General features: G+C 49.0%; 55 protein-coding genes, 2 pseudogenes and 3 riboswitches (1 of these 60 running past the window's edge). Of the genes and pseudogenes, 11 read left to right on the top strand and 46 right to left on the bottom strand.

Annotated features, from left to right (window positions below):
• A pseudogene (locus tag AC1TPC_RS12485) lies at positions 1-318 on the bottom strand (transposase); the annotation flags it as partial.
• A 361-nt stretch (positions 319-679) separates the two neighbouring features.
• Between AC1TPC_RS12485 and AC1TPC_RS12490 the strand changes: the two are divergent.
• Both AC1TPC_RS12490 and AC1TPC_RS12495 read left to right on the top strand, forming a co-directional pair.
• Entirely contained in the window at positions 680-1,048 is a 369-nt protein-coding gene (locus AC1TPC_RS12490; RefSeq protein ID WP_482067178.1) for a hypothetical protein, read from the top strand.
• A gap of 102 nt (positions 1,049-1,150) precedes the next feature.
• Complete coding sequence (locus AC1TPC_RS12495) at positions 1,151-2,221, top strand: CotH kinase family protein (protein WP_482067179.1); 1,071 nt, start codon at positions 1,151-1,153, stop codon at positions 2,219-2,221.
• A gap of 20 nt (positions 2,222-2,241) precedes the next feature.
• Here the strand turns inward: AC1TPC_RS12495 and cysK are convergent, their stop codons facing one another.
• From cysK to AC1TPC_RS12520, 5 genes are all read right to left on the bottom strand, one after another.
• The gene (cysK, locus tag AC1TPC_RS12500) at positions 2,242-3,159 is read right to left on the bottom strand and encodes a cysteine synthase A (protein ID WP_482067180.1); all 918 of its coding nucleotides are present in this window, start codon (positions 3,157-3,159) and stop codon (positions 2,242-2,244) included.
• Between the two features lie 23 nt (positions 3,160-3,182).
• The gene (locus AC1TPC_RS12505) at positions 3,183-4,394 is read right to left on the bottom strand and encodes an MFS transporter (RefSeq protein WP_482067181.1); all 1,212 of its coding nucleotides are present in this window, start codon (positions 4,392-4,394) and stop codon (positions 3,183-3,185) included.
• A 123-nt stretch (positions 4,395-4,517) separates the two neighbouring features.
• Positions 4,518-5,144, bottom strand: a complete 627-nt coding sequence (locus AC1TPC_RS12510; RefSeq protein WP_482067182.1) for a hypothetical protein — start codon at positions 5,142-5,144, stop codon at positions 4,518-4,520.
• Between the two features lie 110 nt (positions 5,145-5,254).
• Positions 5,255-5,677, bottom strand: a complete 423-nt coding sequence (locus AC1TPC_RS12515; protein WP_169086878.1) for a DUF350 domain-containing protein — start codon at positions 5,675-5,677, stop codon at positions 5,255-5,257.
• Between the two features lie 36 nt (positions 5,678-5,713).
• Positions 5,714-8,080, bottom strand: a complete 2,367-nt coding sequence (locus tag AC1TPC_RS12520; protein ID WP_482067183.1) for an endonuclease MutS2 — start codon at positions 8,078-8,080, stop codon at positions 5,714-5,716.
• 263 nt (positions 8,081-8,343) lie between these two features.
• Here AC1TPC_RS12520 and AC1TPC_RS12525 point away from each other — a divergent pair, with 263 nt between their 5' ends.
• From AC1TPC_RS12525 to AC1TPC_RS12535, 3 genes are all read left to right on the top strand, one after another.
• On the top strand, positions 8,344-8,703 hold the full coding sequence (locus tag AC1TPC_RS12525; RefSeq protein WP_482067184.1) for a phage holin family protein: 360 nt from the start codon (positions 8,344-8,346) through the stop codon (positions 8,701-8,703).
• Between the two features lie 236 nt (positions 8,704-8,939).
• The gene (locus AC1TPC_RS12530; RefSeq protein ID WP_482067185.1) at positions 8,940-9,326 is read left to right on the top strand and encodes a cupredoxin domain-containing protein; all 387 of its coding nucleotides are present in this window, start codon (positions 8,940-8,942) and stop codon (positions 9,324-9,326) included.
• Between the two features lie 226 nt (positions 9,327-9,552).
• On the top strand, positions 9,553-10,233 hold the full coding sequence (locus AC1TPC_RS12535) for an SDR family NAD(P)-dependent oxidoreductase (protein ID WP_482067186.1): 681 nt from the start codon (positions 9,553-9,555) through the stop codon (positions 10,231-10,233).
• An 83-nt stretch (positions 10,234-10,316) separates the two neighbouring features.
• On the opposite strand, the gene AC1TPC_RS12540 is transcribed toward AC1TPC_RS12535, so the two are convergent.
• The 6 genes from AC1TPC_RS12540 to AC1TPC_RS12565 all read right to left on the bottom strand — a co-directional run bounded on the left by AC1TPC_RS12540 (position 10,317) and on the right by AC1TPC_RS12565 (position 20,899).
• Complete coding sequence (locus AC1TPC_RS12540) at positions 10,317-13,430, bottom strand: hypothetical protein (RefSeq protein ID WP_482067187.1); 3,114 nt, start codon at positions 13,428-13,430, stop codon at positions 10,317-10,319.
• A gap of 196 nt (positions 13,431-13,626) precedes the next feature.
• Positions 13,627-16,068: a phenylalanine--tRNA ligase subunit beta gene (pheT, locus tag AC1TPC_RS12545; protein WP_482067188.1), complete on the bottom strand. Its 2,442-nt coding sequence runs from the start codon at positions 16,066-16,068 to the stop codon at positions 13,627-13,629.
• A gap of 24 nt (positions 16,069-16,092) precedes the next feature.
• Complete coding sequence (gene pheS / locus AC1TPC_RS12550; protein WP_482067189.1) at positions 16,093-17,127, bottom strand: phenylalanine--tRNA ligase subunit alpha; 1,035 nt, start codon at positions 17,125-17,127, stop codon at positions 16,093-16,095.
• Between the two features lie 882 nt (positions 17,128-18,009).
• On the bottom strand, positions 18,010-18,714 hold the full coding sequence (locus AC1TPC_RS12555; RefSeq protein ID WP_482067190.1) for a response regulator: 705 nt from the start codon (positions 18,712-18,714) through the stop codon (positions 18,010-18,012).
• Positions 18,711-19,568 carry a sensor histidine kinase gene (locus AC1TPC_RS12560; RefSeq protein WP_482067191.1) on the bottom strand — a complete coding sequence of 286 codons (858 nt, stop codon included), beginning with the start codon at positions 19,566-19,568 and terminating at the stop codon, positions 18,711-18,713. Before AC1TPC_RS12560 ends, AC1TPC_RS12555 begins: the two co-directional genes overlap by 4 nt.
• A 23-nt stretch (positions 19,569-19,591) precedes the next feature.
• The gene (locus AC1TPC_RS12565; protein WP_482067192.1) at positions 19,592-20,899 is read right to left on the bottom strand and encodes a copper resistance D family protein; all 1,308 of its coding nucleotides are present in this window, start codon (positions 20,897-20,899) and stop codon (positions 19,592-19,594) included.
• A gap of 279 nt (positions 20,900-21,178) precedes the next feature.
• On the opposite strand from AC1TPC_RS12565, the gene AC1TPC_RS12570 reads away from it, so the two are divergent.
• Positions 21,179-21,331 carry a hypothetical protein gene (locus AC1TPC_RS12570; protein WP_482067193.1) on the top strand — a complete coding sequence of 51 codons (153 nt, stop codon included), beginning with the start codon at positions 21,179-21,181 and terminating at the stop codon, positions 21,329-21,331.
• A 426-nt stretch (positions 21,332-21,757) separates the two neighbouring features.
• Positions 21,758-23,137: a Glu/Leu/Phe/Val family dehydrogenase gene (locus tag AC1TPC_RS12575; protein ID WP_482067194.1), complete on the top strand. Its 1,380-nt coding sequence runs from the start codon at positions 21,758-21,760 to the stop codon at positions 23,135-23,137.
• Positions 23,138-23,228: 91 nt separating this feature from the next.
• Here the strand turns inward: AC1TPC_RS12575 and AC1TPC_RS12580 are convergent, their stop codons facing one another.
• Positions 23,229-24,551, bottom strand: a complete 1,323-nt coding sequence (locus tag AC1TPC_RS12580; RefSeq protein WP_482067195.1) for a VWA domain-containing protein — start codon at positions 24,549-24,551, stop codon at positions 23,229-23,231.
• A gap of 151 nt (positions 24,552-24,702) precedes the next feature.
• On the opposite strand from AC1TPC_RS12580, the gene AC1TPC_RS12585 reads away from it, so the two are divergent.
• Positions 24,703-25,005: a hypothetical protein gene (locus AC1TPC_RS12585; protein WP_482067196.1), complete on the top strand. Its 303-nt coding sequence runs from the start codon at positions 24,703-24,705 to the stop codon at positions 25,003-25,005.
• Between the two features lie 68 nt (positions 25,006-25,073).
• Here the strand turns inward: AC1TPC_RS12585 and AC1TPC_RS12590 are convergent, their stop codons facing one another.
• From AC1TPC_RS12590 to AC1TPC_RS12605, 4 genes are all read right to left on the bottom strand, one after another.
• Complete coding sequence (locus AC1TPC_RS12590) at positions 25,074-26,036, bottom strand: aldolase catalytic domain-containing protein (RefSeq protein ID WP_482067197.1); 963 nt, start codon at positions 26,034-26,036, stop codon at positions 25,074-25,076.
• Positions 26,037-26,123: 87 nt separating this feature from the next.
• Positions 26,124-26,702, bottom strand: coding sequence for a hypothetical protein (locus AC1TPC_RS12595; RefSeq protein ID WP_482067198.1), 579 nt, complete (start codon positions 26,700-26,702; stop codon positions 26,124-26,126).
• Between the two features lie 200 nt (positions 26,703-26,902).
• Positions 26,903-27,649, bottom strand: coding sequence for a GTP cyclohydrolase II (locus tag AC1TPC_RS12600; protein ID WP_482067199.1), 747 nt, complete (start codon positions 27,647-27,649; stop codon positions 26,903-26,905).
• Between the two features lie 31 nt (positions 27,650-27,680).
• Entirely contained in the window at positions 27,681-28,445 is a 765-nt protein-coding gene (locus tag AC1TPC_RS12605) for a DODA-type extradiol aromatic ring-opening family dioxygenase (protein WP_482067200.1), read from the bottom strand.
• A gap of 151 nt (positions 28,446-28,596) precedes the next feature.
• On the opposite strand from AC1TPC_RS12605, the gene AC1TPC_RS12610 reads away from it, so the two are divergent.
• A complete protein-coding gene (locus AC1TPC_RS12610; protein WP_482067201.1) occupies positions 28,597-28,920 on the top strand; it encodes a winged helix-turn-helix transcriptional regulator in 324 nt (107 codons plus the stop codon).
• Positions 28,921-28,995: 75 nt separating this feature from the next.
• Here AC1TPC_RS12610 and AC1TPC_RS12615 read toward each other — a convergent pair whose 3' ends face one another.
• The 7 genes from AC1TPC_RS12615 to AC1TPC_RS12645 all read right to left on the bottom strand — a co-directional run bounded on the left by AC1TPC_RS12615 (position 28,996) and on the right by AC1TPC_RS12645 (position 37,541).
• Entirely contained in the window at positions 28,996-31,323 is a 2,328-nt protein-coding gene (locus AC1TPC_RS12615) for a histidine kinase (protein ID WP_482067202.1), read from the bottom strand.
• A 4-nt stretch (positions 31,324-31,327) separates the two neighbouring features.
• Positions 31,328-31,936 (bottom strand): potassium-transporting ATPase subunit KdpC, encoded by a 609-nt coding sequence (gene kdpC, locus AC1TPC_RS12620; protein WP_482067203.1) that lies wholly within the window; start codon positions 31,934-31,936, stop codon positions 31,328-31,330.
• 29 nt (positions 31,937-31,965) lie between these two features.
• A complete protein-coding gene (kdpB, locus tag AC1TPC_RS12625; RefSeq protein ID WP_482067204.1) occupies positions 31,966-33,999 on the bottom strand; it encodes a potassium-transporting ATPase subunit KdpB in 2,034 nt (677 codons plus the stop codon).
• A gap of 18 nt (positions 34,000-34,017) precedes the next feature.
• Positions 34,018-35,697 carry a potassium-transporting ATPase subunit KdpA gene (gene kdpA, locus AC1TPC_RS12630; RefSeq protein ID WP_482067205.1) on the bottom strand — a complete coding sequence of 560 codons (1,680 nt, stop codon included), beginning with the start codon at positions 35,695-35,697 and terminating at the stop codon, positions 34,018-34,020.
• 19 nt (positions 35,698-35,716) lie between these two features.
• Complete coding sequence (gene kdpF / locus AC1TPC_RS12635) at positions 35,717-35,794, bottom strand: K(+)-transporting ATPase subunit F (RefSeq protein WP_155971612.1); 78 nt, start codon at positions 35,792-35,794, stop codon at positions 35,717-35,719.
• 125 nt (positions 35,795-35,919) lie between these two features.
• Positions 35,920-36,318: an NAD-binding protein gene (locus tag AC1TPC_RS12640; RefSeq protein ID WP_482067206.1), complete on the bottom strand. Its 399-nt coding sequence runs from the start codon at positions 36,316-36,318 to the stop codon at positions 35,920-35,922.
• 119 nt (positions 36,319-36,437) lie between these two features.
• Positions 36,438-36,609, bottom strand: a riboswitch (cyclic di-AMP (ydaO/yuaA leader).
• Positions 36,610-36,701: 92 nt separating this feature from the next.
• Positions 36,702-36,900: riboswitch (cyclic di-AMP (ydaO/yuaA leader) on the bottom strand.
• A 437-nt stretch (positions 36,901-37,337) separates the two neighbouring features.
• The gene (locus AC1TPC_RS12645; protein WP_482067207.1) at positions 37,338-37,541 is read right to left on the bottom strand and encodes a hypothetical protein; all 204 of its coding nucleotides are present in this window, start codon (positions 37,539-37,541) and stop codon (positions 37,338-37,340) included.
• 76 nt (positions 37,542-37,617) lie between these two features.
• Positions 37,618-37,779: riboswitch (cyclic di-AMP (ydaO/yuaA leader) on the top strand.
• 5 nt (positions 37,780-37,784) lie between these two features.
• On the opposite strand from AC1TPC_RS12645, the gene AC1TPC_RS12650 reads away from it, so the two are divergent.
• Positions 37,785-38,210, top strand: a complete 426-nt coding sequence (locus tag AC1TPC_RS12650; protein ID WP_482067208.1) for a hypothetical protein — start codon at positions 37,785-37,787, stop codon at positions 38,208-38,210.
• Between the two features lie 69 nt (positions 38,211-38,279).
• On the opposite strand, the gene AC1TPC_RS12655 is transcribed toward AC1TPC_RS12650, so the two are convergent.
• The 14 genes from AC1TPC_RS12655 to AC1TPC_RS12720 form a co-directional block, all read right to left on the bottom strand.
• Positions 38,280-38,846: a uridine kinase family protein gene (locus AC1TPC_RS12655; protein WP_482067209.1), complete on the bottom strand. Its 567-nt coding sequence runs from the start codon at positions 38,844-38,846 to the stop codon at positions 38,280-38,282.
• Positions 38,847-39,001: 155 nt separating this feature from the next.
• Positions 39,002-39,331 carry a hypothetical protein gene (locus AC1TPC_RS12660; protein ID WP_482067210.1) on the bottom strand — a complete coding sequence of 110 codons (330 nt, stop codon included), beginning with the start codon at positions 39,329-39,331 and terminating at the stop codon, positions 39,002-39,004.
• 91 nt (positions 39,332-39,422) lie between these two features.
• Complete coding sequence (gene kduD / locus AC1TPC_RS12665; RefSeq protein ID WP_482067211.1) at positions 39,423-40,178, bottom strand: 2-dehydro-3-deoxy-D-gluconate 5-dehydrogenase KduD; 756 nt, start codon at positions 40,176-40,178, stop codon at positions 39,423-39,425.
• A 3-nt stretch (positions 40,179-40,181) separates the two neighbouring features.
• On the bottom strand, positions 40,182-40,976 hold the full coding sequence (locus tag AC1TPC_RS12670; protein ID WP_482067212.1) for a DeoR/GlpR family DNA-binding transcription regulator: 795 nt from the start codon (positions 40,974-40,976) through the stop codon (positions 40,182-40,184).
• Between the two features lie 25 nt (positions 40,977-41,001).
• On the bottom strand, positions 41,002-41,832 hold the full coding sequence (gene kduI / locus AC1TPC_RS12675) for a 5-dehydro-4-deoxy-D-glucuronate isomerase (protein WP_482067213.1): 831 nt from the start codon (positions 41,830-41,832) through the stop codon (positions 41,002-41,004).
• Positions 41,833-42,052: 220 nt separating this feature from the next.
• Positions 42,053-42,373, bottom strand: a complete 321-nt coding sequence (locus AC1TPC_RS12680) for a hypothetical protein (RefSeq protein WP_482067214.1) — start codon at positions 42,371-42,373, stop codon at positions 42,053-42,055.
• The gene (locus AC1TPC_RS12685) at positions 42,374-42,709 is read right to left on the bottom strand and encodes an HIT domain-containing protein (protein WP_482067215.1); all 336 of its coding nucleotides are present in this window, start codon (positions 42,707-42,709) and stop codon (positions 42,374-42,376) included.
• 17 nt (positions 42,710-42,726) lie between these two features.
• Entirely contained in the window at positions 42,727-42,870 is a 144-nt protein-coding gene (locus AC1TPC_RS12690; RefSeq protein WP_482067216.1) for a hypothetical protein, read from the bottom strand.
• A complete protein-coding gene (locus tag AC1TPC_RS12695; RefSeq protein WP_482067217.1) occupies positions 42,849-43,373 on the bottom strand; it encodes a hypothetical protein in 525 nt (174 codons plus the stop codon). Before AC1TPC_RS12695 ends, AC1TPC_RS12690 begins: the two co-directional genes overlap by 22 nt.
• A gap of 22 nt (positions 43,374-43,395) precedes the next feature.
• Entirely contained in the window at positions 43,396-44,052 is a 657-nt protein-coding gene (locus tag AC1TPC_RS12700) for a hypothetical protein (protein ID WP_482067218.1), read from the bottom strand.
• A gap of 95 nt (positions 44,053-44,147) precedes the next feature.
• The gene (locus tag AC1TPC_RS12705) at positions 44,148-45,410 is read right to left on the bottom strand and encodes an MFS transporter (protein ID WP_482067219.1); all 1,263 of its coding nucleotides are present in this window, start codon (positions 45,408-45,410) and stop codon (positions 44,148-44,150) included.
• Positions 45,411-45,471: 61 nt separating this feature from the next.
• On the bottom strand, positions 45,472-46,605 hold the full coding sequence (locus AC1TPC_RS12710) for a winged helix-turn-helix domain-containing protein (protein WP_482067220.1): 1,134 nt from the start codon (positions 46,603-46,605) through the stop codon (positions 45,472-45,474).
• 472 nt (positions 46,606-47,077) lie between these two features.
• A complete protein-coding gene (locus AC1TPC_RS12715) occupies positions 47,078-47,353 on the bottom strand; it encodes an HIT family protein (protein ID WP_482067221.1) in 276 nt (91 codons plus the stop codon).
• Positions 47,354-47,480: 127 nt separating this feature from the next.
• Positions 47,481-48,260, bottom strand: a complete 780-nt coding sequence (locus AC1TPC_RS12720) for an SDR family oxidoreductase (RefSeq protein WP_482067222.1) — start codon at positions 48,258-48,260, stop codon at positions 47,481-47,483.
• Between the two features lie 316 nt (positions 48,261-48,576).
• On the opposite strand from AC1TPC_RS12720, the gene AC1TPC_RS12725 reads away from it, so the two are divergent.
• Complete coding sequence (locus AC1TPC_RS12725) at positions 48,577-49,920, top strand: outer membrane protein assembly factor BamB family protein (protein WP_482067223.1); 1,344 nt, start codon at positions 48,577-48,579, stop codon at positions 49,918-49,920.
• Between the two features lie 493 nt (positions 49,921-50,413).
• Here the strand turns inward: AC1TPC_RS12725 and AC1TPC_RS12730 are convergent.
• The 8 genes and pseudogenes from AC1TPC_RS12730 to AC1TPC_RS12765 all read right to left on the bottom strand — a co-directional run.
• Positions 50,414-50,560 (bottom strand): annotated as a pseudogene (locus AC1TPC_RS12730) (GNAT family N-acetyltransferase); the annotation flags it as partial.
• 64 nt (positions 50,561-50,624) lie between these two features.
• Positions 50,625-51,107 (bottom strand): hypothetical protein, encoded by a 483-nt coding sequence (locus AC1TPC_RS12735; RefSeq protein ID WP_482067224.1) that lies wholly within the window; start codon positions 51,105-51,107, stop codon positions 50,625-50,627.
• A 51-nt stretch (positions 51,108-51,158) separates the two neighbouring features.
• On the bottom strand, positions 51,159-51,986 hold the full coding sequence (locus tag AC1TPC_RS12740; protein ID WP_482067225.1) for a DUF4362 domain-containing protein: 828 nt from the start codon (positions 51,984-51,986) through the stop codon (positions 51,159-51,161).
• 102 nt (positions 51,987-52,088) lie between these two features.
• Positions 52,089-54,137 (bottom strand): alpha-glucuronidase family glycosyl hydrolase, encoded by a 2,049-nt coding sequence (locus AC1TPC_RS12745; protein ID WP_482067226.1) that lies wholly within the window; start codon positions 54,135-54,137, stop codon positions 52,089-52,091.
• Positions 54,138-54,201: 64 nt separating this feature from the next.
• Positions 54,202-55,239 (bottom strand): endo-1,4-beta-xylanase, encoded by a 1,038-nt coding sequence (locus AC1TPC_RS12750; protein WP_482067227.1) that lies wholly within the window; start codon positions 55,237-55,239, stop codon positions 54,202-54,204.
• Between the two features lie 19 nt (positions 55,240-55,258).
• Positions 55,259-56,194 carry a carbohydrate ABC transporter permease gene (locus tag AC1TPC_RS12755; RefSeq protein ID WP_482067393.1) on the bottom strand — a complete coding sequence of 312 codons (936 nt, stop codon included), beginning with the start codon at positions 56,192-56,194 and terminating at the stop codon, positions 55,259-55,261.
• A 24-nt stretch (positions 56,195-56,218) separates the two neighbouring features.
• On the bottom strand, positions 56,219-57,193 hold the full coding sequence (locus tag AC1TPC_RS12760; RefSeq protein ID WP_482067228.1) for an ABC transporter permease: 975 nt from the start codon (positions 57,191-57,193) through the stop codon (positions 56,219-56,221).
• 96 nt (positions 57,194-57,289) lie between these two features.
• Positions 57,290-57,542: the end of a type 2 periplasmic-binding domain-containing protein gene (locus tag AC1TPC_RS12765; RefSeq protein ID WP_482067229.1), read on the bottom strand. 1,448 nt of this gene lie beyond the right edge of the window; 253 of the gene's 1,701 nt are visible here — the last part of the coding sequence; the start codon falls outside the window, past its right edge — the gene reads right to left on this strand; its stop codon occupies positions 57,290-57,292.

Here is a 57,542-nt window from a genome sequence, read left to right on the forward strand (position 1 = left end):
CTTGCTCTTGCGTTTGCGTTGCAGGATAGGCCTCAAATTGTGATCGACTGCTGGCCAAAGGCGATCGAAGAAGTCATAGAACGTGCCCACGCCGGGAAGATCAGTTAGAGAGAACCCGCTCAAGATCGCATAGATGGGTGTACGCTTTAACTCATTGACCCATTCGGTGATGCCCATTGTCGGATTCGTTAGAAGAAGAATTAGGTAAGAACGGAATAGCGATGCGGGGTCACGGGGCTCAGGCCCTTGATCCGAATATTCATCCATGAGCAAGGTCGTAATGGCAGATAAATCGGTCATCCAGAGTTTTACAGCCAAAGGCCAATCCTTGTGGATGAGGACAATACCAGAACCGATAGAGGTTCGAAGATGTTGAAGGACAAAGGATTGGTAATCGGAATGGGGAATGAAAGAAGGCTTCAAAAGGGAACACGCTCCAATCGTGAGTAGTAAGGGTCATACCCTTCTCGCGATTTTTGCGAAATCTGGTAAAAGTCAAGTGTTTTCTGAGAAAATAACCAAAAAATTCTAGAATATTTCCCATAATGAAAAATGGGATTAAATGAAAAATCCCCCTACCCAAGTAGGAGGATGCTAATAAAGATGGTTCGAGGAAACCCTTGTCCCATCAGCCTCGGCAAATGCCGAGAGGCTATTTCATTAATAGGAGGAATTTGATTTGGCCAAAAATAAGAACAGTAAACAAAAGCAAAACAAGAGAGCAAGCTATAGGGTGGCTGAATCAACAGATGTCAGCCAAATGATAGGCGGGCTGACGAGCGGCAATCGTACGGCAGGAGTTCGTACAGGAGGCAATCACAGCAACGGAAGTCTAACAGGCGGGAACCGCACGGACGGCAATCGAACGGACGGAAGTCTGACAAGCGGGAACCGCACGGACGGCAATCGAACGAGAGGCAATCTTACGGATGGCAACCGAACGAGAGGCAATCTTACGGATGGCAACCGCAGCTATGGCGGCTTCCCGCTCTTTCATTTTGAAGGCAGCGAGCTAACCCCGAGCTTCGTTTGGGAAATCAAGATTTAATAAATAAATGTGACCATCTAGGCAGCAGCTGAATACGGTAAATAAGATCAAAAGCCTATCGTCTAACGGTAGGCTTTATCTTTTGCCTCGGGAGATGGTTAGATGGCTACTGAAACCTTGCCTGCACGCACCATACGCATTAATGCTTCAGATCTTCAAGAGATAAAGAGCAACGCTTGGGGGCGAGCCTTCAAGCCTGCAGAGCTGGAATTGGACGGACAAACCTATAAAGCGGAATTCGGCTTGCGGGGCGGTCATACGCGCAATTACTCTAAAAAATCATACGAAGTGCGGCTCGAGGGCGGCAGAACGCTGCATTGGAACGCCGAATACGACGATCCATCGATGATGCGCAATGCACTCTCGTTTTACTTTTTCAATAAAATTGGCGTTCCCTCGCCTGAAACCAATCACTTCTGGCTCATTATAAATGGCGTTCCGGAAGGCGTTTATTTGGAAATCGAAGCCGTCGATCAGCTTTTTTTCGAGAAAAGACGCATCGGCTACCGCTCGCTTCTATATGCTGTCAACGATAGCGCGGATTTCAGCTTAACCGATCCCATCTCTAAAGATAAGAAGCCATCGCTGTTCGATGGTTATGAATTAATGAAGGGAAAGACGGGGACGAAGAGCAGGCTCGTATCCTTTGTACGCAATTTAAACCGAATGTCAGGGAAAAATCTAGGAGTCCACACCGTAAAGCGGCTAGACGTGACTCAATATCTAATGTGGCTTGCCGGTGCCGTGCTAACTGGGAATTATGATGGGTTTGACCAGAACTATGCGCTGTATGAGCATCGTACGAGCGGCAAATATCGAATCATTCCATGGGACTATGAGGGGACTTGGGGGAGAAATTGCTATGGGAAACCATGCGGCAGCGATCTCGTGCGCTTGCAGGGCTATAACAAGCTGACCGAGAAGCTATTCACCTTTCCGGCATGTCGCCGCAAATACCGCTCTATCGTTAGGAAGCTGCTTCAGAACGCCTTCACAGTCGAGAAGCTTGGCCCTGTTATTTCACAGATGCATGGCCATCTTTCGCCTGCCATTCGCAGCGATTATACAAGAAAAGCAAGCTATGACACCTTTTTATCGGAGCCTTCCTTCATTCATAATTACATTCAAGAACGAAGAGAAATATTGAAGCATTCGCTGCGGGAGTGGGAATAAACCGCTCCCGAGCGACATTTTCAAAAAATATCCATGCTCAAATAACGCTCACCGGAATCCGGCGCTATACAAAGCACGCGTTTGCCAGCGCCAAGCCGCTTCGCAATTTGCATGGCTGCCCATACGGATGCGCCGGATGAAGGACCAAGCAGCAGCCCTTCTTTGGTCGCCAATGCTCTCATTGTGGTTAAAGCATGCTCGTCTGATACTTGAATGATTTCATCGTATATGGATGTGTTAAGAATAGCGGGAACAAACCCCGGACTTGTGCCGACCAGCTTATGCGGACCTGGCTTGCCGCCGGACAACACGGGAGACCCTTGCGGTTCTACTACAGCAACATATAAATCCGGAAGCTGCTCCTTAAGCCTCTCGCCTGTTCCGGTTATCGTCCCGCCAGTGCCAGCTGTGGCAACGAATGCGTCTAGCCTCCCGCCGGTTTGCTCCATAATTTCGAAGGCTGTCGTTATTCTGTGTATATGCGGATTAGCTTGATTTTCGAACTGATTGGGAATATAGCTGCCTGGATGCTGCTTATGAAGCTCCTCCGCCTTGCGGATCGCACCAGGCATTCTCTCTGCAGCAGGTGTCAGTACAACTTCTGCTCCATAGGCCTGAAGCAGCTTTATCCTCTCCAACGTCATGTTGTCAGGCATAATCAAAATCATCTTATATCCTCTTGCTGCTGCATTCATCGCCAGCCCAATGCCGGTATTGCCGCTCGTTGGCTCAATAATGGTGTCGCCCGGCTTGATCAAGCCCCGCTTCTCCGCATCATTAATGAGCGAGAAAGCCGTTCGATCCTTTACGCTTCCGCTTGGATTAAAGCGCTCGAGCTTGACGCATACCTCGGCACTGTCATCCCCCGGCAGACGATTTAGCCGAACGACCGGCGTATTTCCAATTAATTGCGTTATGTCCGATACGATTCTCGGCATTTCTCGTTCTCCTTCTTTTTTGCTTATGCCTGCTGCACCTCTAAGAACGGCTTCATAAACCACCAGCCCGCAATCGGTACGACACCAACCGCAAACAACAGCCAAGTGATCGCAATAGCTGAATGGTTCTGCGGCAGCACAATTAAATACGACGTTAAGCCGATAACTCTGCCAATGACGAGTCCCGCCTCGCGAAGCACGATAAACTCCTCGCGTTCTCTCGCGCTTTCCTCGGATTGGCCAATGAGATCAAATACTCTGGAGGTCATCGGTATAATGTAAAGCGGCATAAATAGGGACGTGCCGATGCCAAGCATTAACAAGGTCGCGAACGATACCTCCCAAAACAAAGGCAAAATAACGACAGCAATCATAATGACGCCAATGAGCATCGAAAGCTTGCGATTGCTTTTTTTAAGCATTTTGCCAACAATCCAAAAGCTGACTAGAGACACTAGTGATGTAATGAGCGCAAAGGTGCCCAGCTTGCTCTCGTTTTGTGTCGCTACATATACAGTCAAGCCGACTAGGAACATGAACACGCCCTCGCGTACTCCCTGCGCAGCTATAGCCGGAAGCATCCGGCGCCAAGGATTCCCTTTTTGCATAAGCTGCTGCAGCCCATGCTTCCAATTATAAATGCCCTGAACTTTCCGCTTCTTAAGCCAAAAGCTAAGTACAACGCTAATCGAAAATATAACGAGCGATATGGTAAAAATAAGCCGATAGCCCTTTTCCCCTTGCATCGATGTAATAAGCAGTCCTGATACCCAAGGCGCAACGATGCCTGCTGCAGAGCCAAGCAAGCCAGCCCAGCCGTTAAAGCGGTCGCGGTTATCCGGGTCCGTCACTTCGAAATATACAACGTTAAATGCGATCCAAAAAAAGCCCATTGCCATCCCGTTCAAAATGCCGAGCGGTATGTAATACGCTTTTGCTTGCTGCCCGAGCAGCAGTACTGTGCAATAAAAGACGCCGGACAGAACAATTCCTATGCGGAGACTGTTCATTTTGTTATGCTCTTTCACCCATTTGCCAGCGACCCAGAACGTTAAGCCGCTCATGACATATTGGCCTAAAGTGAACCAGCCGATTAACATATACGATTGGCTTGCTTTCCATAGATATATGGGCACAAACGTACCGGATAGCGCATTCGCTACGCCATAAAGGGCTTGAACAATGAGTAAAAGAGCTGCTTGTCCATCCAAGCTTTTTGCCAAAGCTTTAGCCAAAACGATTCCTCCTTCCTCAGGGCAAATCATGGCTTCCCATGACCAGCCGATCACAAATCAGAATTTCGTTTTGTAAGGTTCCCTCTTTGGCAGTTGCCCATGCGCCCTTTATTCCAAGCACAATTATTCGTCCGGAGTTAGCCGCTTGATCATTTGCTCGCGATCGCCGAGGCTGAGCAAGGAAGAAGTGTGGTAGCAAGCCGGACAGACATACAGGCTGAGCTTGAATGGAGTCGTTAATACGGGTCCGCCAAGAGATGGGGCAATTCTAGGCTCAAACTGTTGATCCCCTACCGTCTGTACGCCAGCCTCGATCATATACGATCGGCAAACCGGACATTCCGGTATTTCTTCTTGATCATCAAGCACGCGCTGGATAGTCTCCTCTACTGCAAATCGCGCGGTATCAGCGCTGCGATAACCATCGCCCTGCTCCAGCCAGCGCTTATGGTTCGGGTCATCCGAATAATCGTTTTCCTCTTCCTCTTCCTCTACAGCCTCGTCCTCCGACCATTCATCCTGCTCGAATTCGCCATTTTGCTTAGCGGCCCTGCGGGCATCGTTGATTTTGAGCGCTTGAACAGAGCGTTCATGCTCGTCAGCCTCAACTTCATCTTCATCGTAGCCAAGCTCGATTGTCCGATAAGCGCTCAGCTCATTATCGCAATGCGGACAATGCGTTTCCGGTCCAATCTCTTCATCCCATACAATTTCCGTTAAACACCACGGACAAATCAAATGCTCATCCATTGTTTGTCTTCCCCTCTAATGATTCATAATATAAACGACGCCAAAAGCAAAAAATAAAATAGCGACAACGATTAAAATTCTCCATAAATATTTCAAAATAGGTCCCTCCGTTATATAATGACCGTTGCTCCAATGACGTAAGAGAGCGACACCGAAATGATCATCGCGATAAGCCCAACCGCACGGTTATCGCGGGCGATTTCATCATCTATCCGGAATACAGGCGTTAGAAACTCGAATAAAAAGTAAGCTGCCATCAAAATGACAAACCCGAAGGCTCCCCAGATGAGGCTCTGATAAACCGAGTCATTCGACTCGATCGAGAAGCGAAAAATATTGCATATGCCGAAAATTTTGCCGCTGGTTGCCATAGCCACGGCCAAGTTCCCCTTCTTGATCTCGCTCCAGCATTTGTATCTGGTCACAAGCTCAAAGCAAGACAAGAACACAATGAGAGAAAGCACCGTAACCGATACATAGACAAGCGAAGCAGCGTAAGGATTGCTTAGCAGGTTATCCACTTCATTGTTCATTCAAAGCTCCCTCCCATCAGTCCTTTTCGCTGCGCTCTATTTCAGCTCAGCAACGGTAACGCCAACGCCGCCCTCGCCGTAATTGCCTAGACGATAGCTCTTCACATGGCTATGTCTGCGCAAATATTGCTGTATCCCTGTCCGAAGCACGCCAGTACCTTTACCGTGTATGATCGCCACTTGAGCAAGGCCTGACAGAAAAGCCTCGTCAAGGAAACGGTCAACCTCTAGAATCGCCTCTTCCAGATTCTCACCGCGCAGGTCAAGCTCCATCTTGAAATTATCATCTTTCGAGCGCTTCAAGCTTGCCGCAAGCTTCGGCTGCTGCACCTTTGCCGCAGCATTTGATTTCAGCAGCTCCAAATCATCCAGCGCTACCTTCATTTTCATAATGCCAAGCTGTACAGTGGCATCTGAGCCATGAACCTCTACGACGGTGCCCTTCTGATTCAAGCTGTACACCGTCACTTCATCGCCTGCTTCGATCTTGGCCGGCTTTGCAGCGGACTTAGCTGCTCCCCGCTTCGATTTTTGCAGCTCAGGGGCTGCTTCATCCAGCTTGCGACGGGCTTCAATGAGCTTATGCTCCTTAACCGAGGCCCCTTCCTCCATTGCAAGCTTGCGCAGGTCGGCGATGATTTGCTCCGCTTCGCGCTTTGCCTTCGCGACAGCCTCGCGTGCTTCTTCCTGCGCTTTTAGCAGCAGCTTATCCTTCTGCTCCTCGAATTTCATTCGCTCTGCTTCATGACGCGCTCGAAGCGTCTCCATCTCACGGCGGAGCGACTCAGCCGTTTGACGCTCGGTTTCTGCGCCTAGGCGATTTTCCTCGAGCGAGGCAATCATATTTTCAACCCGTTGGTCCTCTTCGCTCACTTCGCCTCTTGCATGATCGATAATGGAACGCGCAAGCCCTAGCCTTTCAGCGATGGCGAAGGCGTTGCTTCGACCCGGAACGCCAACGAGCAATCGATAGGTCGGACTTAATGTCGCCACGTCGAACTCCATGCTCGCATTAATGACACCCCTGCGATTATAAGCATATGCCTTAAGCTCGCTGTAATGCGTCGTTGCTACAATTCGGCTGTCCATCGCATGGACATGCTCCAATATGGCTATGGCAAGCGCAGACCCTTCAGCCGGATCGGTTCCAGCGCCAAGCTCATCGAGCAGCACTAAGCTCTTTGAAGTCATGGAGCTTAATATGCGAATAATGTTTTTGAGATGGCTGGAAAATGTACTAAGGCTTTGCTCAATACTTTGCTCATCGCCGATATCGGCATAAATCGCATCGAATACGCAAAGCTGGCTGCCATCCTCGGCAGGCACAAATAAGCCAGACATCGCCATTAGGCTCAGCAGCCCGATTGTTTTCAAGGAGACGGTCTTGCCGCCCGTATTCGGTCCCGTTACAATGATTGCGGTATACTGGTTGCCCAGCTCCACATCAATAGGCACAACCTGCTCCGGTGCAATTAGCGGATGTCGGCCGCGCTTCAGCTTCAGAAAGCCTCTGTCATTCATTCGCGGAAGCGTCGCCTTCATGCCATGGGCAAGCCGCGCCTTGGCATACGCAAAGTCGATTTGGCCAAGCAAATCGAGGTTGTATATAAGATCCTCAACATAATCCGAAGTGAGCGCGGTGAGCTTCTGCAATATTCTCTCGATTTCCCGCAGCTCGCCTGCCTTCAGCTCCCGCAGCTTATTGTTCATCGCGACGATTGCTTCCGGCTCGATGAACAGCGTAGCGCCAGATCCCGATTGATCATGCACGATTCCGCCAAAGTGCGAACGGTATTCCTGCTTGACAGGAATGACGTACCGATCATTGCGCAGCGTAACGATCGAATCCTGAAGCATCTTCTGAACCGATGAGGAGCGGATCATCTGATCCATCTTCTCCCGAATGCGCGATTCCCCGTTCCGCAGCTCCCGTCTAATCGACGCCAGCTCTGCGCTGGCGCTGTCCATAACCTCCGCCTGATCGTCAATACATTCAAAAATCGCATCCTCAAGCGGCTTATGCTCGCTGATTTGGTCCGCGATCGCATGGAGCATCGGGATCGGATTATCTTCATGCAGCAGGCTGATATGCTTCTTCACACGGCGACCGCCGCGTGCAGTAGCCGCGATGTCCAGCAGCTCTGCCGGATTAAGCGTACCGCCGATCCGCGCACGGTGAAGCGGCGCCGAAATATCCACAACGCCGCCAAATGGCGCGCTGCCTTTCAGACGGTCAGCCGTATAGGCTTCATCCGTAGCCTGCAAAATTTGCTTAACCGCTTCCAAATCGGATACAGGCTGCAGCGATTCTGCGGCCGCTTTGCCAAGCGATGTTGCCGCATGCTGTGATAATCTATGTATGATTTTAGGATATTCAAGTGTATTCAAAATTTTAGTGTCCAACAAATAACACTCCTCTCGCCTTCCTATTATAGCCGAACCGCGTCCTTCATGCACGGGCTGAACAATCGTTTCATACATAAATGATGCTCAATTGGTCACAATATTAACGAAAGAGCTGTTTTACGATGCAACTTTTGCATGTACCACCAAAGGTAAGTGCTTCAGATTAGCTTTGAATCGGCTTGCAGCCGCGCAGCCGCGAAAAAGAAAAGAAGCTGCATGAACGGCAGTTTCGATTCGTAAATTTTAGGAGGGTTTATACTATGACATTTTTGGGCCATGTTGTTCGGTTTATCGTAGCCGCGCTGGTGCTTATGCTTGTCGGGTTTATTGTACCTCAATTTAGCGTTGGTGGATTTTGGAGCGCGTTTTTCCTTGCTCTTGTCATCGCTGCCCTCGGCTGGATCATTGAAGGCATATTTGGCAAAAGGGTTACTCCTTTCGGACGCGGGATTGTTGGCTTTATCGCCAGCGCTGCCGTAATATGGATCGCCCAATTTATCGTCGGAGACGTTACGGTAACTTTGCTCGGCGCCATTTTGGCTGCGCTGGTTATTGGGATTATCGATCTGTTCATCCCAGTCAGCACCCCTTATGAATCTGGCAGACGCAACCACAACTAGCTCAGCCTTCTAAATTAGCAGCAGCAGCACAAGCGCACAAGCCCTTGATTTGCCCGGCAACGGCGGTCAAGGGCTTGTGCGCTTGTACAGCATTCTTTACGGGATTTTCTCGCTTTTTCACATGTTCTTCATTAGTTTGTCATATCGCTGTCACTGCATTTTGGCCAAAGTTGAAGTACAATGGATATGACCAAACGAAATTACAAAGCTTTACAATCGAAAGGGGTAGCAAACAAATGAAAAAATGGTTACTATTTGCAAGCGCAATGTGTCTTGTATTCGTTATCGCGGCATGCGGCGCGAACAGCTCCAATGAAGAGAATAAGGAAGCAAATACAACTGTTGCAGACAGCGGCGCTGCATCGTCTGACCTTGTTATAACTGCATCCAACTGGGAGTTTGACCAGAAAGAATATAAAATCAAAGCTGGAGAAACCGTTAATCTTAAGCTGGATTCCGTTGACGGCTTGCACAGCGCGCTAATCAAAAAAACGGATTATGAAATTACACAAGGCAAAACCGTTGCTGTAAACATCAGCGAGCCGGGTACTTATGAAATGATATGCAATATACCTTGCGGCGCTGGCCATAGGGAAATGAAAACGACGCTAGTCGTTGAATAAAACATTTAATTTCAGGCTGCTCGAAAGGTCCAAATGGACCTTCCGAGCAGCCTTTATTTTTTGATTTCTTGGTCTATTTTTAATAACATACAGGACATATTTCATATTCGCTTATATAATCTTTATTTAACAATCAACAAAAAAAGTCTAATACCCACCCCTCTTCCCCTCCCGCTCTCCCTCTGATAAGATATTCACAATATGAACAGCGAATGGAGGACTGGTGATGGGAGCACTGCAAAATCGAGTCGCCATTATTAGCGGAGCTGGGACGGGATTAGGCCGAGCAGCAGCCATTTCTTTTGCAGCGGAGGGAGCAGATGTCGTCCTGCTGGGAAGACGCCTGGCTAAACTGGAAGAAACCGCATTGGTCGTAAAAGAGAAAACGGGCAAAGCAGCGCTTGTGCTGCAAACAGACGTATCCGACGAGCAGCAGGTACAGGAATCGATTTCTGCCGCCACTGAGCACTTTGGCCGCATCGATATTATATTGAACAATGCAGCCGTTTTAGAGCAAGGAACCGTGCATGAATTATCGTCCGATGAGTGGCAAAATCAAATCGCTATCAACCTAACAGGACCGTTTCTGCTGACGAAGGCTGTTCTTCCGGCTATGCGCAAAGCAAAATACGGACGAATCATCAATATAACCTCCGGCCTTTCGTGGAACGGAGCAGGCGGTTACGCAGCATACAGCGCCGCTAAAGCCGGACTTGAATCGTTAACCCGCACATTGGCCGATGAAGAGCATGAGCACGGCATTCTCGTTAACTTATACAATCCTGGCACGCTCCGTACCGAAATGCATGCAACGGGCAAAGATCCCGCAATTGTGACCCCCGATCTGATAAGGCTAGCCAGCTTGTCTGCCCTTGGCCCTACCGGAACAATCGTCTCTTATGGCTAATCTAATAACGATAAAAAAACCGCATCCAACAAGCGCCGGCCATTGCCAAAGCTTGTTGATGCGGTTTTTGCTGTTTATTCAGACTAACTGTGCTCGATAAGCTCAATCCATTCGTTATATTCGGTTTGCAGCTTCGAGTATTCATTTTTCAGCTTATGATGCTGCTCGAGCAAATCAGCATGATCCTCGGCGAGCTTCTCCGCGGAACGCGTCGCTTCATCCCGCTCATACGAGAGCGACTCTAACGCGCTCGCTGCTTCGTCGCGCTCGTGAGCCAGCTTCTCGGCTTTGCGCGCAGCCTCATCACGCTCTTGCGCAAGCTTAGACGTATGCTCGCTCAGCTCTTCCTTCAGCTCGGATGCTGAAGCGGCTTCCTGCATCGCTTTCTCCAGCTGCTCGCGCAGCGCTTCTTCGTCCGCTTCACGCGACCGCTTCTCTAGCTCAAGCTGCTGCGCTTCCGCAGACGTCTGCTCGGCATATTGCTGCTGCGCTTGCAGGCGCTCGCTGAGCTCCCGTTCGCGGGCTGCTGCTGCCTCCAGCTGCTGTGAGGCAATGCGCTCGCGCGCAGCCGTAAATTCAAGCTGCTCGGTCAACTCTTGCTCCTTCGCCTCCAGCTTCTCAAGCTCGGCCTTGTAGGTTTGCTCGCCGTCTGCAGCCGAAGCTGCTATTTTCTCGATTCGTTCAAGCTGCGCTTGCAGCTTCTGAATCGCAGTCTCATAATCGTGCTGCTGTTGAAGGAGAAGCTCCTCTTGGTTGGCTGTAAGCTGCTTTAACTGCTCATCGTAGGAAGCGGCCAATTGCTGCAAGCGCTCCTCGCGTTCGTCCGCCATCCGGCTGCGTTCCTCTTCCTGCTTCGCGGCAAGCTCGTTATAACGCTCCTCATACTCATCAACCAGCTGTTCGGAACGTGCCGCTTCCTTAGCGGCAATTACCTTCGATTGCTCTTCAAAATCGCTAGCCAGCTGTTTATTTTGATTTTCAAATTGAATGGCCTGCTCAAGAAGTTGTTCTTCATATTGATCCGCGAGACGTTTGGATTGCTCTTCAAGCTCCGCGTCCTTCTGCCTTGCCAGCTCATCATACTCGCGAGCAAGCTTTCTATCCTGCGCTTCGCGCTCGGCTGCCTGCTGCTTCGCCCGCTCCTCGTATTCATAAGCAAGCTGCTTCGATTTCTCCTCAAATTCATGAGCGAGCTGCTTGCTCTGTTCTTCGTATTGAACGGCTTGATCCAGAAGCGACTCTTCATATTGATGAACCAGCTTCTGAATCTGCTCCTCGTGCATCGCGGCAAGCTCTTTATCCCGTGCATCCCGCTCGGCTGCGAGACGTTCATACCGTTCATTGCTTTCCGCGGTAAGCTGTTTAAACAGCTCGTCATTTTCAGCTTCTACGACCCGGAGCCGATCCTCCTGCTCGAGGCGCAGCGAGCTCACAAGCCCGCGCTTCTCTTCCTCAAGCGTCCGCAGCTGCTGCTCATGCTCTTCATTCAGCAAATCCCGCTGCTTTTCAAGCTCAGCGCGCAGCATATGCTGCTGCTCCTCGATATGAGCTTGGTGAATCAGCTCATTCTCTTCCTGCTCCAGCTGCAGCTTCAGCAGCTGCCCCTCGAGCTGAAGCTGCTGCGAGCCTTGCTGCTGCTCACGCTCCTGCGCCTCTTTGAGGCGCAGCTGCAAATCCGTTGCGCGCTTATCTGCAGCAGAAACGTGGCTCCGCTCGTGTGCAAGCTTCTGCTCCAGCTCTTGCACCTGAGCGCTCGCTTCGCTATTGTGCGCTTGCAGCTCTTCAAGCTTGCTGCGCGTATCATTCAGCTCGCTTTGGACAAGCTGCAATTCGCTCTCGCGTTCGCGAACATCCTGCTCTAGCTGCGCAAAGGAAGTTCGGAACGTTTCCTCCTGCTCCATCGCCTGCACGAGCTGATCATCCGCAGCCGATAGACGCTGCTCCAGCGCCTCCTTATCAGCCTTCCAGCTTTGCTGAAGCTCGGCTACCTGCGCCTGAAGCCTGCTTCGCTCCTCCAGCCAGCCGTTTCTGCGGCGCTCAAGATCTGCGCGGAACGCTTGCTCAGCCTTAGCGGCTTCAGCCTTCCAAGCCTGCTCGCGCTCCTCGCTCTGCCGGGCAAGGGCAAGCTGCGAGGATTCGGCATGGGCCAGCCAGCTCAGCTCTCGCTCATCCCATTTGCCCTGCCAGCTCCCTTCAAGCTGCGCTAGCAACGACTCTTTCTCCTCCGCTGCCGTTAATAGCGACGCTTCATGCTCTGCGGTCAATGCGGCTAGCTGCCCATCCTTCTCGCTTCTTAGCGCCTCTATTTCTTCCGCTCTCACTCTTTCGAGCTTATTGATTTGTATTTCCTTATCCAGCTCAAGCTCCATTAATTGGCTTTCTTTCGCTTGAAGCAGCTCTGACAACTCCGATTCCATTCTGCTCCGAAGCTCAGTCAGCTCATTTTCCTTAGCGCGTGCAAGCTCCAGCAGCTGTGCATCTTTTTCCTCGTTCAGCGCCCGCTCCTCTGATTCCTTCTGATTTTGCAGCGCTGACAGCTCGCTATCCATTCTGATCTGAAGCTCGGCAAGCTCTGTATCCAATCTATTCTGGAGTTCGGTCAGCTCGGTTTCCTTAACGCGTCTCAGCTCGTCCAGCTCGGCTTGCTTCTCCGCTTGAACACGCGCCAGCTGTTCATCCTTCTTCGACCTAAGCGCTGCGATCCGCTCCACATTTTCTTGCGTAAGCCGCAGAATCGTTTCCTCCTGCAGCTTGATCGCTTCTGCTGCCGCCGCTTGCTGGGCGGTTGACTGCTCTGCCGCAAGCGCAAGCAGCTCGGCTAGCTCCGCTTCAGCAGCCTCCTTTGCCTTTTGCAGCTGCTCGCTCGCCATTCGCTTCGTCTCGGCTAGTTCAGCTTGCAGCGAGACTGCCTGCTCGCTTATTTTCTCCAGCTCCAAAATCATGAGGTTAAGCTTTGCTTCCTCCTCTAGGAGCCTTGTATTATCACGCCGCAACCGGAAAACTTCCTCCGTTATTTGAACGGCTGAGAGCACCGCCAGCTTCGGCATATCAAGACGCGGATAGCCCTTAGCCAGCTTTTTCATGCTTTCGTCGATTGCCGCAGCAACCCTCTTCATATATTCCACGTTGGAATGACCTTTTAATTTATATTGAACTCCATATATATCAACCGTAACAACTGTTTGTTCAGCATCCATTAAGGCGAATCCTCCTATTGTCCAAGTCGAGCAAGCGTAAGCGGCTGAACGCAGCATTTGGCTTCAAAAGCTCGTTTCGCGTTGAAATACCGCATAATAATCGTTGAAATAACAATTATGCCTTGTATTTACAAGGAAAAAGCCGCATCAATAGCTCACTAGGAACTATTTCGATGCGGCTTTGGAGGTTTCCTGCCTACTTGCGTAATTCCGCTGCAAAAGATTGTTCTAATTGTAAAACAACCTTCCCATGCAGTTCCGTTACCTCTTCATCCGTCAAAGTACGCTCGCCATGACGGTAAACAAGCGACAGCGCTACGCTCTTTTTGCCAGCTCCAAGCTTCTCTCCGGTGTATACGTCGAAGACGCGAACAGATTCAAGCAATTCGCCTGCAATCTCCCATGCAACGCCGGTTAGCTTAGCAGCCGCAACCGCTTGGTCAACGACTACCGCGATGTCGCGCTGCATAGCCGGATAACGAGGAAGCACCTTGTATTCGATCTCCGAATCGGCCAGCTCATAGATCAGATCAAGACCAATCTCAAGCACATACGTATCAGCTAGATCCGCTTCAATCTGAAGCGCAGGATGCAGCTGTCCGACATAGCCGATCACTTCATCGCCTTTAGGCGTATGAAGGCGAACGGCAGCCGTTCTGCCAGGGTGGAAATGCTCAGGCTGAGCCGCTTCATACGTAACGCTTGCCGTTAAGCCAAGCACAGCGAATATCGTCTCCAAAATGCCCTTAGCATCGTAGAAGTCTACCTGCGCCGCCTTCGCGTTCCATTGTGACTCTGTGCGATTGCCGGTTAGCAGCGCAGCAAGGCGATGCTTCTCTTGAGGCAAGCGCGTCAGCTGCTCTTCATCGGTGTGAAATACGCTGCCGATTTCAAACAGCGCTGCTGATTCATTTTTACGGTTGCGGTTATAGGCGGCTGTTTCGAGCAGTTGTGCGACAAGCGTCGTGCGCAATAAGCTGCGGTCTTCGCTCATCGGCATCGCAAGGCGAACCGGATTCGTATGCTCTGCAAGCGACGGGAACAGCTTCGTGCGCTCAGGTCCCGTGAAGGAATAGCTGACCACCTCATGCAATCCAGCATCCGATAGGCGCTTGCGCAGCTCTCGACGAATCGCCTGCGGCTTCGTCAAGGAGCCCGGCACGACATCGCCATGAATAAGCGTAGTTGGAATTTCATCGTAGCCGTGAAGGCGTGCAACTTCCTCAATCAGATCAACCGCGCGCGTAATATCGCCTCGGCGAGTCGGTACATTTACCGTAAACACATTGCTGTCAGACAGCTCATATTCAAAATGCAATCGGCCAAAAATCGTCTGAACCTCTAGTCTCGAAAGCTCTGTGCCGAGATAGCTGTTAATTTTGTCCAAGGAAACCGCCACTTCGGCTGGCTTCGCCTCTCCTGCCGTTACTTCTACGATGCCTTCCGCAACTAAGCCTTCCGCAAGCTCTGCGATAAGGGAAGCAGCTCGGTCCAGCGCAGGGATTACTCTCGCCGGATCAACCTCTTTCTCGAAGCGGATGCTCGATTCCGAACGAAGTCCAAGCTGACGCGACGTTTTTCTTACGGTGCCGCCATCAAATTTTGCCGATTCAAGCAAAATGTTAACCGTCTCGCCCGTTACCTCGGTGCTCGCACCGCCCATCACGCCCGCAAGCGCGATCGGCTCCTTGCCGTCGGTAATAACAAGCATATGCGGCTCAAGCTTGCGCTCTTGGTCATCCAAGGTTACAAGCGTTTCGCCAGCTTTCGCTAGTCGCACATCGATGCGTCCGCCCGGAAGGCGGTCTGCATCAAAGGCATGCAGCGGCTGTCCATACTCGAGCATAACGAAGTTGGTAACGTCAACGACGTTGTTGATCGGACGAACGCCGGCAGCGATCAGACGATTTTGCAGCCACAATGGGGATACGCCGATTTTTACGCCTTTAATATAACGAGCCGAGTAATGCGTGCATTGCTCGGGCGCGCTGATGCTGACTTTTACAAGAGCGTCTGCGCGCTCCGTTGTATGATTGATGTTAGCGCTTGGCAAACGAACCTCGCGGCCAGTCAAAGCACCGATTTCATACGCTACGCCGAGCATGCTAAGGCAATCCGAACGGTTCGGCGTCAGATCCAGCTCAAGCACTTCATCGTCAATAGAGAGCACATCATTGATAGATGCGCCAATTTTCGTTGCGGCCGGAAGGACAAGAATGCCCTCCTGCTGCTCCTTCGGAAGAAGCTTTTCGTTCAGGCCAAGCTCCTTCGCGGAGCAGATCATCCCTTGGGATTCTACGCCGCGCAGCTTCGCGCGCTTGATTTTGAAATCGCCGGGCAGTACAGCTCCAATCACAGCAACCGGAACAAGCTGGCCCGCATCGACGTTTTTGGCGCCGCATACGATTTGAAGCTCTTCGCCCGTGCCAACGTCCACCATGCACACGTTCAGCTTATCCGCATCCGGATGCTTTTCCTTCGACTTCACATAACCGACTACGACACCGGTTACGCCCTTGTTGCGAGATTCGACAACGTCGATTTCAATGCCGCCGCGCGTCATCTTCTCCGCAAGCTCTTCCCCGCTGAATCCGGATAGGTCGATATATTCATTTAACCATTTATAGGATACATTCATCTCTCTTCTTCCCTTCTCTCATTGCTACATTCTTGCGAATTGGCTTAAGAAACGCAGATCGTTCGTATAGAAATGACGAATATCGTCTATGCCGTATTTCAACAACGCGATACGCTCAACGCCCATGCCGAAGGCAAAGCCGCTAACCTCTTCAGGGTCATAGCCGCCCATTTCGAGAACGCGCGGGTGCACCATGCCGCAGCCCAAAATTTCGAGCCAGCCCGTGTGCTTGCACATCCGGCAGCCTTTGCCGCCGCATTGCACGCAGGTTACGTCAACCTCTGCGCTTGGCTCCGTAAAAGGAAAGAAGCTCGGGCGAAGTCTGATTTGCGCTTGTGCGCCGAACATTTGCTGCACGAATTGCAGCAGCGTGCCTTTCATATCGCTCATTCGAATGTTTTTGCCGATGACAAGGCCTTCGATCTGATTGAACTGGAACGAATGCGTCGCATCGTCATCATCGCGGCGGTATACCTTGCCTGGACAAATAACTTTAACCGGCGTTTGGCCGTTCATCGCCTTCATCGTCCGTACTTGTACTGGCGACGTATGCGTACGCATAAGAATATCATCCGTTACGTAGAACGAATCCTGCATATCGCGCGCAGGGTGGTTTTTCGGAAGATTCAGCGCCTCGAAGTTGTAATAATCCGTTTCCACCTCTGGCCCCTCGGCAATCGTATAGCCAAGACCGATAAATACGTCCTCGATCTCCTGTGCGACCTTGTTCAAAGGATGCACGGAGCCAGTCGGAAGCTGCTTGCCTGGAAGTGTGACGTCAAGCGTTTCCGCCAAAAGACGGTTATTCGTCTCGGCTTGCTGGAATGCCTCCTGCTTCTCGTCAATGACCGACTCAATTGCGGCGCGAACATCGTTCGCAACCTGACCGATTACCGGGCGCTCTTCAGCGCTAAGTCCGCCCATTCCACGCAAAATTTCGGTCAAAGCACCTTTTTTGCCAAGATATTTGACGCGCAAATCATTTAACTGCTGTGGGGTATCTACATGCTGCAGCTCCTGCAGCGCTTCGCCGCGCAGTCCTTCCAATCTTTCCTTCATTCCTCTTCGCCTCCATATCATCATCCCTAAATCATGACACAAAAAAAGGCCCTCTCTCCCTAAAGGGACGAAAGAACCGTGGTACCACCCTAATTCGGATTACTCTCCAGCTGTGCGCAAAAACCACATATGGTTGTCGCTTGGGTCTTTAACAGCGGATTGCAATCCCTTAGCCCCATAACGGCGGGAACCGGACCTTCCCTACTCGCGCCGTGCGGCATGCCGACATGACGGTTCAGGTGTCTGCTCCGGAGTGAACTTCTGCAGCCTGATATCACAAAGACGCTCTCAATCTGCGGCGTCTTCTCCCTGTGCGAATGCACTGCTTACTTTTCTCCATCATCGCTTTACTTTGGATTATGAAACATTAATCTTTATTATATGCAATCAGCAGAAGCGATGCAACTGCAAAACCCGCTTTTTGTTATGAATCCATACAACCTTCATAAATTGTATCTTATTGCTGAGCATGCTGCTGGATAAAAGCTAATATCGGTTCGGGCTGCTCCAAGCTATGCGGGTGATGACCCTCCCGGCTTCATGATCAGCTTAGTTGTCCCGCCAAACTTATGATGTCGCCCTTGCAACAGATCCAAGTATTATTTTACGAAAATGTTCACTCAAACGACCGGCATCTCGCCTATGCATTATACTTTAGTATAGACCGTCTCTTTTAAGTATCTACTTTTGAGCTGATTCTTCCCAAAGATGGAGGTGGAAATTGGCGCTGGAAGAACTACCGCTTTTTGGCAGCAAAAAACTGCCCAGCAAGATCATCGTTTTTTTTCGATCTTCTGAACAGCTAAGTATCGCCTACACGAAAGTTATACGAATTCTTCTCAGCCTCTCGAATACATTCTAATGCGGCATCTACAGCTTCCGCTACGTTTCGACTATACCTTGCTCAAAAGCGTATCGCGTCAGCTGCACCCGATTGTCGAGATGAAGCTTTTGCAAAATGTTTTTGAGGTGATTTTTGACCGTGTGCTCAGACAAGCTAAGCTCCATTGCAATCTCGCGGTTAGATGCCCCCGTCGCAACTCGCTCGAGCACCTCTTTCTCCCGTTCCGTCAGCGGAGTTGTTATTACGTCAGCATCCTTATCAAGCGATTGCAATTTGCTCGCCGGCCGCTTCACCGCCTGCGGCTTGCTTGCCGAGAACTCCTGGAGCAAGCGGAAGGCAAGCTCCTTCGACATCGGCGCCTCATCCAGCGAAATCGCGCGCAAATATTCCATCCATGCGGATGGTGCTAGATTTTTAAGCAGATAGCCCTGCGCCCCACGCTTGATCGCTTCAAACAAATTCGTAATGTCATCGGATACCGTAACCATGACAATCTTCAAGGACGGCATAAGAAGCTTGAGCCGATGCGTCGCTTCAAGTCCGCCCATGCCAGGCATATTGATATCCATCAGCACCAAATCCGGCTTCAATTGTTGAATGGCGGCTATCGCCGACTCGCCGCTATCCGCCTCTCCTACAACGCCAAAGGAGCTGTCGCTCATGACGATATCGCGCATGCCTTCCCGCCCGTGGGGATGATCGTCTACCAAAAAAACACGCACCTGCGCCGTTTGCTCCGTCATTTCGATTTGCTCCCTCCAATGATTTCAACTAGAGTGCCCTGCGGCTTCGCCTGCTGCACCGTCACGTTCCAGCCCATCGCCTCCGCCCGATCCAGCATCATTCTGACGCCGTATTTCCCTTTTCCATAAAGCTTCTCCTCCGCGGCGCCTATGCCGTCATCATGAATCGAGCAGCGAAAGTCGCTTCTCTTTCCATCCGAACGGATCCTGCCTTCCCCTTGGATAACGATATGTCTCGCATTCGCATGCTTCTGTGCATTCATTAGCGCTTCGCGCATAATGGCAAGCAGCTCGACCTTTTGCTTATAGGTAAGCAGTCCTTCCTGCACCTGCCATTTCACAGCCGTTTGAATGCCGCCGGTCTGCTCCATTTCTTCCGTTAAATGATGAATGCTCTGCATCCAAGACATATCCGCCGGCAAAGGGGAATGCTGCAAATTGGCAATAGACTGCCTCACGTCGTCATAGACATGACGAACGGTTCTTCTAATTTGATCCGTCGTTTGCTTCGCATCTGTTTCGGTCTGCACCCGCTCCAGCTTGTCCAGCTTAACCGAGAGCATGAACAGCGATTGAGAGATGCCGTCATGAAGCTCTCGAGCAAGCTGCTCCCGCTCCTCGAAGGCTGCTTTAACGATTCGTTCCCGCTGCAGCGTCTCCTGCATATGCTCAAGTCTCGTGAACAGCGATCGCAGCAGCGTCAGTGTAATAATAAATACAAATATCGGTGCAAGAACATTGCCGAGCTCCATAGAAATGAACGGAAGCAGAAGCGTATGGCGCAAATATTCCCATAATCCAATCGCAACGGTTGGAATCCAAAGGATAAGCCATTTTAACCATTTATAAGACATGTCCGCTTCTCCTTCCTTAATCATTAATCATTATGAAAAGGGATGATCTGCTTCGTTTCCGCACCAGTCTGATCCGTAATAAAAAGCTCCGCCGTCCATACGCCGCGCGTAGGCAGATCAACCCTGCCCGATGCATAGTCCGTTTCAATAAAGCCCGGGAAGGATAAAAAATCTTCGCCGCTGTCGCCTAATAGAGGCACCTCGATGGCTGGGCGCTGCGGATGATCCACTGCCCAAAGCAGCATTCGTACGGATGTTGGTGCGCCAAGCTGCTCAGGCAGCCATATTTTCACCTCTACGCGGTTTGGTCCGGGCCCATTTGGCGTAATATTAATGGTGTAATGCAGGTTCTCGCCCATTCGATGATAGTTCAGCGGTTCCGTGTCGGGTACGGGACTAACATAGGTGAAAATACTTGCGATTATGAGCACAGTGGTCATTAATACCCCATCCAGCTTCAGCAGCTTGCCGTTTGGCAGCTTCCCCTGCTTGGCTCGCCTATGAAGCAGAAAGCCTGCGCAAGCGATGAATAGTACCAAGACAGCTTTGACAAGCAGCATGAGGCCCCAGCTCGTATAATACAAATATCGCCAAGATGGCAGAAGAAGAACCGTCATCAGCATTCCGCTCACCGTCAGCAGCAATATACTCAGCCACGCTGCCTTCGTAAATCGCTCCGCGAATCTTCCCGCTTCCTTGCGGTCAGCCCGCCAGAATAGCAGCAGCAGCGTCAAGCCCCCGGCCCAAAGTGCAGAGCTTGCGGTATGTATAAAGTCGAGCACGATTGCAAGCGTATTGTTAGGGAGCGCATTAACATGTCCGTTGAAGCTTTCCGCGGCAGCGAGCAGCAGCGCCCATATGATTTTGAAGGAATCAGACAACTTAAGAACGACAAAACCCAGCAGGGAAAGCACAATGATCGCAAGCCACGATCGTCCTGTCGACGTTTCCGCAAGCAATCGAACCCACTCGCTTGAACTGCTGCCTTCATACCCCTTCAGCAAATAGCTGACATGTACGAATACAAATACAAGGACAGCAAGCAGCAGCCCCCTTAATATATAAATCCCCCACTTGTTCAACAGGTTGCGCGAGATGTCGCTTGCATCCTTCGAAAATGCTGCGGACCAAAGCATAAAGCCAGCCGCCAGCATAAACGCGAAATAATATATGGCTCTTACCGCAAAAAATAAAACCTGCTGAACCGTGATGCCTACTTCAGGGCTTGCTGCTTCCGAATGATTGTGACCAACCTGCTTATGCGGGTCAAAGGAGGTCGATGCCAGATTGGCTGTCTGCTGCGCAAAAACAAGCTCCGGTGGAATCAACATGGATGCACTTGCAGTGAGGATAAGAACCAGTATGCTGATTGATATAAAGCTCGCCCGCTTGAGGGACGAAGATAGATAATCGTTAGTTTGAAGAAGAGCAGTACCCAATGATGTCACATCCCTCTAAGTCATTCTGCTCTAGTGTACTAGACCGCTGCGAAAAGAACAATTGCATTAAAGCGCTCAAATAAAGCTTGGTTTATCGAGCTGACGCGTATAGCGAAATGCGTTAAAGCCCATTCTACTATTAAAATTGCAGCAGGAAGGATGTGATGATCAATGAAGAAAAAAGATTATCGAATCGCAGAGCTGAACAGTCAAAATGATGCGCTGGATGCTATTCGCAAGCTGGAGCAGCAATTGTCTGAATCATACGGCTCGGATGTCGCGCTTATCGCTTATGCCGCAGACAATGAAGAGGACAAAGGTTAATAGGATTTAAAGGAAAGGCATGCTCTAAGTGTGAAGACGAAAAGGGAGCATGCCTTTATTTATTATGCTTGTGCAATTTTTCGTGCGTAAAAATCCGGCCAGTACTCTTCTTCTATCGATGGGCAGCCCCTGCTCGTATCCCGCACGTAGAGCCCTTGCAGCAGGGCTATTCAAGTATTATTTTACGAAAATGTTCGCCCGGCATCTCGCCTATGGATTATTGTTTAGTATAGACCGCCCCTTTTAAGTAACAACTTTTGAGCTGATTCTTAACCGCATCCCCTACCCCATGTTTTGGTTTACTCGTTCCAATATGTTACAGTAAGGTTCAAGCGCAGCCGTCTATCCAATATCCTGCGGTAGAAGGTCGTTCCGCCAGGACAGCATCTCAATCTCATTCCAAAACACAGAGGAGGTCGTTTAGTTATGGCAAGCCAAACAGGAGCCATCGTACAGCAATCCTTAAATGCTTTAATGGGAGACAGCACTTTTTTACCGAATTTGCAGGAGCAGGCACGGGAGCAAGCTTTTCTCTCACTTGCCGCCATTCTATCTACACCTAACAAAGTACATAAAGCCTTTTTGCGTATAACGGTCGACAACGGCAACGTCGTGCGAATTCCGGCCTATCGGATTCAGCATAACGATACACTCGGACCCTATAAGGGCGGTATAAGGTTCCACGAATCGGTAAGCGAAGACGAAGTAACGAATCTGGCAGCGCTAATGACGCTCAAAAACGCTCTGCATGAGGTTCCTTTCGGCGGAGGCAAGGGTGGCGTCGTCATTAACCCCCGCACCTATACTGCGAAAGAGCTCTATCTCATTTGCAAAAAATATGTTCAATACTTCAGCGATGTGCTTGGACCGGACAAGGATATACCAGCTCCTGATATGGGCACCGGCGAGCGCGAGATGGACTGGATGATGGCTGAGTACAAAAGCATTCATCCCGGTCAGCCTTACCTCGGCAGCTTTACCGGCAAAAGCGTCATCAACGGCGGCTCGCTCGGCCGAAGAGAAGCAACCGGCAAGGGCGTCTATTTCACATTCCGCTATATGCTGCATGATTTCCTTAAGGAGCAAAGAAGCTGGCTTGCTGGGAGCATGAACCCGTTCGTGCAAACCGCGCTTGCCCATGCGGAAAGGCCGCTCTCGATCGCGGTGCAAGGCTTCGGCAACGTTGGCTCTGTCACTGCGATGGAAGCTTACAAATGCTCATATTTGCATAATAAAGTAGTCGCTGTAAGCGATCGAAACGTAACGCTCTACAACCCAGATGGACTTTCGGTTCCAGCCTTGCTTGAGTATGCCGCGCAGCATCAAGGGGATTTGCCTGCAACCGAGGCCGCATTAGTTGAGCTTGACTTAAAGGCGCAAATTCTCGGCCGCGAGGAAGTGCTCTATTTGGACGTTGATGTGCTCATTCTTGCGGCACTGGAGGAGCAAATTCATAAAGATAATGTCGAGCGAGTAAAGGCGCCGATCATTGTTGAAGGCGCGAATGCGCCAGTCACCGGTGACGCGGATGAGGTGCTGACGGCTAGAGGAACGATTATTATACCGGATATTTTGGCTAACGCCGGCGGTGTAATTGTCTCTTACTTTGAATGGCTGCAGGGACGGGAAACGCAGTTTTTCAGCGAAGAACAGGTCTATAAGATGCTCTATGATAAAATGCAAAAAACGTTAAACGGCATCCTGCCAGCCTTCTTCGGCGATCCGCTCCCGCTTCGTCAAAATTGCTACAACCACGCTGTCATGAAGCTCTCCACGGTGCTATACCGCCAGGGCAAGCTTTATTAATTAACGCCAGCCGATCAAAAAAAGGGCAATCCCACAGCAGCGAAGAACTGCTTGAAGGGTTGCCCTTACCTTTACCTTTTATATATCCACTCTACTCCTGCACGTAACGATTAATGACCTCAACGAGCAAATCATTCAGCAGCTTCACCTCATATTCACCGACCGCCGGCTCTAGATGATCGCCGCCGATGCCGCTATCGTCAGTCAAAAATAAATAGGTGCCGCCTGTCGCTGAAGCCATGAATCGCATCAAATATTCGGTTTCCACGCTTACGCCGCTCGAAGCGACCGGAATAATCCGTATCCCTTGCTTCGCCGCTTCCTCCGTAAGCTTCTGCATCTCGTCAATAATTTGCCCATCATCATGCGGCGGCGCATCAAGAACAAGGAACAGCAAGCGCGCCCGCGCCTCCTTGCTCCACTCATGCTCATGAAGGGCATCCCGCAGCGCTTGATCGACTGCCTCCGGGAAGTCGCCGCCACCCTCTGCCTTTTGCTTGCTGAATTGATCAGTCACTTTATTAATGTCCGTCGTAAAAGGATACGGCTTCACAATATAATCGTCATGCTTATCTCTATAAAAGTTGGCGCTGATGCGAATGCCGAGCTGATTCGCATGCTCATCCGATACGCGCCTCACAACATCCTTAAGCTCTGCCTCCAAATAGTTCAGCTCATCCTCCATGGAACCGGTCGTGTCAACCACAAACATGATGTCTACCTGTTCCGACAGCTGATCAGCCTTGCCCAAGTCGACTTTGATGCTGCCCTGCTCCGGAATTTCCAACTGCTGCGTCGTTTTGCTTCCCTGACCCGATTGCACTTTTACCGTATAGCTCCCAAAATTAGCCTTAGCGGTGTCCCTCTCAAAAAGCCCCGCATAGACGAAGGCTCTGCCCTCTGTATTCGTGCGTGCTTTCCAGATCGCCTGCTTGCCGGCGAGCAGCTCCACACTCGCATCCGATACCGCTTTGCCATTTGCCGTTACGACAACCTCCAGCCGATCAAAATTCCAGAACTGCCAAGCTCGCTTGCTGCTGTCCCCCTCCTGAGAATTAAGCAAGTTGCCGAACCGCTCCCAAGCCGCAAGATCATCCCATTCGCCAGCTGTCAATTGCCCCGCCTGCACGTCTTTGTCCGGATTTTGGTGAATCCGCTTGCCGCCCTCCTTCTCTCTTACCGGCTCCTCGCCAATTGCTCGATTATCGGTGCCCGCGTTGGTTTTTGATTTAGGCGACTCGTCGCTGGAGGATTCTCCACGATCCGATGTATCTCTGTTGCCGCTGCTCAATGAATCGTTCGAAGAGGATGAGCAAGCGCCGAGCATAAGCATCATTACAAGCATGACCGCGACGCCCCAGCTAAAGCCCCTTCTTTGTCTAATTGATTTCCTAAGAAAATGACCCACCTTCATTCCTTCAGCCCCTTATGTTTGTATTTCCTAATCTGACGAATAATGGTTGTGGAATGTTGCATAAATAGGCCAGTAACATTACAATCGTTAACAGACATGCATCAAGCGCGAAAATCGACTGCATTAAGCTTTATACAGGAGGACTTCACCTTTGGAAACATTCGAACTGATCGCATTTGAATTGACCTATCAGCAGGAGACGATACAGCTATCCTTCACTTCCGCCGAGCTTGTCAGAGTTACCGAATATGGCGATCGCCTCTGGTACGTTGACATAAACGGCGTAGGCGACCGGGAGCTGCTCGCGAGGTTTGGCAGAAACGAGGATATTGGCATCGAGCTGACAGCTGTCGCAAGCAGCGGTCAAACCTTTCAGGGAAAAGGGTACTTCCATCCCAACGAGCCGCATCAAGCGGCAGCCGTCCGCGGCGATGGCGAGCTGCTTGAGCGATAGTTTGCCGCAAACCAAAAAGCACCGTTAAATCTCAATCGAGACTTAACGGTGCTTTTTCGTATTTATTATTATTTGCCGTGAGCGATCTCAGGTGTCGTAAGGCGATCGTAGAACTCAACGCCCTTGTCTTTGTCTTCGGAATCGCGAAGCGCCATCGCGGAGCGAGGATGCTCATCCAAGATGCCCGTAATCATGTACGGGATGATGTAGCCCCACTCTTCCTTCTCGCGAAGCGGAACCATATATTTCTCGATCATGTCGAGTACAGGACGGATGTTGTATTTCGTATTTTGAAGCTCAGCTACAAGCAGCTCCGTGTTGCAGTTGCCGGCTGCGCGGCCCATGCCGTAAACGGAAGCATCAAGAAGCTCAACGCCTCTTTCTGCTGCGAGCAGGGTGTTGGCGAAAGCAAGCTGAAGGTTGTTATGCGCATGAACGCCAAGACGCTTGTTAGGCAGATGCTGACGGAACTTGTCAACGAGGTAGCTCATATCGTTTGGCTTCAAGCTGCCGTAGGAGTCAACCACGTATACGACATCAACAACGCTAGCATTGATTAGCTCAAATGCTTCAACGAGTTGGTTTTCCATCACGTTCGAGAGAGCCATAATGTTCAGTGTCGTTTCGTAGCCGCGATCATGGAATACTTGAACAAGCTCCAGCGCTTTGTCTACATCCTGAATGTAGCAAGCTACCCGAATCAGATCAAGCAAGCTTTCGCTGCGCGGCAAAATATCGTTTTCATCAACGCGGCCGATATCAACAAGTGCAGAAAGCTTTGTATTTCCTTTGTTCGGAATCACTTTTTTCAAGAAATCATCGTTCAGGAAGCGCCAAGGGCCTGCGCTATCCGCACCTTTAAGCAGCTTTGGCGAGTTTTTGTAGCCGATTTCCATATAATCGACGCCGGCTTCATTCAAGCTTTCGTACAAATGTTGAACGAACTCGACACTAAAATCCCAATTATTTACGAGTCCGCCATCGCGGATTGTGCAGTCAACAATTTTACAGTGGCTCGTTTTAGATTGCATGCTTAGATACTCCTTTAATGTGAACATGAGTTCATTTTTTCTCATCATACTTGAAAAGGAACCGGAACGCAAAATAATTTTGTCGTTTTATGGCTGTTTTAAAAGCTTTTCCGCTTCTGCCCGCAGGCCTTCGCGAAACTGTTTTATTGACGCTAATTCCGCTTGTTCTCCGTCCTTCACCGCGATTACTTGATCGCCCGATTCAGCGAGCACATCCAAGAACTGCGCAACTAGGCGTCCCGTCACGGAATCCGGTGCTTCCGCTGCCGTTTTTTTATAGCTCGCCTTCACTTCATCAAGCAGTTTAAAGGTGTCAGTATCATGAATTGGCGTATTGACCAGACCGTTTATATACATGGACATATATTTGTTCACATATTCATTCTGAACGGCTTCCCGCTCTGGCGAGTCCTTGTACTTCGTAACGAATGCTTCAGCGAGCAGCGCCCTTGCAGCCAGCTCATCCCATGTGATAATCAGCCCGCCATCCTTGGCCGCAGCTTTATCGGATTCTTCTGCCATCAACCGGGTGTATGCATTCATCTGCTCCGACACCGATTTCCCATAATGAGCCTGCACACTGTAATCGACGACGGGATAAATAGATCCTTCCACCGTCTCAAGCTTATAGCCGCCTTTGTATGCATGCTGTACGAGCGCACGCACCGCCTCATCTTTAATCGCTAAAGCAGTATCCTCCGTTATAGGCCAAGCTTCCTTCAGCTGAACCTCTTGTTTATTCGATGTGAAAAAAGAATTCGTTAGGTATTAGACGATACGCAAGCTTAAAATGTTCTCGACAAAAAAAGCCGCTCCCTCGCTTATTGCGCAAGAAACGGCTTCTCTTCATTTATGATTATCAGTATTTATTTCACAAGCGAACGCTTCTCTTGTTCAAAATGACCTGATCGACTCTTTTTCGTTTGAATATATTTTTCGTTATAGACCGAGGAATTGCCCCATAGCGATACTCTTCCAGCCACGTTCATGCCTGATTTGCGCAGCGCATCCACTTTGCGCGGATTATTCGTAATGATCGACACCGGCAAGACGCGCAGCAGCTTGAGCACAGCGATCGCATCCGTGTAATCACGCGAATCGTCCGCAAAGCCCAGCTCTGTATTGGCGTCAACCGTGTCGAGACCATCCTCCTGCAGCAAATAAGCAATCGCTTTGCTGAACAAGCCGATTCCACGGCCCTCATGATTCGCTAAGTAAAATAAAGCCCCAGACCCGTGATCGGTTATCATGCGCATCGATTGCTTCAGTTGAAAGCCGCAATCACATCTTGCGCTTCCGAAAATATCGCCCGTATGGCAGATGCTGTGCATCCGAATGAGCGCATCCTCGTTATTTTCAAAATCTCCGTATACGAGAACGCTCGACTGCTGAAGCTCCGCATAGGAGAAGCGATTCAAATCCTCGACAAGCTCCTCCGGTGACTTTTCCTCGCCAGCTTCCTTGCGCAGCCAGCTATACCAATGGAACTTCTTCGTTTCTCCGTCCAGTTCAAGCGGCAGATTAACCGGTCCAATGACATAAATGTCGTCGTTTCCGCTTTGCGTTCGTTTTAATTTATCTTTAATAATAGCTGCAATATTAGGTTTGATCATATTCGTTCACCTTCTCATATAGTATATACGATTAAAATTGCATCGATAAGTAGCTCAGTGTGCCGAACTCATAGCTTCGATAAATGACTTTCGGCGCCGTTTCCACATTGCCGCTTCCAAGCGCTATATATAATGGAACAAAATGCTCTGCGCTAGGTACTGCTATTTTAGCATGCGGGGCAAGCTGTTCATACTGAAATAGAGAATTTATATCATAATTTTTCATTTTTTCTATAAGCCACTCGTCAAATTCAACTGCCCAGCTCTCGGGCTCCTTCTGTCCCCAATTCACCGCCCTCAAATTATGAACAGTTACGCCGCTGCCAATCAGCAAAATATTTTGAGCGCTTAAGCTGCGCAGCGCTTCGCCAATTCGGTATTGCTCCTCGGCGGAGCGATAGGGATTAACGGAAACCTGAACGATTGGAATGTCCGCCTTCGGAAACATATGCTTCAGCATCGTCCACGAGCCATGATCCAGTCCACGCTCTGTATCATATGCAACTGGAATGCTGCTTTCGCTAAGCAGATGGCCAACAAGGGCAGCTACCTTAGTGGAGCCTTTAGCAGGGTATTTAACCTGGTACAGCTCATCCGGAAAGCCGTAAAAGTCGTAAATCGTTTCGTATTCATCATCCTTGGATGAGATCGTAATCGCCTCGGTCTCCCAGTGCGCGGTGAAAATAACGATGGCGTCAGGTGCAAGGCCCGCTCCAGTTTGTTTTAAAAACTGACTATATTTATTTTGCTCGACAGCGAGCATCGGTGATCCATGTGCTAGAAATAACGGATTCAATAGGGTAGTGCCTCCTTGAATATTCAGTTACTATTTGTAACTAATTATAGTTTTATAACTAAAGATAGTCAAGTAATTAACTTTATTCAGGTGTGCTTGTATAAATAAGATATTAAGGTTATACTTATTGGAAGTAAAAGAGGTGATATGCATGGAACAATCTAACCTTTGTCCCCGTTTCCAGAATGGAATGGACATCATTAGCAAACGTTGGACCGGCCTAATCATATTTCAGCTTTTGTCAGGCCCGCAGCGTTTCTGCGCCGTTCAGTCCGCTCTGCCGATCAGCGGCAGGCTGCTGTCGGAGAGATTCAAGGATTTAGAGAATGAAGGAATTGTCGACAGGCATGTCTATCCTGAAATTCCTGTTCGCATAGAATATTCTTTAACGGAGAAAGGCCGTGCACTCGAGCCCATTATCCGTGAAATACAAGTGTGGTCACAGGATTGGATAGAACTGATTACAGAAGCCTGATCCGTTTGAATGGAACAAAGGGAATATCCCGCAAGCGGCCGGTGCTGCTTACAGGATATTCCCTTTGTTTTATCCTTACATTCGATGTTCTTTACCCGCCATCCGATTCGCTACGATAAGCACATCCATATGGCGTCCTGCCTGCAGCAGCTCGCGAACGATATTGCCTCGGAGGATCGAGTACCAAGCTCTACGGTCTGACTGCCCAATGATAAGCTGCGTTGCCTTCGCGCGGCTCGCAGCTGTGAGCAGCGTGCCTGCAATATGCTTCCTACTCTCCGCCTTGGACATTTCGAACACGCCGCCCAGCCGTTCAGTCAGCTTCATTAAAGCATCCCGTTTTTTTATAGCCCCGCTCGTCCAAGGAGCTCCGTGTTCTACATAATGAACAAGCCACTGTGCTTTCAAGCGATAGGCGATACGGAAGCCGCGGCGGATGAGCCGCTCCGCATCAGCATGAATATCGACGCCTACGAATATAACCTCTCTTCTGCGTAAAGCGCCGCGCAGCGTTTGATTGCGGTCCCAAGACTCGAGCCGCTCGTCGACATCATCAGCCAGCTCGCGCAGCGCAAGCTCGCGCAGTGCGATTAAATTACCGGTCGTAAAAAACGCGCCAAGCGCTTGCTCGACTTTATCCTTCGCATAGATTTTGCCCTCGCGCATACGCTGCTGCAGCATTTGCGGCGTGACATCGATCAGCTCTACCTGATCAGCCAGCCGAATAATTGCATCCGGCACCGTCTCTCTCACCCTGACGCCGGTTACCTGCTCAATCGCATCGTTCAAGCTTTCAATATGCTGCACATTCATCGTCGAAACGACGGATATGCCCTTCTCAAGCAAATGAATAACATCCTCATAGCGCTTCTTTCGCAAACTGCCCGGCACATTCGTGTGAGCCAGCTCATCAACCAAGACGACATCCGGATTTCTGCGAATAATCGCTTCTACATCCATCTCCTCAAGCTTTGTCTCGCGGTAATGAATCATTTGGCGCTCGATAACCGGCAGCTCGGCAATCTGCACGGCTGTCTCCTCGCGTCCATGCGTCTCCACCATGCCAACGACGACATCCACTCCTTTGCGCAGCAAAATGTTCGCCTCAGCCAGCATGCGATAGGTTTTTCCAACGCCAGGCGCAGCCCCGATATAGAGGGTAAAATGTCCCCTGCGAATCGACTCCATTTGCTCCTCGCGCTCTTGCTGACTGAACCTATGGAACAATGCTTTCCGCGAATCGCTCCTTTGCTTGACCGGCAAAATCCGCTCGCCTTCATGCTCTGCGCGATCTGCCATTAGAAACAAATCGATCTGCCTAAGCTTGCGCAGCATGCTGTCTACAATCGAGCCCTGCCACAGCTGCTGCCATCTGCTCTGCTTGGAATGTCCCATTACGATTCGCGTAACCTGATGCTCCTCCGCATACTTGACAAGGGCGGACGGCAAGCGCCGCCGGCTATGCAGCGGCTGCTCCTCGAAGCTTCCGCCTACCTTAGCCGTCAGCTTTTTTATAGAAGCTCTAAAAGCTCGCTCCTCCTTGGACCACTTCTTTTGCGGATGGATAAAGGAGACGACAATGATATCCCCGTTGAGCCTTCTCGCAATTTGCTGTCCTCTGCGTACATACAAAGAGCCATTCCAATGATACTGGGCCGTAACCAGAATGCGCTCAGAGGCGCCGGAGGGACCTGTAAGTCCAAGCTCCTCGCGATGCTTCTCAAGCGATTCATTAACCCCCTCTGCGACGAGGCGCAGCGCCAGCTCTCGCAGCACGGCCAAATTTCCGCGCAGCGATATTGCCGGATCAGGCTGCAAGCCGAGCTCCCCCTCCTCAAACCGCGCAAGCATCGTTTCGGGAGAGACGTCGATCAGCCTAACCTCATCGGCGAGTTCGAGCGTATGAGCAGGCACGGTGCACGGCGTGCGAATGCCGGTCCATTTTAAAGCAATCTCATCGACACCCTCCAGCTCGTACACGTTGATCGTCGTAATGACGCTTATGCCCTTGCTGAGAAGATGCAGCACATCCTCCAGCCGTGTCTTGAACGGCGCGCCTTCGCGGTTGCGGTGAGCGAGTCCGTCAACAAGAACCACCTCGGCATTCCGCTCAAGCAGCGCGTCCAGATCCAGATCCTCCTGCTCCGCTCCATCCTTGGACCAATGGATACTTTGCACCCGCTCGAACGATTCCGCCTGCTCAAGCGTTTCCGCACGCAGAAGCGTTGCCGCGCAGAGAACCACATCGATCCCGTCCTGCTTCAGTTGACATCCTTCACGCAGCATATGGTACGTTTTGCCCGAGCCGCTCACTGCGCCTATTAATATTTTCAATCTTCCCTGATGCAGCTTTGCTATGGAGAGCAGCAGCTCCTCAGGCGTCTTCCTCTTTAGCGGAGCCATACGGCTATCCCCCCAGCAATGCAGACAATGCTAAATTCAGCTTCAGCACATTTACCCTTTCATCACCGAACACGACTAAGTCGCGGCCTTCCGTATTCGCTTTGACCAGCTGCTCAAGCTCGGAAATGGACACACCTGTTAGCTTGCTGATTCTGTCGATCTGTACAACAGCGGATTGCGGCGTGATGTGCGGATCAAGCCCGGAGCCTGAGTTTGTAACGAGCGCAATCGGCAGGTCGCTAATCAGCACTTCGGGATTTTGCGTCTTCCAAGCCTCGATTGAGGCTTTCATTCTCTCAAGCAATGCTGGATTCGATGGACCAAAGTTGTTCGAGCCGGAGCTCGCCGCATTATTGTCAATGCTCGATACCCGTCCTTGGAACCATTTAGGATCAGTGAAATTTTGACCGATCAGCTCAGAGCCTACCACTTGCCCGGAGCTGTCCTCAATAAGGCTGCCGTTTGCTTGCTTCGGGAACAGCAGCTGGGCTGCTCCCGTACTGACCAGCGGATAAATAATACCGCAAAGAATCATAAACAATACGCTTATTCGTAAAGGTACCAAAAGGTTTGATAACTGAAAGCGCGAACTGCTTTTTATTTGATCATTCATATTCGCATTCCTTCTTTCATTATTTCGTATTAAATCCACAAATGCACAGCAAAGTCGATAAGCTTAATTCCGATGAACGGGACGATGACGCCGCCTAGTCCATAAATGAATACGTTGCGGCTAAGCAGTCTAGCACCGCTCATCGGCTTGTAGGCTACACCTCTAATAGCAAGAGGGATAAGCAGCGGGATAATGATGGCGTTAAAAATAAGAGCTGACAGGATCGCAGAGAGCGGAGAACCCAAATTCATAATATTGAGCACGCCCATCTCCGGAATCGCGAGCATAAACATCGCTGGAATGATCGCAAAATATTTGGCAACGTCATTCGCGATACTAAACGTTGTTAGAGCGCCTCTCGTCATTAGCAATTGCTTGCCGATGGCAACAACCTCGATGATTTTGGAGGGATCGGAATCCAGATCTACCATATTGGCTGCTTCCTTCGCGGCAATCGTTCCGCTGTTCATCGCTAGGCCAACGTCCGCTTGCGCAAGCGCAGGCGCATCGTTTGTGCCGTCGCCCGTCATCGCAACCATCTTGCCGTCCGCTTGCTCGCGCTTGATAACGGCAATTTTGTCCTCCGGCTTGCTCTCGGCAATAAAATCATCCACTCCCGCTTCTCGGGCAATGGTAGCAGCCGTTAGCGGATTGTCGCCCGTACACATAATTGTTTTGATGCCCATCTCGCGAAGCTGCTCGAATCTCTCTTTCATCCCCGGCTTCACGGTGTCCTTCAAATAAATAACGCCAAATATTTGACTGTCAACCGCTACCGCGAGCGGCGTTCCGCCTAATGTTGCGATCGTATTCGAAATATGCTCCAGATCGGAAGGAATACTGCCCCCTTGTGCCGTTACCCATTTGCGAACAGCATCGACAGACCCTTTGCGAACGTGGCGTCCATCCGTCAAATCGATGCCGCTCATCCGCGTTTCTGCTTTAAACTCTACAAACTCGCCGCCTTCGGCAAGCGATGCGTCATAGCTCATGCCCTGCTTCTTCATCCATTCGAGCACGGATCTGCCCTCTGGCGTTTCATCCTTTAGCGAGCTGATCGCTGCCCATTCCGAAAGCGTCTGAATATTGCTGCCTGTGACGGGAACAAGCTCGCTTGCCATCCGGTTGCCGAATGTAATCGTACCTGTCTTATCCAAAATCATCGTATTAATATCGCCTGCTGCCTCAACGGCTTTACCTGACATCGCCAGTACATTGAACTGGGTAACCCGGTCCATGCCCGCGATCCCAATCGCGGATAACAAGCCGCCAATTGTCGTCGGAATGAGACAAACAAGCAACGCGATTAGTACAGGTATTTCCAATTGAATATCCAAATATTTAGCGATAGGCTGCAAGGTTACGACGACGATTAAAAAGATGATCGTCAAGCTCGTCAGCAGCGTATTCAGAGCGATTTCGTTTGGCGTTTTTTGACGTTTTGCCCCTTCAACGAGCGCAATCATCCGGTCGATAAATGACTCGCCCGGCTCGCTCGTCATCCGCACCTTTATCCGGTCGCTGACTACCCGTGTTCCACCCGTTACAGAGCTGAAATCGCCGCCTGCTTCTTTAATAACAGGAGCCGATTCTCCCGTAATGGCCGATTCATCTACCGAAGCCAAGCCTTCAATGACCTCTCCGTCGCCGGGAATCATTTCGCCTTGGGAGACGATAACGATGTCTCCCTTGCGCAGCTCCGTCGAGGAGACGACCTTTACAGAGTCGCCGACCAGCTTGTTCGCGCTCATTTCCTGCTTGGATTTCTTAAGTGAATTCGCTTGAGCCTTGCCCCTGCCCTCCGCAATTGCCTCGGCAAAATTGGCGAACAGCAGCGTAAACAGCAAAATGAAAAATACCGTTACATTAAAGCCGATTCGCTCCTCCGAATCAAAGTAAGCGGGGAACAACGCCATCAGCAGCACGATAAATGTACCTGCCTCAACGACAAACATAACCGGGTTTTTCATCATAAGAGCTGGATTTAATTTGATAAAGCTATCAAGCACAGCGCGCTTAACCGCAGCTGCGGGCAGCAGCTTCTTCTTCTGGTTACTATTCATTATCATTCACCTCATCCGTTAGCGGAGTGTCAAATATTCTGCGACCGGCCCAAGCACGATGACCGGCAAAAAGGTTAGCGCACCGATTAAAAGCACAGTGCCGATTAATAATCCGGTAAATAGTCCATTATCCGTGCGGAATGTGCCAATCGTCTCCGGCACAGGCTGCTTGCGTACGAGCGAACCCGCAACTGCCAGCATCGCGATCATTGAAATATAGCGGCCCATCAGCATGACAAGCCCTGTGCTAATATTCCAAAATGGCGTGTTGTCGCCTAGTCCCTCAAACCCGGAGCCATTGTTCGCTGCCGAGGATGTAAATTCATACAGCACTTGACTTATGCCATGGAAGCCCGGATTTGTGATGGCTCCTTTGCCTAGATCCGTCATAAAGGCGATTGCTGTTGGCACTAGTATAATGAAAGGATGGGTAAGAATAGCGACCGCAATAAGCTTCATTTCTCGCGGCTCTATTTTTCGACCCAGAAATTCCGGCGTTCGTCCGACCATCAGCCCGCATATGAACACGGCGAGTATCGCATACATAAGCATGTTGATAAGTCCGACACCCTTGCCGCCAAAAACGACATTCAGCATCATCTCGCCAAGCGGCACCAAGCCGCCGAGCGGCGTAAGCGTATCATGCATATTGTTAACGGTACCGGTCGTCGCTGCCGCTGTCACCGTTGTGAACAATGCGGATTGCGCGATGCCGAACCGTACTTCCTTGCCTTCCATGCTGCCTTGCGAAGCATCGATTCCAAGCGCGCTTATCGCTGGATTGCCTGTTTTCTCCGACGTGTAGGCTACGCTCAGGAACACGAGGAACAGACACATCATCGCTGTGAACACAACCCAGCCTTGCTTTTTGTTTTTGGCGAATAGGCCGAAGGTGTAAGGCAGTGCAGCGGGCAGCGCCCACATCGATAAAATCTGGATGACGTTCGTCAGCGGATTCGGATTCTCAAAGGGATGCGCCGAGTTGGCGCCAAAAAATCCGCCGCCGTTCGTTCCCAAATGCTTAATCGACTCCAGCGAAGCGACAGGACCAATCGCAATTTGCTGCATCGCGCCCTCTAGCGTTTTGACCGTCAATGTCGGATCAAGCGTCTGCGGCACTTGAAGGGCAACGAGCACAAGCGTGATGACAAAAGCAACCGGAAGAAAAATTCGCGTATGCGCTTTGACGAAGTCCTCGAAAAAGTTGCCTATCGTTTGCCCTTTGCTCGTAATGCCGCGGACGAATGCGATCGCAACCGAGAAGCCCGTAGCCGCTGACGTAAACATCATCATCATGATGACCGCCATTTGCGAGAAATAGGATAAGGCGCTTTCCCCGCTGTAATGCTGCAGGTTCGTATTCGTTATAAAGCTGATGACCGTATTAAACGTAAGCGTCGGCTCCATGCTCCCCATCCCGTTCGGATTAAATGGAAGCGCGTTTTGCAAACGCAGAATCAAATAGCTGAAAGCTACCAATATGATATTGGTTGCGATAAAGCTAATTGCGTACATTTTCCAGCTCATGCCCTCTCGCCGCTTTAAACCTATGATTTTATAGATAAGCCGCTCAGAGCCTCCGAACACCTTGTCTAAGCGATTATGCTCATTCGAGAATACGTGATAGACGTAGGTTCCTAATGGCTTAACTAGCAATAACAGAATCGCAATGACGATCAGCAATTGAAAAATATCCATCGTAGATGATCCTCCTCCATTAAAACTTTTCCGGATGAATTAAGGCATAGATGAGATAAACGAAAACAAATAAAGCCATAACCATCACGATAATCATTCGCTTCCGCCTCCCGTTTGGTCGATTACGCTGCCGCACCAAGTCAAAAATCCGTAAAATAAACCAAAGCAGGTTAGCAAAGCGATGATCATATAAACATCCTGCATATTGAATTCCCTCCTGCATTATTTGTGACTTAAAAGAAAACCGACTTCACCGGTTTGCGAGTATACGATATGGTCCGCACCGAGCCCCTTGTAAACGGCCCGCGGATTCCACTGCTGCGTGATCACGTAGATCGGCTTGGTCGTCCAAGTCCGGCAGCAATGGACAAAGCGGCAGCTTAGTGCAAAGCTGCTCTCGAATATGAAAACATCTTGAATCGGATAATGCGGCGGCTGCCAGCTTTGGCGATCATTTGTATTGATATAATGCACGCCCATGATCCCTTGCTTGCGGAGCTGCTTCTCCTCCTGCTTGCTATTCGTCAGGACGATAAATTTCATTTGATGAAACATTAAAGTTCGAATAAATGATTTGCCGGATTCGTTGAATCCAGCTACGATAATATGCTCTTCCAACAACTTGCTTATCCTCCATTTGGTAAAAAAGGTAACAAAAAGAAGCCTTGGGATAAGAGGAACCAATCCCGCGGCTTCTTATGCCCGCAGCTAAAATAAGCCGCGGGAAGCGCGATGGCTGTTGCCTCTCTCGAGTACACTTACGAGGTTAGCTGTCGGATTCGGGCCTTGAGAGTTGCCCTACGCCTGGCTGCTGCCAAGCGATTCACCCCATGAAGCAAAGAGCGTACATACACGCCTTTTCTTCGTTGGTTCCCCCGTTCCTGCTGCTGCAGGATTCAGCAAATTAAAACCATTTCAAGCAGCTGCTCTGTTTTTGGGCAGCAAAAAACCACAGAGGCTTATGACACTCTGTGGTCGACATTAATCGATCACAAGCTTCATCATTCCTCTCTAATCCACGCTTACGAGGTTAGCTGTCGGATTCGGGCGGTGAGAGTCGCCCTACTTTGACCAGTATCCATGGCACCAGTCAAAGATTCACCCCTGCTCTACGGCCGTTCGACTCTCACATCGAACATGCGCAAAGCTCATTTATTGGTTCCCCCGTTTTCCGCATTCACGGAAACTCAGCGATCAGCAAATCGAAACTTATTAGTAAATCCTGTATCGAATCTTACTCCTCGCTATCGCCACTGTAAAGAGAGCCCGCTGGCGAATTTAGCTAATTTCAGACCCCCAGAACGTTTCGCAGCGCTTACATAGAATTCGATCTCGATATATCTCACTATTTCTACGTTTTACTCCTATTTTCGAAAATAATGATATGCACTCACAAGCCACTTTTCAGCGGAAATAATCAGATTTTTCTAAAGAGTAGAATAGATGAGAATGAACGAGTTATCCAGCGAATTAAGCTTTTTTTATTAAGATATTGATAGTTTTTCTTGTAAAATGGCTAAAGGATGCCATATCCCGAAATACAACTGTTTTACAATGATCGCTTTCGGGTTTACTATAGACGGCATGCCTGAATATGGCAGTTAACCTCGCAAGCGAACTGGAGGAGAGATTACGAACGATCACGCAATCAGAAGCCATTCATGAAACAATTCCAGTGAATCTAGTAGAGCAGCTGTGGGAACTCCCGTGCTATCCAAGCCCGTTTCGATGATAAAGGACGTGCGAGTTTTATATTTATTTGCAGCCGCAGCCTTGAGCTTGACGGATTCTCGTTCATCTTGTTCAACCGGTAAATCCGAATGGGATGAGACTGTTTTATTCAAACAAGCAATCTCGTACATATCATTGTTTTAATTCGAAAGATTTACAGATAAGCAATTAGGGATTATAATGAAGAGTACACTATTAACGCTGAATTTTTCGAATGAAAAAGCGGGGGAACCAACGCTAACGTTTTCTAACGTTTTGCAAGGGGTGAATCCAGGGATTTGTAACCCTGGTAGGGCATTCTCTCTAGCCCGAATCCGACAGCTAACCTCGTAAGCGAACAAAGGAGAGATTTTTTCATGTTGACCAATTGTGCAAATCATTTGCACCTTTTCACGGAACAGACCCCTTCTTTATCCGTCACACGAATCGAGCTATTCGTCATCCCTGCTCTCGCAGTCGATTCTGCAGGCCACCGCATTTGTCTCCGTTTAACAAGTGATCAAGGATTCGGCTGGAGCGAGCTGTTTGCGAGCGACACCGAAGATTCGATTGACTTGGAACGATGGAGCGATCTGCTCCAAAGCTTTATCGGCAGCGTCTCTCTTCCGCCTCTACACCATTTTCAATACGACAAAACGGATGAGGACGGACGTATTCTCGACCTATTCGCCTCTGCAGTCAATCATGTCCTGGCACAATCCGCCGATTCGTCTCCGTACAACAGCGATCTTGAAGAATCTGTTTTGCGTCAACGTTCTGTCTCCTATGTTTCTTTGGATTGACTGATTTCATGACCAAAAATAGACAGTCCAGAACTAGCACTAGGTTCTGGACTGTTTATTTTTCAGGCTCTATATCCGGGATCCCTCCAACTTCTGCAATACCCAATCCAGCAGAATCTGACTTCCCTTCTGCGATCCAAGTGAACCATTAACGATTAAATCCGCGTACCAGCGTGTCGGCTCTACATACCGATCATGGGTATGTCTCACCAAATCCAAATATTCGCTTATCGCTTCATCCATGGAGTAACGCTCATTCGAAAATTTCCCTAATCGTCTTGCGAGCCTTTCATCGGACTGGCAATCAACAAACACTTTATAATCTAAGCATTCTCTTAGCTGCGAAAAATGGAACAGCAAAAAACCTTCAATAATGATTACGTCATCCTTATCGGACAAAGATTCATTGAAATCCTCTAATACCTTATCTAGATCAACAGCAGCCGGATCGTTAAAATCTTCATAAGCTTTGCCAGAAAATGAAGCAACCGTTATCGGCCTTTCCTTCTTATAATACTTGTCCATATGTATGACTTTTACTTTATAATGGCTAAGGCCGTGGGCAAGAAATTTACTCAATGTGGTTTTCCCGCTGCCAGACCCGCCAGCAATGCCAATTGCAATCGTAGAGCGCATGACGACCCTCTCCAAGCATTTCGAATTTACTCCTATTTTAATACAAGATGGATGGATTGTCCTCTTACGTGCAAGCAAGAAGACCGATCTACAAGGCAGATTGTGAGAACTCATTTTTTAATCGATTTATAAGATCCGAAGGTTGAGTTAGATAGTCAGGAGATGTAACAGCAACCATGATTTCTTACATATATAGTTTCCTTTTTTACCAGCTCATCTGCCTTCGTTCTAAAAACATCAATCTCATTATAAAGACAGACAATTTCGGGTACATCATAAGTATTAACAATCTCAATAAACTGTACTTTGTGATCTACATCATATTCGAACTTTATAAACAATTGCTCAAAATAGCTGGGGTTATATGGGTTATCCGTGCTGCGATATTTAGAGTAATCTCTAAAAATTTCTTGTACTTCTCGTTCACTCATTCCCAGCTTAAATGGTCCGATTCCAACCTTTGGCATAATTATTATAGGTTCCATTGTGCATCCTCCACTCCGAATTAGCAAAATAAAAAAGACCTTCCCTCTCGCAGTTACAACGCGTAGGGAAAGTCCTTTGATTTCGCTCGCTCTATCTGACTAACCAACCGCCATCTACAGCAAGAATATGGCCATTCATATAATCAGAGGCTGCGGATGCCAAAAATACCGCCGGCCCGATCAAATCCTCAGACGTTCCCCACCGTCCTGCTGGTATCCGTTGCAGAATTTGGGCGCTGCGAATAGGATCTTCGCGAAGCGCTTCCGTATTGTCCGTGCTCATATACCCTGGAGCAATCGCATTAACCTGCAGGCCTTTGCCAGCCCATTCGCTAGCCAGCGCTTTCGTAAGACCGGCAACCGCATGCTTGCTGGATGTATAGCCAGGAACGTTAATGCCTCCTTGGAAGGAGAGCATAGATGCAATATTAATGATTTTGCCGGAGCCCTGCTCGATCATATGCTTGCCCGCAAGCTGGGAAAGGACAAAGACAGAATTGAGGTTCACGTCGAGCACATCCTGCCAATCCTCGTAGCTATGCTCAGCAGCAGGAGTCCGGCGAATAATGCCAGCGTTGTTGACCAAAATATCGATGCGTCCCAGCTCATCAACCGTGCGTTCGATAATGCCCGCAAGCTTGCTGCGATCTGAAATATCGGCTTGAATCGTAATCGCCTTCCGCCCCAGCGCCCGCACGGCGTCCGCTGCTTTATCAGCCGGCGTGCTGTTCGTGACAAGCGCCACATCGGCGCCTGCTTCAGCTAGTCCAAGCGCAATTGCTGCGCCAAGTCCACGGCCAGCGCCTGTTACGACCGCTGTTTTCCCCGTTAAATCAAACAAACCCATCGGTTATGTCCTCCCTCTCGTACGCTTCCCGCTTTCTGGAAGCTCTGCCTTCAACATTTGTATGTGAAGCGCCTCATATTTCGCCGCAACTTCGGACGTAATCCCGTCATCCGTAATGATAAAATCAATTTCGCTTAATTCGGCAAACGTAATTAACGCGCCTTTGTCGAACTTATTATGATCTGCCAGACAATAGACGGTTTTGGCGTTCTCCAAATACAGCCTCTTCAGCTTCGCTAATTCCTCTGTAAAGATCGTAAGCCCGTATTCCAAATGAATGCCCGTGGTGGATAGAAACAGCTTATGGACATTCAGCCGCTTGATCCACTCCTGCGATTCCGCGCCAATGAGCAGATTATTGTGACGGTAACCGCCGGGAACTACGAGCCTTACCTGATCCTTCAGCGTTAGCTCGCGAATAATGAGCAGATCATTCGTAAGCACGGTTACAGGCATATTCGGAAGCCGCTTCGCCATCTCTAGCGTCGTGCTGCCCGCATCAAGCGCTATAATGTCGTTAGGCTCAATGCAGGAAAGCGCAAGCGCGGCAATAGCTGACTTCTCCTGTTGATGCTTGCTGTTCGGGAACTGCAAAGGATAAAGGCTATCCTCGCCCTCCTGCTCCAGCACTGCTCCGCCGTGCGTACGTTTGAGCAGCCCCTTCTCCTCCAGCTTCTCCAAGTCCTCGCGAACCGTCTTTTCTGTAACGCCGAACTGCTCGCTTAGCTCTGAAACCTTAACCGCGCCAAGCTGCTCTAATTTTTCTATAATTTTACGATGCCGTTCAGCTGCCAGCATAGCGCACCCCCTGTAGCGAATGTTTCTATTTTAGCTCGCTTGCAGGTACGGCGTCCATGTCTGTAAATGTATAGTTCTCGCCCGCCATCGACCAGCAGAACGTATAGTTGCTTGTGCCAACGCCGGAGTGGATCGACCAAGGCGGCGAGATAATCGCTTGCTCGCTTGCTACAACAAGATGTCTCGTCTGCGAAGGCTCGCCCATCATATGGAATACTCGAGCGTCAGCATTCATATCAAAATACAAGTAGGCTTCCATGCGGCGGTCATGAACATGCGAAGGCATCGTATTCCAGACGCTTCCAGTTTTGAGGCTGGTTACGCCAAGCATAAGCTGGCAGCTTTGAATGCCGTCTGCATGAATGTACTTGTAAAGAATACGTTCATTGGAAGTCTCTTGTGAGCCAAGATGAGTCGGGTTCGCTTCCTCCATCGTCATCTTGCGGGTCGCAATTTCTGCATGCGCAAGCGCGGAACAGAAGTAAAGCTTCGCAGGGTTCGCTTTGTCGACGCTTGAGAGCAGCACTTCGCGTTTCCCTTTACCTACATAAAGCACATCAAGCTTGTTCAGCTCGTATACCTCTCCATCCACGGATATCGAAGCCGGCCCGCCAATATTCAAGAAGCCGATCTCGCGGCGCTCCAAGAAATATTCGGTTTTCAGCGTTGCCGCATCCTCCAGCTCAAGCGCTTCGTTCACCGGCAGCGCTCCGCCTACAATCATCCGGTCATAATGTGAATAGGTCATTTTAAGTTGATCCTTCTCGAACAGGCTCTCGATCAAAAACTCGCTGCGCAGACGTTCCGTATCATATTGCTTCACATCAGTAGGATTAGTAGTATGGCGTATTTCCATTGGATAAAAGCCTCCTAAAAGTTTTTATAGCGCAAAGTCAGCCTCGCTGGGCTCACGCTTATGTTTGTTATTGTTCGTTTTTATAATATCACACATTTATGAACAAAAAAAGAACATTTTAAACAAACCTTCAAGGCTCTATCCCATCATTCTGCTAGATAAATGCACAAAAAAACCTCTGATCGCATCATTTGCGAAGAGGCCTTATTGGATTGACTATTTAATTAAGCTTCCAGCGTCGATAGGCATAAAGAGACACAATCATAAACATTCCGTATACCAACGTCGTAATGAATAGGTTCTTAGATTCCGTCACTAGCGCATCGCCAATCATTGTGAACAGCAGCATCGCTGGAATTTTGCCAATCGACGAGGCAGCAGCGTCAGCTTGCCAATGCTTTGATAACGGTGCAGCACCTTCATGCCCCACTCCTGATAGCCATATCGGATAGGTGCACTCCCGAGTAATAGATAACTCTAGCGTACCATTAATGAGCGTATATCCATCAAAATAGTTGTGTCGAATTAAAGAAAGCAGCATTCAGCTCTTGTTGAGCGACTGACCGTAAACGATGTGAAAATGAAGATGCTTCGAATCCTGATATTTTCCAAGATTCGTTATAACTCTGCAAGCGCCATGCTCGGATACGACTTGGGACGCTACTTTTTTGACGATATCCATCATCTCCAGAAGAAGATCGTTATCATGATCCTCTAAAGTCACCAACGATGAAATATGTTTTTTCGGTATCGTTACAATGTGCACAGGATAGAATGGACGGGTGTGGTGGTAGGCAAGCACATGCTCCGTCTCCATTACCTTCTCTACAACAGTTCGACCGCTTAACACTTCTTCGCAATAAAAATCTTCAGACATATACGTGCACCCTTTCGTTAAAAGATATCTTTTTGCAGTTTTTCCACCTGAAGCAGCTCGTTAGCAGGCTGCATTTTGCGAAAACGATAGATTGCCGACACGAATGTTGTAGCGATGCCGACACCTAGAAACACGCTGCTTATATTTGATAACGGTAGCATTCTTTTCCCTCATAGTTGAACTTCTTAGACCAACTTATTGTATCTTTCATATAAAGCTCGACATGTTCAATTTCAGTGGCTCTAAAAGTGATCATCATAAAATGATCCTGCAAAAAATTTATGGCAGAACGAAACAGCGCCTCAAGATCAGCAAACGCTGCTTCCTGCTCTTGGCTTAGCTCAAGCTCATACAGCTCTACCACTCCAAATGGAGGAATCTTATCCCAATAATCAAAATTCTCATCTTCATAATCGGCAATGACGCTATCTTCCATCGCGCTTAGCATCGGTGATTTTTCCTGTTTCAAATCTCGTATCTTAAACTGAAGCTTAACACCTATGGAACTATGAATGGCAATTGAAGCATGATTGAGGTTATGTCCTTGCGTAACGGTAATGCTATTATTTTGAATCCAAGCTATGGTCTCCGGACTAGCATTCTCCCACGTATTAGAAGCGCTAAGACTTTGTTGTAAAAAAATACTGACTCGTGATGTTTGCATTTTACCTCCATGATGAAGTTCCCTATTCACCCAAATTGTTCTTGGTTTCATTGCCTTGAAATGACAGAGACTCATCGGTCGTCTCCTTGTGCTTGATGATTCCATCCGCTGTATAACCGATAATATCGAACTTCGTACCTTGCGCCTTATCAACCAATACATAGAACAGCTTAAAGTTCGGCTCCACTTCAATGATCTCAGCTTGTGTTTCCTTGCCCGTCACATGATCCGTGACCGTCATTTTCGCAATATCCGGATGAACAACTACTCCATAAAACATCGGAAAGGGGGAGCTGCCATAACTGCTGCCTTCCGTGCTTGGCAGATACTCTGCATAGAATGTTTCCTCCCTCGCCTCCGCATCGGTAAGCCCAAGCCGAACATTAGATGCTCCAAAGCCGCCCCCAAATCCCCATTTCCAGCCTTTTGGCGACTTCCTCACGTAATCAGCACCTACATTAACCTGATCATTTTTTATATTACTCAAGAAAAAAGCAATCTCGCCCCCCGGGACGGCATGCTCATAAATCATTTGCGATACATAACCCAAGCCCCGCTGCTTCTCAATGGCAGCAACAGCGCTCGGGCTCGAATCATTGCTCCTGCTTGCAGCCTTAACATAGAGACCAACAGCAACCACTGCTGTTAGCAGCAGCGCTAGATACACTCTGCGTCGCATTCGATCATTCCCCTCACTAAAATAGTATCAGCAGCCCGGCGTTGAATATCAGATGTGCGTTGATGTGGTAGCGGACATATACGTGCACCATTTCGTTACAATATATCTTTTTGCAGGTTTTTAACCTGAAGCAGCTCTTTAGCAGGCTTCATTATGCGAAAACGATAGAAAGCCGCTACGCCAGTAGTTGCGATGCCGACACCGAGAAACACGCTGCCAGCACTCCACCATGATGCCATAATCGCGCCAAGCACCGGAGCGATGAGCATCGAGCTCGTTTGCAGCGCACTCGCTAACGCAGATATCGGACCAACCGTTTCATCCGTCGTCTCCATTTGCAGCACATAGCCAAACGGCACTGCGCTTTGCGCACCGCAATACCCAAGCGCTGCGCATAACGGCAGCCACAAAGCGAGCCCCGTATGGAAAAATCCCATGCCGGCGAAGCCGACCACAATAATGAGGAAACCGGTGGCGATGCCCGCCGTCGTCATATAGGCAAGCGGTCGTTGTCTCCATCTGAGCCTTTGTCCAGCCATTAATGCGCCAGCAACGCTGCCTGCGCCAACTGCGCCAATGAGCAATCCGAACCTCGTTTCATCCATTCCCGCTTCCTTTGCCAGCAAAACAAACAAACCATCATACAAAAAAATTAGAAAAAACAAAGTAGCGGCATACAAAATGGCGGCTTTGAGAAGCGGCCTGCGCATCAGATGCTCCCAAGCTCCCCGCAATCCGCCGGATTGCTTTCCAATCAGTTCCTGCTGCCTTGTCCAAGACGGCATAGCGCTAAGCATGACAGCCGACAATGCATACAGCACCGCACTCGTATAGAAAGGAACCGACGTTCCGAGAGAAGCCATAAGCGCACCACCTGCCATCGGCCCCAATATTTTCGTCAGGTTAACCGACATTTGCCTTAGTGAGGATGCCTGAGCAAGCAAGGGAGGATCGACGATCCTTTTTACAGTGCTTTGTCTGACAGGATCAAATACTGCGCTCACACTGTTTTTCAGCAGCATTAGTATTAGCAGCACAGGGAGAGAAGGTGCCCATGCCATGCATACTACAAAAACGGCGCGCAATAAATCACAAGTAATCAGCAAGCTTTTGCCAGGCAAATGACCCAGACGTACGCTTATCAGCGGCCCGACGATGACATAGGGCAGACCGATACAGATCGATAATGCAGCCAATGCCATGGAGCCATGGCCCCATGCGTAAACAATCAGTACGCTAAGCGCAATAAAATCGAGCCAGTTCGCAAAGTCAGACAGCAGCTGTCCGATAAACAGCTGGCGAAATTTTTTTGCCCGCAGCGGACTCCAAATTGGATCATTCGTTTGTTCTTGCTTCATCTTGATAACCTCCGGTATGCGTTGATAAACACAACCTTACCGAACCATTATCAGAGCAATATCAGAGGGAGCCAAGTTGTTGCTGAAGCTGCTCCATAACTTGACCGCTTATCTCATCCATCCCAATCTGAGCGGTTAATCTGGCCCATTCCTTCTCGTAAATATCCCGGTCTATCCCCCATTCATGCTGCTTGGAAATGGTAAGAATCGTATGATAGCCGTTCAGCAAATTCGCGAGAAACTGCGACTGCTTCAGCAGCGCCAGTCCCTGTTCGATCAGCGCTAAGCCCATTTTTTTATCCGGTCGATACACAAATAGTCCTTTCAATATCCGGTACTGACCTTGCTCTCGTTGATAGGGATATTGCATTAGCCTTTCCTCGACAGCTTCTATCGCCGCATCAACCTCGGTCCACCGTTCGGCACGCAGCACAAATTCCAACTTAAGATTTGCCGTATAGGGGATGAGCCCTTCCCAGTTATTGCGCTGAACCTCTTTATGGAGCAAGTCGAGCTTCACCTTCGCAGCCTCGAGCTCTCCCCAGTCCATCAGCATGCCGATAATCGACATCGTCGCAAGCTCGTTGTGCCATAGCGATGCAAGCAAATTGTGGCGCAGCGCCGTTTCCACGTAGCCGCGGTTGTTATACGGATCAATGAGCTGATTCATATATAGCAGAAGGAAGGCCCGATCGATAAAGGAGCCCTCCTCTTCCCGCACAATAAAACGTACATCTCCTTCCATTAAGCGAATCAGCATCTGAAAAGTCGGATCGACCTCAAAGCCCAGCACATCCTTATTGCGGGCGAGTGTAAGGAGCGCATCCCCTCTTCCGTATCGCAAATAGGTACCGGCTACTCCCCTTAGCTCTTCCGAAAATGCAGGCAACTTAGCCAGAGGATTCGCACCCAACTTCTCCTGCGACAGCTTTAGCCGGTAACCAAGTCCACGCACCGTATCGATCTGAATGGCATGCGCCCATCGCGCCAGCTTCCGCCGCAGCCGGTAGACGTGATCGTCAACAGTCCGGTCCACAGGCGACTCCAGTGTCCAGACCGCATCAAGCAGCTGTTCTCTTGAAAGAGTTTGCCCAACGTTTGCGTACAAATAGTTTAGCAGGGCATATTCCTTGGGAAGCAGCACAGCTTGTTGTCCTTTCCAAGTGACGGTGTATGCGCCAGCATCCCATTCCAAATGATCTCACCTCTATCTTTGACTGCCGAAGCACTAGATTTCAATTAAGCCTCGGTAGCCGCGGCGGCTCTCTTCCGCCTACGCGGCTGGTATATTTATGGGAATCTTACCAATCGTATGTTCTTTTGTAAAGGTACGCAGTCTCGAATATATTTTTAAAGCTTCCATTGAAACCATCGTCCATGATTTGTCGACTAACCCGCTATTCCATAGTTAGACTTGCCATGCTCACAAACACAATAAGTCTATTCATTAGACCTATTTCCCTCTTTTGCTCGGTTTTCAAATAATTAAATCTACTATTTAGATCTATTTTTTCCGATTGCCCTTGAAACTCTCGCTTTTGCCCGATTATGCGAACATTAATTATAAAAACTAGACTTATTTCATTTTAAAAACTGATATTTATATCAATAAGTCTAAAAACTAGATCTATGCCTCTCATTACCAGCGATGAATAAGAAGGGCGAAGCTAGCCAGACAACTTCTCATTAACGAACGTAATCATCTGCTCCCTCGTTTCACTTAAACGCCTCTTCACGTTCGACGTTTCAGCAGGCTCTACCCATCCGAAGCCATCCGATTCATAGCGCGGAAAAATATGCATGTGATAATGGTTCAAATCATTGAATATACCGCCATTTTGAATAACCGTAATCCCATCAGGCTGAAACTGCGACTTCCGTACCTTCGCCAGCATAGCAGATGTCTTCATAATTTCAAATGCGGTTATTTCGTCCAAGTCCAAGTAACCAGCTCGTTCTCATAAACGATATGCGTTTCCAATCTTTTATTTGCAAGTTTACACCCTAAGCACAGCTGGTCCTCCATCTCCATCTCCATCTCCATCTCCTTCTCTCCTTCTTGCATGCACTCTATTTCCCTAAAAATCCGCCTTCGGATTTTATCACTTGCCCCGTTATCCACTGTGATTCATCGCTCGCTAGGAAGCTGACCGCTCTCGCTGCATCCTCCGGCAATCCGATTCGTCCCATCGGAAACATAGGCAGAAAACCTGCTTTCATCTCATCATCCATCCAGCCTGAATCGGTCGGCCCTGGATCAAATCCATTAACGGTAATTTGGAGCGGCGCCAAGCCTACGGAGAGCGGCTCAATCAATCCGATCAGAGCACCCTTCGTTGCGATGTATGCCAAGTTATCCGGATCAGGCCCTTTTGAAACCATAAAAATAATTCTTCCTGCCGTCCCTTTGGCATGGTTTTTCTCGAATCTTTTTGCAAATTCTGTGCTAAGCAAGATTGGGCCGCGATTGTTCACGACATAATGCTGATCCAGTACATCAATATCTAGACTGCGAAAATTTGTTGGTACGCAATAGGTGGCATTGTTGATCAAAATCGAAGCGCTGCCGAGCGACCTTTCGACTTGCTCCATAATTAGAACAGGCGTCTCGGGAATTGCAAAATCAGCCTCCATATGGCTTGCCCTTACGCCTAAGCTTTCCAATTCATGGCGCAGCTGCTCCGGCCAATCCTTCTCCCCGCCATTGCCTTCCGTTTCATCAAAAGCATGATAGTGCGTAAAAAAGATATCTGCTCCCAATCGTGCTAGTGAACGGCATATCGCTGTTCCAATTCCCGATGATCGGCTAGCCCCTGTAACGATCGCTATTTTATTTTTCAATGAGATCAATTGCTGCTCCCTCCAGATGTTAACCACTTGATTTATATGTTCATATCCCTATATTTTCTACGCTGTACCATCCTTAACCTTCAGCGCGTCATCCGCGGTGAGTGGACAGGCAGGAATCGGAGCCAGCTTTGACAAAACGGTACTGGAAAACCAAATAGATGTGCTGAGAACTAACTATCCGAACCTGAAAATTGAAATTCTCGAGTAGCGTCCTCTTCAAAACAGCGAGCGCAAGCGAATCGTTGCAACCTTTTTCTCGGACTGCCCGTCTATAAGGAAAGTTTGCAAATTTATGGGAAAATGAGGAGAATCATTCATGCAAAAAAAATTAATATCTCGAACCGTTCTTGCCGCTTCCGTCCTGGTTATTGCTCTCCAAACAGGGCTGACAGCAAACAACAGTGGAATTAACCAAGTCCATGCAGAGAAATCTGTCTTATCCTTCGGTGGAGGACAGCCAGAGATTCAGTCACCATATGTTCAGTCAGCTTGGTCCGCAAAGGTCGATACTTGGGAGATTTACTCTAATTCGTATTTTACAGTGACAGGCGAGGGCAAAGTTTTCTCATTAAGCGGCAAGAGGCTGATCGCTTTGAACGCTCAAACAGGCAAGACCGTTTGGACTTACGGAGATAATCTGCTGCCTATTGTTGTTTATCAGGAGGGAACTGTTTTCGGAGCGGCAAATGACGGGAGCATCTATGCCCTCTCTGCATCAAACGGGAAACGAAAGTGGCTGTCGAGTGTCAAGCTGCCGAGTCCGGACGCTATCGAGATTGTAGGCGATACGCTGTATATTCTGAAAGGAAAGGATATGTATGCCTTTAATCCGAAGACGGGAAAACAGCTTTGGAAAAACACCGAGCCGCAATCCGATCACGGCCACGCGGGGCTCATCGATGCGGGAGATGTCGTATTCCGCACCTTTACCGTTCAAGGCGCACTTACCTCTGTTCAACTTAACGCCATCGATAAGAAAACAGGAAAGAAGCTTTGGGGTATGTTTCGCCAAGGCACACCGCTCAAGATCGAAGGCGGGGTGGTCTATTCCGTAAAAGATAATTATAGTCCGATAGTTGAAGGAACCGAACGCAGCGTTACGGTGTCCGTGATCAATCTCAAAACAGGTGAATTAAAAGGAAGCCGCGTTTATCGTTGGAGCGTACAGGAAGGGCCCGGCGTTGAATATCAGACCGGCGGACCGTGCTATTTGGATGGAAATGATTTTTATGTCCATCAGAACGGTATAATTGCGAGGTATGATTTTACAAATTACAAGCCTGACGGCAAACCTGTTCGGACCTATAATGAGCCCGCCTCAAATTCGTATGGATACCCTGCTCAAAAAGTTCACCGCGACCGCATTTTGTTCGCTGGCTCCGGGAATGGTGCGCTTGCTGGCATTAAGACAGCCAACGGACAGCATGTGAGCTGGGCAGGCGACAACCCTGCCTCTATGACGGACATCTATGGAAAGGGTGTCTATCTAGCCCAAACAGACGGTATCCTGCACGCGATCGATTTTGATTCAGGCAAGCCGCTGTTTCGGGTGAAAACGGGCGCTCGCAATTATGGAACGACGCTCAAGGAAGGCAGCTCGCTTATCATTCAAACGAACGGAAAGCTGACAGGCGTGCTATTGCCCGCGGCATTGAAGTAATCGAGCAAACACGAGAGCTGCCTCGATATCCATCTGCCTCCCCAATGACATTCATTGGGGAGCACTTGCAAGTATGATGCTTTGGCGCGGTGGCTATGCTGTGGTTGCGGACTCAGATGAAACAATCGGGAGAGCGATACTATGATGCGATACTGTGATGTGATACTGTGATGCGATGCTGTGATGTGATACTGTGTTGCGTGACTATGCTGTGGTAGCGGACTCAGAATACGTTATTTGCATGATCGAACGCGATATATTCGTAATACCGGTCACAGAATCTCTTATTTGATGAAATTCAATAGAAAATAGTATGTTTAAGGACAAATAGCGGATCCTGAGTCCGCAGAACTCTCCAAATGGCACATTCATCTGAAATAGCGGATCTGTAGTCCGTACTAATGAAATAGCGAAGCGGCACTGTGGTCCGGTACTAAACATATATGAATGAACTTAACTCAGCACCACGTTCACCCCTCATACAAAAACCTGTTTACTCAAAGAACACGCTTGAATATTCAACAACTCCGGAAACATGATTAAGCGTATTTTCTTGCAGCTCTAATGCCATAAAGGCTTCATCGCTTACTTCGAAAGGCGCTTTTATTCCCCATAAGGATGCTTTTTTAAACCCAAATTTGACTTGTGATCATCCAATCGTTCTTTTCTAATCATAATGTTCATATTTATCTCCTTCGCAGCTCCTACAGCTTATCCATAAAAGCTAACACATGCTCTTTAACCTGCTTTTTCTCATCGTCATTCAGTTCATATGATCGAAAACGCTCTATGTTTTCATCAGGAATCAAAATAGTGGAAGGCTCTTGCAGCTCTTTTTCCCGGTTGTCTCCATCTTCAACCTCAGTGACATGCGTTCTGCCTGCTTTAGAATGCTGGATTACCGTGTTAATATAGTTTCCTTCTTTATCGTAAAAGTCCTCAATCATTTTAATTTCAGATCTGATAAAATTTTTGCCTTCTACTATAAGAGAAATGGAATTCACCTTCTTAAAGCCAGTTCGTTCATGAATCCCCTCTTCATTTTCCTCCATGATTTCTATGGCAAAAGCCTCTACATGCTCGACTTTTACGGCATCGCTGCAAGCACTTAACAGAACAAATATAGCAGAAATCATAATCATTTTCTTGGCTAAAGCTAACCTATCTAATCCTCTGTTTAAATTCAAAACCCCACTCCTTACGTCAAAAAAATGTCCAAACCAACTCTCCGATTACCTTCAAGGCATCAGCAAGCTAAAAGTCGGATTATCCGCCTCTTCTCCGCTACAGCGGGCTAGCCTATACTCCGTTCCTTCGGCTGTTTTATTCGTTTCAATAGCGCTGCAGAAAGAGACTGGCTTAATCGGGCTTCCAAATGTATCATGCGTATTATCAAATGTATATTCAATCGTTGTCCCATCGAATATTAAATCTTGAAAAATCGGACTGCCTTCAAGCGTATACGAGGTGACTGAAACAACATCCGCTGTACCTTCTTTCACGTTGTTTACGAATTGTTTCCACTTGCTTGCGTTGCTCCATTTGTCATGGAAGTTCACGACATCACCATTTTTATCTGCCAGATCGGAACTGTAGTACTGCTCCATAATCATTTTCTTTAGCTTTTCCGTCGCGGAGGCTGTCAGCCGATAACCAGTCCCGGTATCGCTTACTTCGGTATACATGCCGGTCTCTGACTTCGGATGCAGCCACAGATGCAAGGAGCGCTGCGAGCCGCCATTATCAATGATCATATCGTAATCTGGTTTAGCTATATTGAGAACACCTCCTATTTTCTCCGCCGAATTAATTGCATCTTCAAATGCTTGTACATCCTCTGGTCGTTTAAAAACACCATAGACCGCTGCATTCACTTTACCGAATTGCTGCGATCTGCTTACCGTTACCTGCTTGGCATCAAGCCTTTCACCAGCATTTGGTTCCATCGTACTCACAGGATTGCTTCCCGATGCAGGAAGCGGCTTCTCCGATTTTGACGTACAGCCCACAGCAGCCGTCAAACATACAATCAATATTAAAGCAGTGCTCACTCTTGCCTTAAACATCCCATCACCTCATCATTACAAACGTTTACAAATCTGTGAAAGTTGCAGGATGCCAACGACAAACAGCCCTCTACCGTCATACGGTAAAGGGCTGTTAAAGCTTTAATAGATCATGCGGCCAAATTCATCAGCAATACCGGACTTTCGGTAAAAATACGTATTAATAATATCGCGCCACTGCTTGGCATGCTTAGCCTGCTCGGACAATCGATTAGCGATATGAACAAACCTTGCTTCATCCATTTTACCGGCTAAACCCGCCCACTCCTGCTGCATCCGTTCCGCTTCCTCGGCACCCCAAAAGTGAGTATCGTAGATGTGCTGAATAACCGTCTTTCCAGAATGAAGCTGATGAGTATAGGGTACATGATGAAAAAAGAGCAGCAGCTCGTCCGGACAAGTTTCAACGCGATCATACAGCGAACGATTCGGTTCTTCATACTGCGATGTATATCCCGTTCCGCTCTCCTGTGTCCGGTCAACGCCGATGCCGTCCCGGTCCGCAAAATGATAGGTTCCCCATCTTGAATACTCGTAGCCGTCTACATCAGGCCCATAATGATGATTAGGCGCTACCATCCAGCCGACGCCAAGCGGTGCGGTGTACCCTTCATAGATCGGCCACGATTCCATCAGCATCCGATTAATGGTTGATAAAACGAGTTGGTCGCTTCCGAACGTTGCGATCGTCCACTCGGTAGAAATCTCCTCGGCCGTTAGATTCGGATTCCAGACGAGCCGGCCATATCCGTAAAGGTTAGCCTGCGCGAGAATATGACCTGTCCAGCTCTCCTCATTCCCGATATTCGAAACCGCAGCAACCCCGCTATACTTCATACCGTATATCGTTCCATCGACAATTCGTTTCACTTCAGTCCCCGAGCCTTCCGCATAGGTATCAAAATCGAGTACCTGCTTCCATTGCGGCACCAAGTAGCACAAATGCTTCTGCTGCCCGGTATACTCTTGGGTAATTTGAAACTCCATCATCTGATTCGTTTTTTTCATCGCGCCAAGCAAGGGGGATACAGGCTCTCGAACCTGAAAGTCCATCGGTCCATTCTTAATCTGCAGCAGCACATTGCTTCGAAAACGCCCATCCAGCGGTTTAAAATGGTCGAATGCCGAACGCGCACGATCCGTCTTCCGATCACGCCAATCCTGCATGCAGTCATAAACGAAGCAGCGCCAAATGACGATCCCATCATAAGCTGCAAGCGAGTCAGCAAGCATATTCGCCCCATCCGCATGGTCACGTCCATAAGCGAACGGCCCTGGCCGATGCTCAGAGTCTGCCTTGACGACAAAACCGCCAAAGTCAGGAATCAACAAATAGATCCGCTCAGCAGTTTCCTTCCACCAGCCTTGCACAGCCGCATCAAGCGGATCTGCTGTCGCCAAGCCTCCGATCTGCAAAGGTGCTGCAAAATTAACGCTCAGAAACAGCCTAATCCCGTATTCGCGGAAAATGTCCGCAATGCCTGCTACAGACGGCAGCAGCTCATCGGTAATGAATCTCGTCTCGATCTCATGGACATTCACATTGTTAATGGAGATGGCATTAAGTCCGACTGATGCGAGCAATCGCGCGTAATCCCTTATTCGCTGCAAATCGGTTGTAATGCTCCCATTTTGATAAAAAATAGAACGTCCAGCGTACCCTCTCTCAATCGAACCGTCGGCATTATCCCACTGATTGATCATTCGCAGCTGATTTCTTGGAGACTCTTCCGCATTCAGCTCCTCAAAAGGCTTGCCTGCGCCTATGAGACGCAGCAGATGGAAGACGCCGTACAAAACCCCAACGGCCGAGCCGCCGGTAAGCGTCAAATAGCCATGATTAGCGCCGGCGCCTTGCCCATACTGGAGCTTAAATCCCTCTTCCCCAAGCCGCCATTCCTCTAACCTCTCCACATCCGAATCCACGATAATTTGAAGGAAACCGCCGGCATCAGGCTTCTTCTTAATGGCTGGCGTTATGCTAATGCAAGCTTGGATGCCATTGCGAAGCTCCTTTATTGCCGTATCCAATACGCCGGACGGTTCACCGTCATAGACAAGCTGTCCAAATATACCTGAATACTCAGCTTTCAGCTGTTCATCCTCAAGCGGCGAATCATTCAGCCAAGCCTTATACGCATGACTATTCATTAAACATAGTGCCTCCTTTTAAGCTGCACTAGCAGTCTTAGCTGTCCTAGTTTTTTTAGCTTTTTTAAGACTGCGAGGTCTGCTTGATGACACGCCAGAACGAGCCTTTCGGCTCATGGCTCTCGTTAAACAGCAGCGGCCAGTTTTTCCGTCCGTGAACAGGAAAGTCGCTCAGCCACGTATAATCATCCGCTGCACCCCAGAAGGTGACGGCATCAATATGATTCTTATACTCCTCCAGCAAATGAAATACCGTTTCATATCGCAGCTCCTGCAGCTCCAGCATCTCATCAGTCGGGCTGACTACATCCGTACGCAAATCATCATGCCGGAACATCGATATATCAAGCTCTGTTAGTTGCAATCTCAGACCAAGTGACGCATATTTCTCGATGGCTGCCCTGATCTCATCTAAGCCTGGACTATACAGGCTCCAATGCGCTTGAAGGCCGACACCATGCACCGGCACCCCCTGCTCGAGCAGGCTTTTGACCAACTGGTAAATTTTATCGCGCTTCAGCGGGTTTGACTCGTTATAATCATTGTAGAAAAGCTGTGCTTTCGGGTCCGCTTCATGAGCGAATTCGAACGCATTAGCAATAAATTCCGGTCCTGCAATATCCAGCCACTTGGAAGGACGCAGCAGGTCTGAGCCCTCGTCCGTAATAACTTCATTGACAACATCCCAAGCGTAGATGTCCTCTTTGTACCGCGTCACAACCGTATCAATATGTGATTTCAAACGAGCGAACAGCTTTTCACGGCTAACGGGGCTGCCGTCCGCTTCTTGAAATAACCAATCCGACGTCTGATTATGCCAAACGAGCGTATGCCCTCTCAATTTCTTGCCGTTCTCTCTTGCGAAAGCTGCGATTTTGTCCGCCGCTTCAAACGTATACGTATCCTCCGCTGGATGCACGCTCACAAATTTCATTTCATTCTCTGCGGTCAGGCTGTTGAAATGCTTCGCAATTAAATCACCAGCCTGAATAATTGTACGCGGATTAACCGCTGCTCCTATATCAAATGAGCCGCTAAATGCTTCGTACAGCTTTGGAATGCTGCCGTTGGTACTGTTGTTATAGTCTGGCATTCTGCTCATGACTCTTCCCCCTATTCGATTAACCCTTCACGCCGCCTACCGTCATACCTTTTACAAAATATTTCTGCAAGAACGGATACACCATAATGATCGGCAAGGATGCCACAATGGTCATCGTAGCGCGGATCGCGAACGGCGTCACCGTATTGGCTCCCGAGTTGCTCGCATTGGCGAACGCATCGCCGGCGGTCTTCGTCGTCAAGGACGCGTTCGAGTTTTGCAAAATTTTCTGAAGCTCGTATTGCAGCGTGCTGAGCTCGATATTCGATGAGTTGTACAGGAATACGTCAAACCATTGATTCCATTGATAGACAGCCGAGAATAGAGCAACGGTTGCAAGGACGGGAACGCATAGCGGCAGCACGATGCTGTAAAACATTTTAAAATCGCCGGCTCCGTCAATTCTTGCAGATTCCAAAATACTCTCCGGCAAACCTTCGATAAAGGAACGAATGATGATCAAGTTAAACACACCGATCAAGCCTGGGAAAATATATACCCAAAAATTGCTCAGCAGCCCTAAGTCGCGGATTAAGAGAAAGTTCGGAATAAGTCCGCCGTTAAAATACATCGTCAAAATGAACGCAATCGTAACGAACTTCCGGAGTACATACTCCTGCCTAGTAATCGTATAGGCGACCATCGCTGAGCAAAAAACGGTAGCAATCGTTCCGATCACGGTACGAAGAATCGAGATCAGCGTTGCATGAAAAATCGTTGATTCCTTCAATACATAAGCATAGTTGTCTAAGGTCCATATCCTTGGCAGCAAATAAATGCCGCCCTTAATCGAATCGGTCGCGTTGTTGAGCGAAACGGCGGCCGTGTTCAAGAAAGGATATAAGGTTACGATCATGAGCAAGGTGAGAAAAATATAATTGCATATGTCAAAAATAAGATCGCCGCGTGACAAGCGAACTCGGCTGGACTTGTTGGACAAAGCCTCTGCTGCCATATTATCCACGTTGTACCCCTCCTTCTAAAACAGTCTGGACTCGCCCATTCGCTTCGCAAGATTGTTCGCAGCGAACAATAAAATAAAGCTGATGATCGTTTTGAACATGCCCGCCGCAATGGAGAGCGAGTAGTTGCCCTGCGCGATGCCGTATTTCAGAACAAATATGTCAAGGTTTTCCGAATAGTCGACGTTCATCCCGTTGCCCAGCAAATACTGCGGCTCGAAACCCGACTCCAGCAAATACCCGATATTCATAATCAGCAATACGATAATAACCGGCTTGATGCCCGGCAGCGTAACATACCACATCCGTTTAATACGGCCTGCTCCGTCCATCTCCGCCGCTTCATATTGCGCGGGGTCAATCATCGTCATTGCCGCCAAATAGACAATCGTATTCCAGCCTACATCTTTCCACACCGAGCTTGCTCCAAAAATGCCCCAGAAATATTCCGGGATACCGAGAAATAAAATTTCCTCGCCCTTCTCGACAAAGCCGCCCCAAAGCAGCAGTTGATTAATGATGCCATCAGGCGATAACGTCGTCTGAATAATACTCGCCGCAACAACCCATGAAATAAAATGCGGCAAATAGCTTACCGTCTGAACCACCCGTTTAAAGGCAACCTTGCGCACCTCATTTAGAAGCAAGGCGAGCGTAATCGCCGTAACGAAGCCAAGAATCAGGTTGATGCCGCTCATCGCAAGCGTATTTCTTAAGACGCGAATGAACCCTTCATCCTGAAACAAAAACTGAAAATGGTCAAACCCGACCCATTTCTGCTCGCTAAAGCTTTTGGCAGGCTTGTAATCTTGGAAGGCGATCGTCCACCCCCATAGAGGCATGTATTTAAAAATAAACAACCATGCTAGAAACGGTACGGACATGAGCACAAGCACACGCTGCTCGACCAGCTTTTTGGCAAAATACTTCAGTCCTGTCGGCTTCTTTGGCAACACCAGGTTTGACGTCGACATTGTTGGTTTACTGTCCATCTTATCTCTCTCCTTCCGGACTGAATCGGGCTGTAAAGGGGAAAGGCCGGCGAACGATTGCTTTCATCCGGCCTTTCGCCACAACCTGGATAACGATTATTTTGCTGCTTCGATCAGCTTCTTCACTTCTTCTGTCGTCCATTTCTCGTAAGCTGCCGTATCGAGCTTGCCGAAAGCGTCCGTATACTCCGCCCATACCTTGTCAAATTCAACTGGTTTCGAGAGGACAAGCTTAGGGAAATATTTTTTCGTAATTTCATCTTTTTTCGTTTCCCAAATTTGCTGCTCGGAGCCTTGCTCCTTCGGAATGCCCCATGACGGGTACCATGGACGGTTGTCTGGCGCTGCG

It is taken from the genome of Paenibacillus sp. Y280 (assembly GCF_056786335.1).

Coding starts and splice junctions, on each gene's coding strand:
- AC1TPC_RS12690 (WP_482067216.1), bottom strand. CDS start 42,870: ATGCTACCGTTATCAAATATAAGCAGCGTGTTTCTAGGTGTCGGCATC.
- AC1TPC_RS12755 (WP_482067393.1), bottom strand. CDS start 56,194: ATGGCAGCAGAGGCTTTGTCCAACAAGTCCAGCCGAGTTCGCTTGTCA.
- AC1TPC_RS12510 (WP_482067182.1), bottom strand. CDS start 5,144: ATGGATGAGCATTTGATTTGTCCGTGGTGTTTAACGGAAATTGTATGG.
- AC1TPC_RS12580 (WP_482067195.1), bottom strand. CDS start 24,551: ATGAAGGTGGGTCATTTTCTTAGGAAATCAATTAGACAAAGAAGGGGC.
- AC1TPC_RS12495 (WP_482067179.1), top strand. CDS start 1,151: ATGGCTACTGAAACCTTGCCTGCACGCACCATACGCATTAATGCTTCA.
- AC1TPC_RS12600 (WP_482067199.1), bottom strand. CDS start 27,649: ATGATCAAACCTAATATTGCAGCTATTATTAAAGATAAATTAAAACGA.
- AC1TPC_RS12530 (WP_482067185.1), top strand. CDS start 8,940: ATGAAAAAATGGTTACTATTTGCAAGCGCAATGTGTCTTGTATTCGTT.
- AC1TPC_RS12535 (WP_482067186.1), top strand. CDS start 9,553: ATGGGAGCACTGCAAAATCGAGTCGCCATTATTAGCGGAGCTGGGACG.
- AC1TPC_RS12650 (WP_482067208.1), top strand. CDS start 37,785: ATGTTGACCAATTGTGCAAATCATTTGCACCTTTTCACGGAACAGACC.
- kduD (WP_482067211.1), bottom strand. CDS start 40,178: ATGGGTTTGTTTGATTTAACGGGGAAAACAGCGGTCGTAACAGGCGCT.
- AC1TPC_RS12540 (WP_482067187.1), bottom strand. CDS start 13,430: ATGGATGCTGAACAAACAGTTGTTACGGTTGATATATATGGAGTTCAA.
- AC1TPC_RS12560 (WP_482067191.1), bottom strand. CDS start 19,568: ATGTCTTATAAATGGTTAAAATGGCTTATCCTTTGGATTCCAACCGTT.
- kdpA (WP_482067205.1), bottom strand. CDS start 35,697: ATGGATATTTTTCAATTGCTGATCGTCATTGCGATTCTGTTATTGCTA.
- AC1TPC_RS12655 (WP_482067209.1), bottom strand. CDS start 38,846: ATGCGCTCTACGATTGCAATTGGCATTGCTGGCGGGTCTGGCAGCGGG.
- AC1TPC_RS12525 (WP_482067184.1), top strand. CDS start 8,344: ATGACATTTTTGGGCCATGTTGTTCGGTTTATCGTAGCCGCGCTGGTG.
- AC1TPC_RS12745 (WP_482067226.1), bottom strand. CDS start 54,137: ATGAATAGTCATGCGTATAAGGCTTGGCTGAATGATTCGCCGCTTGAG.
- AC1TPC_RS12660 (WP_482067210.1), bottom strand. CDS start 39,331: ATGGAACCTATAATAATTATGCCAAAGGTTGGAATCGGACCATTTAAG.
- AC1TPC_RS12685 (WP_482067215.1), bottom strand. CDS start 42,709: ATGTCTGAAGATTTTTATTGCGAAGAAGTGTTAAGCGGTCGAACTGTT.
- AC1TPC_RS12740 (WP_482067225.1), bottom strand. CDS start 51,986: ATGTTTAAGGCAAGAGTGAGCACTGCTTTAATATTGATTGTATGTTTG.
- cysK (WP_482067180.1), bottom strand. CDS start 3,159: ATGCCGAGAATCGTATCGGACATAACGCAATTAATTGGAAATACGCCG.
- kdpB (WP_482067204.1), bottom strand. CDS start 33,999: ATGAATAGTAACCAGAAGAAGAAGCTGCTGCCCGCAGCTGCGGTTAAG.
- AC1TPC_RS12705 (WP_482067219.1), bottom strand. CDS start 45,410: ATGAAGCAAGAACAAACGAATGATCCAATTTGGAGTCCGCTGCGGGCA.
- AC1TPC_RS12680 (WP_482067214.1), bottom strand. CDS start 42,373: ATGCTGCTTTCTTTAATTCGACACAACTATTTTGATGGATATACGCTC.
- AC1TPC_RS12760 (WP_482067228.1), bottom strand. CDS start 57,193: ATGGACAGTAAACCAACAATGTCGACGTCAAACCTGGTGTTGCCAAAG.
- AC1TPC_RS12565 (WP_482067192.1), bottom strand. CDS start 20,899: ATGTTGATTCCACCGGAGCTTGTTTTTGCGCAGCAGACAGCCAATCTG.
- kdpC (WP_482067203.1), bottom strand. CDS start 31,936: ATGAATGATCAAATAAAAAGCAGTTCGCGCTTTCAGTTATCAAACCTT.
- kdpF (WP_155971612.1), bottom strand. CDS start 35,794: ATGATTATCGTGATGGTTATGGCTTTATTTGTTTTCGTTTATCTCATC.
- AC1TPC_RS12700 (WP_482067218.1), bottom strand. CDS start 44,052: ATGCGACGCAGAGTGTATCTAGCGCTGCTGCTAACAGCAGTGGTTGCT.
- pheT (WP_482067188.1), bottom strand. CDS start 16,068: ATGAATGTATCCTATAAATGGTTAAATGAATATATCGACCTATCCGGA.
- AC1TPC_RS12515 (WP_169086878.1), bottom strand. CDS start 5,677: ATGAACAATGAAGTGGATAACCTGCTAAGCAATCCTTACGCTGCTTCG.
- AC1TPC_RS12695 (WP_482067217.1), bottom strand. CDS start 43,373: ATGCAAACATCACGAGTCAGTATTTTTTTACAACAAAGTCTTAGCGCT.
- AC1TPC_RS12570 (WP_482067193.1), top strand. CDS start 21,179: ATGAAGAAAAAAGATTATCGAATCGCAGAGCTGAACAGTCAAAATGAT.
- AC1TPC_RS12725 (WP_482067223.1), top strand. CDS start 48,577: ATGCAAAAAAAATTAATATCTCGAACCGTTCTTGCCGCTTCCGTCCTG.
- AC1TPC_RS12615 (WP_482067202.1), bottom strand. CDS start 31,323: ATGGCTCCGCTAAAGAGGAAGACGCCTGAGGAGCTGCTGCTCTCCATA.
- pheS (WP_482067189.1), bottom strand. CDS start 17,127: ATGAAGGAAAGATTGGAAGGACTGCGCGGCGAAGCGCTGCAGGAGCTG.
- AC1TPC_RS12575 (WP_482067194.1), top strand. CDS start 21,758: ATGGCAAGCCAAACAGGAGCCATCGTACAGCAATCCTTAAATGCTTTA.
- AC1TPC_RS12670 (WP_482067212.1), bottom strand. CDS start 40,976: ATGCTGGCAGCTGAACGGCATCGTAAAATTATAGAAAAATTAGAGCAG.
- AC1TPC_RS12750 (WP_482067227.1), bottom strand. CDS start 55,239: ATGAGCAGAATGCCAGACTATAACAACAGTACCAACGGCAGCATTCCA.
- AC1TPC_RS12555 (WP_482067190.1), bottom strand. CDS start 18,714: ATGACGGAGCAAACGGCGCAGGTGCGTGTTTTTTTGGTAGACGATCAT.
- AC1TPC_RS12590 (WP_482067197.1), bottom strand. CDS start 26,036: ATGCAATCTAAAACGAGCCACTGTAAAATTGTTGACTGCACAATCCGC.
- AC1TPC_RS12610 (WP_482067201.1), top strand. CDS start 28,597: ATGGAACAATCTAACCTTTGTCCCCGTTTCCAGAATGGAATGGACATC.
- kduI (WP_482067213.1), bottom strand. CDS start 41,832: ATGGAAATACGCCATACTACTAATCCTACTGATGTGAAGCAATATGAT.